The 57,417-nt window shown below is 71.1% G+C and carries 46 protein-coding genes (1 of these 46 only partly in view); 19 read left to right on the top strand and 27 right to left on the bottom strand.

Features of this window, described 5'->3' with window-relative positions:
• From AB0I18_RS13595 to AB0I18_RS13580, 4 genes are all read right to left on the bottom strand, one after another.
• Positions 1–628, bottom strand: partial view of an AIM24 family protein gene (locus tag AB0I18_RS13595; protein ID WP_363105607.1) — the 5' portion only. 128 nt of this gene lie to the left of the window's left edge; only the first 628 of its 756 coding nucleotides appear in the window; the start codon lies at positions 626–628; its stop codon lies beyond the left edge, outside the window.
• Between the two features lie 17 nt (positions 629–645).
• Entirely contained in the window at positions 646–1,326 is a 681-nt protein-coding gene (locus tag AB0I18_RS13590; protein WP_363105606.1) for an AIM24 family protein, read from the bottom strand.
• Between the two features lie 13 nt (positions 1,327–1,339).
• Positions 1,340–3,061, bottom strand: coding sequence for a TerD family protein (locus AB0I18_RS13585; protein ID WP_363105605.1), 1,722 nt, complete (start codon positions 3,059–3,061; stop codon positions 1,340–1,342).
• Between the two features lie 154 nt (positions 3,062–3,215).
• Complete coding sequence (locus AB0I18_RS13580; RefSeq protein ID WP_363105604.1) at positions 3,216–3,812, bottom strand: M48 family metallopeptidase; 597 nt, start codon at positions 3,810–3,812, stop codon at positions 3,216–3,218.
• Between the two features lie 209 nt (positions 3,813–4,021).
• Between AB0I18_RS13580 and AB0I18_RS13575 the strand changes: the two genes are divergently transcribed.
• The gene (locus AB0I18_RS13575; protein WP_363105603.1) at positions 4,022–5,215 is read left to right on the top strand and encodes a TOMM precursor leader peptide-binding protein; all 1,194 of its coding nucleotides are present in this window, start codon (positions 4,022–4,024) and stop codon (positions 5,213–5,215) included.
• Entirely contained in the window at positions 5,208–6,593 is a 1,386-nt protein-coding gene (locus AB0I18_RS13570) for an AarF/ABC1/UbiB kinase family protein (RefSeq protein ID WP_363105602.1), read from the top strand. Before AB0I18_RS13575 ends, AB0I18_RS13570 begins: the two co-directional genes overlap by 8 nt.
• A gap of 188 nt (positions 6,594–6,781) precedes the next feature.
• Here AB0I18_RS13570 and AB0I18_RS13565 read toward each other — a convergent pair whose 3' ends face one another.
• The 4 genes from AB0I18_RS13565 to AB0I18_RS13550 all read right to left on the bottom strand — a co-directional run bounded on the left by AB0I18_RS13565 (position 6,782) and on the right by AB0I18_RS13550 (position 10,449).
• Complete coding sequence (locus AB0I18_RS13565; protein ID WP_363105601.1) at positions 6,782–7,105, bottom strand: hypothetical protein; 324 nt, start codon at positions 7,103–7,105, stop codon at positions 6,782–6,784.
• Positions 7,102–7,470: a WhiB family transcriptional regulator gene (locus AB0I18_RS13560; protein WP_363105600.1), complete on the bottom strand. Its 369-nt coding sequence runs from the start codon at positions 7,468–7,470 to the stop codon at positions 7,102–7,104. Before AB0I18_RS13560 ends, AB0I18_RS13565 begins: the two co-directional genes overlap by 4 nt.
• A gap of 174 nt (positions 7,471–7,644) precedes the next feature.
• Positions 7,645–7,962, bottom strand: coding sequence for a hypothetical protein (locus AB0I18_RS13555; protein WP_363105599.1), 318 nt, complete (start codon positions 7,960–7,962; stop codon positions 7,645–7,647).
• A 162-nt stretch (positions 7,963–8,124) separates the two neighbouring features.
• Complete coding sequence (locus AB0I18_RS13550) at positions 8,125–10,449, bottom strand: ATP-dependent DNA helicase UvrD2 (protein ID WP_363105598.1); 2,325 nt, start codon at positions 10,447–10,449, stop codon at positions 8,125–8,127.
• A gap of 44 nt (positions 10,450–10,493) precedes the next feature.
• Here AB0I18_RS13550 and AB0I18_RS13545 point away from each other — a divergent pair, with 44 nt between their 5' ends.
• Positions 10,494–10,736 carry a mycoredoxin gene (locus AB0I18_RS13545; protein WP_363105597.1) on the top strand — a complete coding sequence of 81 codons (243 nt, stop codon included), beginning with the start codon at positions 10,494–10,496 and terminating at the stop codon, positions 10,734–10,736.
• 12 nt (positions 10,737–10,748) lie between these two features.
• Here the strand turns inward: AB0I18_RS13545 and nudC are convergent, their stop codons facing one another.
• From nudC to AB0I18_RS13520, 5 genes are all read right to left on the bottom strand, one after another.
• Entirely contained in the window at positions 10,749–11,696 is a 948-nt protein-coding gene (nudC, locus tag AB0I18_RS13540; RefSeq protein WP_363105596.1) for an NAD(+) diphosphatase, read from the bottom strand.
• 86 nt (positions 11,697–11,782) lie between these two features.
• Positions 11,783–13,186, bottom strand: a complete 1,404-nt coding sequence (locus AB0I18_RS13535) for a dipeptidase (RefSeq protein ID WP_363105595.1) — start codon at positions 13,184–13,186, stop codon at positions 11,783–11,785.
• A 10-nt stretch (positions 13,187–13,196) separates the two neighbouring features.
• Complete coding sequence (locus tag AB0I18_RS13530) at positions 13,197–16,781, bottom strand: ATP-dependent DNA helicase (protein WP_363105594.1); 3,585 nt, start codon at positions 16,779–16,781, stop codon at positions 13,197–13,199.
• Positions 16,782–16,916: 135 nt separating this feature from the next.
• Entirely contained in the window at positions 16,917–20,627 is a 3,711-nt protein-coding gene (locus AB0I18_RS13525; RefSeq protein WP_363105593.1) for a UvrD-helicase domain-containing protein, read from the bottom strand.
• Between the two features lie 402 nt (positions 20,628–21,029).
• Positions 21,030–21,395, bottom strand: coding sequence for an MGMT family protein (locus tag AB0I18_RS13520; protein ID WP_363105592.1), 366 nt, complete (start codon positions 21,393–21,395; stop codon positions 21,030–21,032).
• A 185-nt stretch (positions 21,396–21,580) separates the two neighbouring features.
• Here AB0I18_RS13520 and AB0I18_RS13515 point away from each other — a divergent pair, with 185 nt between their 5' ends.
• The 3 genes from AB0I18_RS13515 (at position 21,581) to AB0I18_RS13505 (ending at position 27,788) form a co-directional block, all read left to right on the top strand.
• Positions 21,581–24,358, top strand: a complete 2,778-nt coding sequence (locus AB0I18_RS13515; protein WP_363105591.1) for a lysylphosphatidylglycerol synthase domain-containing protein — start codon at positions 21,581–21,583, stop codon at positions 24,356–24,358.
• 152 nt (positions 24,359–24,510) lie between these two features.
• A complete protein-coding gene (locus AB0I18_RS13510) occupies positions 24,511–26,061 on the top strand; it encodes an alpha/beta hydrolase (protein ID WP_363105590.1) in 1,551 nt (516 codons plus the stop codon).
• Between the two features lie 164 nt (positions 26,062–26,225).
• Positions 26,226–27,788, top strand: a complete 1,563-nt coding sequence (locus AB0I18_RS13505; RefSeq protein ID WP_363105589.1) for an alpha/beta hydrolase — start codon at positions 26,226–26,228, stop codon at positions 27,786–27,788.
• Positions 27,789–27,970: 182 nt separating this feature from the next.
• On the opposite strand, the gene moeZ is transcribed toward AB0I18_RS13505, so the two are convergent.
• From moeZ to AB0I18_RS13470, 7 genes are all read right to left on the bottom strand, one after another.
• A complete protein-coding gene (gene moeZ, locus AB0I18_RS13500; protein ID WP_363105587.1) occupies positions 27,971–29,149 on the bottom strand; it encodes an adenylyltransferase/sulfurtransferase MoeZ in 1,179 nt (392 codons plus the stop codon).
• A 63-nt stretch (positions 29,150–29,212) separates the two neighbouring features.
• Positions 29,213–29,962, bottom strand: a complete 750-nt coding sequence (locus AB0I18_RS13495) for a spherulation-specific family 4 protein (RefSeq protein WP_363105586.1) — start codon at positions 29,960–29,962, stop codon at positions 29,213–29,215.
• Positions 29,950–30,909 carry an NAD-dependent epimerase/dehydratase family protein gene (locus tag AB0I18_RS13490; RefSeq protein ID WP_363105585.1) on the bottom strand — a complete coding sequence of 320 codons (960 nt, stop codon included), beginning with the start codon at positions 30,907–30,909 and terminating at the stop codon, positions 29,950–29,952. The genes AB0I18_RS13495 and AB0I18_RS13490 overlap by 13 nt, the downstream gene beginning before the upstream one ends.
• 150 nt (positions 30,910–31,059) lie before the next feature.
• Positions 31,060–32,709 carry a hypothetical protein gene (locus AB0I18_RS13485; protein ID WP_363105584.1) on the bottom strand — a complete coding sequence of 550 codons (1,650 nt, stop codon included), beginning with the start codon at positions 32,707–32,709 and terminating at the stop codon, positions 31,060–31,062.
• Complete coding sequence (locus AB0I18_RS13480) at positions 32,706–34,496, bottom strand: DUF3492 domain-containing protein (RefSeq protein WP_363105583.1); 1,791 nt, start codon at positions 34,494–34,496, stop codon at positions 32,706–32,708. The genes AB0I18_RS13485 and AB0I18_RS13480 overlap by 4 nt, the downstream gene beginning before the upstream one ends.
• 222 nt (positions 34,497–34,718) lie before the next feature.
• A complete protein-coding gene (locus AB0I18_RS13475) occupies positions 34,719–36,191 on the bottom strand; it encodes a DUF3152 domain-containing protein (RefSeq protein WP_363105582.1) in 1,473 nt (490 codons plus the stop codon).
• A 644-nt stretch (positions 36,192–36,835) separates the two neighbouring features.
• Complete coding sequence (locus tag AB0I18_RS13470; RefSeq protein ID WP_363105581.1) at positions 36,836–37,834, bottom strand: alpha/beta hydrolase; 999 nt, start codon at positions 37,832–37,834, stop codon at positions 36,836–36,838.
• A gap of 194 nt (positions 37,835–38,028) precedes the next feature.
• On the opposite strand from AB0I18_RS13470, the gene AB0I18_RS13465 reads away from it, so the two are divergent.
• The 4 genes from AB0I18_RS13465 (at position 38,029) to AB0I18_RS13450 (ending at position 39,957) form a co-directional block, all read left to right on the top strand.
• Positions 38,029–38,253, top strand: coding sequence for a hypothetical protein (locus tag AB0I18_RS13465; RefSeq protein WP_363105580.1), 225 nt, complete (start codon positions 38,029–38,031; stop codon positions 38,251–38,253).
• Positions 38,254–38,460: 207 nt separating this feature from the next.
• Positions 38,461–39,102 carry a TetR/AcrR family transcriptional regulator gene (locus tag AB0I18_RS13460; RefSeq protein ID WP_363105579.1) on the top strand — a complete coding sequence of 214 codons (642 nt, stop codon included), beginning with the start codon at positions 38,461–38,463 and terminating at the stop codon, positions 39,100–39,102.
• Between the two features lie 168 nt (positions 39,103–39,270).
• Positions 39,271–39,498 (top strand): DUF3107 domain-containing protein, encoded by a 228-nt coding sequence (locus AB0I18_RS13455; protein WP_363105670.1) that lies wholly within the window; start codon positions 39,271–39,273, stop codon positions 39,496–39,498.
• Positions 39,499–39,687: 189 nt separating this feature from the next.
• Positions 39,688–39,957 (top strand): hypothetical protein, encoded by a 270-nt coding sequence (locus tag AB0I18_RS13450; protein WP_363105578.1) that lies wholly within the window; start codon positions 39,688–39,690, stop codon positions 39,955–39,957.
• 125 nt (positions 39,958–40,082) lie between these two features.
• On the opposite strand, the gene AB0I18_RS13445 is transcribed toward AB0I18_RS13450, so the two are convergent.
• Positions 40,083–40,820: a ferritin-like fold-containing protein gene (locus tag AB0I18_RS13445; RefSeq protein ID WP_363105577.1), complete on the bottom strand. Its 738-nt coding sequence runs from the start codon at positions 40,818–40,820 to the stop codon at positions 40,083–40,085.
• A gap of 477 nt (positions 40,821–41,297) precedes the next feature.
• Between AB0I18_RS13445 and AB0I18_RS13440 the strand changes: the two genes are divergently transcribed.
• Together AB0I18_RS13440 and AB0I18_RS13435 are read left to right on the top strand one after the other, a co-directional pair.
• Positions 41,298–43,823, top strand: coding sequence for a DEAD/DEAH box helicase (locus AB0I18_RS13440; protein ID WP_363105576.1), 2,526 nt, complete (start codon positions 41,298–41,300; stop codon positions 43,821–43,823).
• 180 nt (positions 43,824–44,003) lie between these two features.
• Positions 44,004–44,864 (top strand): alpha/beta hydrolase, encoded by an 861-nt coding sequence (locus AB0I18_RS13435; RefSeq protein WP_363105575.1) that lies wholly within the window; start codon positions 44,004–44,006, stop codon positions 44,862–44,864.
• Between the two features lie 150 nt (positions 44,865–45,014).
• Here the strand turns inward: AB0I18_RS13435 and AB0I18_RS13430 are convergent, their stop codons facing one another.
• On the bottom strand, positions 45,015–45,929 hold the full coding sequence (locus AB0I18_RS13430) for an NYN domain-containing protein (protein ID WP_363105574.1): 915 nt from the start codon (positions 45,927–45,929) through the stop codon (positions 45,015–45,017).
• A gap of 211 nt (positions 45,930–46,140) precedes the next feature.
• Here AB0I18_RS13430 and AB0I18_RS13425 point away from each other — a divergent pair, with 211 nt between their 5' ends.
• Positions 46,141–46,293, top strand: coding sequence for a hypothetical protein (locus tag AB0I18_RS13425; protein WP_363105573.1), 153 nt, complete (start codon positions 46,141–46,143; stop codon positions 46,291–46,293).
• Positions 46,294–46,400: 107 nt separating this feature from the next.
• Here the strand turns inward: AB0I18_RS13425 and AB0I18_RS13420 are convergent, their stop codons facing one another.
• The 3 genes from AB0I18_RS13420 to AB0I18_RS13410 form a co-directional block, all read right to left on the bottom strand.
• Positions 46,401–47,006, bottom strand: coding sequence for a MarC family protein (locus AB0I18_RS13420; protein ID WP_363105669.1), 606 nt, complete (start codon positions 47,004–47,006; stop codon positions 46,401–46,403).
• A 91-nt stretch (positions 47,007–47,097) separates the two neighbouring features.
• The gene (locus tag AB0I18_RS13415; RefSeq protein WP_363105572.1) at positions 47,098–47,964 is read right to left on the bottom strand and encodes a PHP domain-containing protein; all 867 of its coding nucleotides are present in this window, start codon (positions 47,962–47,964) and stop codon (positions 47,098–47,100) included.
• A gap of 203 nt (positions 47,965–48,167) precedes the next feature.
• A complete protein-coding gene (locus AB0I18_RS13410; RefSeq protein WP_363105571.1) occupies positions 48,168–48,809 on the bottom strand; it encodes a DUF6758 family protein in 642 nt (213 codons plus the stop codon).
• Between the two features lie 187 nt (positions 48,810–48,996).
• Between AB0I18_RS13410 and AB0I18_RS13405 the strand changes: the two genes are divergently transcribed.
• Complete coding sequence (locus tag AB0I18_RS13405) at positions 48,997–50,250, top strand: MFS transporter (RefSeq protein WP_363105570.1); 1,254 nt, start codon at positions 48,997–48,999, stop codon at positions 50,248–50,250.
• A gap of 74 nt (positions 50,251–50,324) precedes the next feature.
• Here AB0I18_RS13405 and AB0I18_RS13400 read toward each other — a convergent pair whose 3' ends face one another.
• Entirely contained in the window at positions 50,325–50,921 is a 597-nt protein-coding gene (locus tag AB0I18_RS13400; RefSeq protein WP_363105569.1) for a suppressor of fused domain protein, read from the bottom strand.
• A 486-nt stretch (positions 50,922–51,407) separates the two neighbouring features.
• Between AB0I18_RS13400 and AB0I18_RS13395 the strand changes: the two genes are divergently transcribed.
• Together AB0I18_RS13395 and AB0I18_RS13390 are read left to right on the top strand one after the other, a co-directional pair.
• Positions 51,408–52,514: a magnesium and cobalt transport protein CorA gene (locus AB0I18_RS13395; protein WP_363105568.1), complete on the top strand. Its 1,107-nt coding sequence runs from the start codon at positions 51,408–51,410 to the stop codon at positions 52,512–52,514.
• Positions 52,515–52,548: 34 nt separating this feature from the next.
• The gene (locus AB0I18_RS13390) at positions 52,549–53,076 is read left to right on the top strand and encodes a hypothetical protein (protein ID WP_363105567.1); all 528 of its coding nucleotides are present in this window, start codon (positions 52,549–52,551) and stop codon (positions 53,074–53,076) included.
• Between the two features lie 207 nt (positions 53,077–53,283).
• On the opposite strand, the gene AB0I18_RS13385 is transcribed toward AB0I18_RS13390, so the two are convergent.
• Complete coding sequence (locus tag AB0I18_RS13385; RefSeq protein WP_363105566.1) at positions 53,284–54,042, bottom strand: hypothetical protein; 759 nt, start codon at positions 54,040–54,042, stop codon at positions 53,284–53,286.
• A gap of 199 nt (positions 54,043–54,241) precedes the next feature.
• On the opposite strand from AB0I18_RS13385, the gene AB0I18_RS13380 reads away from it, so the two are divergent.
• The 3 genes from AB0I18_RS13380 to AB0I18_RS13370 are packed head-to-tail and all read left to right on the top strand — an operon-like array spanning position 54,242 to position 57,302.
• Positions 54,242–55,552: a CBS domain-containing protein gene (locus AB0I18_RS13380; protein WP_363105565.1), complete on the top strand. Its 1,311-nt coding sequence runs from the start codon at positions 54,242–54,244 to the stop codon at positions 55,550–55,552.
• Positions 55,542–56,126 carry a DUF1003 domain-containing protein gene (locus tag AB0I18_RS13375; RefSeq protein ID WP_363105564.1) on the top strand — a complete coding sequence of 195 codons (585 nt, stop codon included), beginning with the start codon at positions 55,542–55,544 and terminating at the stop codon, positions 56,124–56,126. The genes AB0I18_RS13380 and AB0I18_RS13375 overlap by 11 nt, the downstream gene beginning before the upstream one ends.
• Positions 56,127–56,168: 42 nt before the next feature.
• Positions 56,169–57,302 carry an Mrp/NBP35 family ATP-binding protein gene (locus tag AB0I18_RS13370; RefSeq protein ID WP_363105563.1) on the top strand — a complete coding sequence of 378 codons (1,134 nt, stop codon included), beginning with the start codon at positions 56,169–56,171 and terminating at the stop codon, positions 57,300–57,302.
• Positions 57,303–57,417: the final 115 nt, after the last annotated feature.

The raw sequence follows: 57,417 nt of genomic DNA, 5'->3' as shown, positions 1-57,417 counted from the left end.
AGCCCTGGCCCATGAAGCTGAGCTCCCAGCCCTCACCGGTGTTGCCGCGGCGCCTGAACACTCCGGAGGAGTGCGTCTGGGCCTGCATCTGTACGCGCAGACTCGTGGACCAGGCGACGATCGCGTCGGCGTCGCAGTTCACGTACCGGTCCGGCGTGACCTGCATCATCAGGGGCATGCCCGAGGTCATCAGGGCGACCTTGCCGCGCCCGGTGATGTTGAGCTGGTACTTGCCGGAGCCGGAGATGCCGTACTGGCTGTCCACGGCGATCACCTCGTGGTGCAGGGCGGAGTCCATGGCCAGGACGTAACTGCTGTCCACGGTGAGGCCGTCCTGGTCCACGTCCACCACATGGACGTGCTGGGCGAGGTTGGCCAGGTAGACCGTGCCCTGCCCGTGGCAGCGCATCAGGTCGAGGCCCTCCCCGGTGTGCGCGCGCGACTGCTGCTGACCGGAGTTCTGGTACTCGGCGTCGAACTCCACAAGACCCTGGTAGGCGACCATGGTGCCCTTGCGGGCGAGCAGGTCGTCGTGGCCCTCCAGGACGACGCGCAGCATCTGCTTGTTCTGCAGGCTGTAGCGCTCCTGGGTCTGCTGGTCGTTGTAGGCGAAAAGCGGGCTCTGCATGATGTGTGTCCTCCCCCTCAGCCCCGCGCCCGGAGGCGGTCTGTGCTGTCCTCGCTGGGCTGGACGACGACGATGCCCTGTCCGGAGAAGGCCATCTGGAAGGCCTCGCCGCTGCCCCGCCCGATCAGCGACTGCGCCTTGAAGCTGCGCTTGCCCTTCACCTTCAGGTTCGGGGACCAGGCGACCAGCGCGTCCGGGTCGACGTACGTCTCGTCCTCGCCGCCGCCGCAGTCGACGACGATGGGCTTGCCCCGGGAGGTCAGCGCGACCCAGCCCTGTCCGGAGATCTTGGTGTTCCACAGGCCCTGCCCGGCGAACTTCGCCAGCCCCTTGACGCGTTCGACGCCCCACGTCAGGTGCGCGTCGAAGGCGAGCAGGTTGGTGGCGTTGACGGAGATCGCGTCGCCGTTGAGGTTGATGACGACGACGTTAGCGCCGTAGTCGGAGAGGTAGAGCAGGCCGTCTCCGGAGCACTTCATCAGGGGTGCGCCCTCACCGGTGGCCCAGTCGCGCGCGATCTGGCGCACGGCCGGCGGATTGGGCTCGTACTGGACGAAGCCTTCGTAGGCGACCATCGACCCCACGCGCGCGAGGAGGTCGTTTCCGGTCTGCATGGCGACCTTGAGCATGTGATTGCCGTGGTTCTCCATGCGCGCGGCAACGGGTGCCGGGGCGAAGCCCGCGAGTTGCTGGTTCATTGGACGGGCTCCCTCAGACCTCGTACGGCTGGACGACGATGAAATTGCCGGGCGCGCCACGGAATTGGAGGTTCACGCTCTCCCCGGTGTCTCCGGCGTAGGAGTTCCGGCGCATCCGTACCTGGCTGGAGACGATCACCTGGGACGCGGCGGACCACGCCACGACGGCGTTGCAGTCGGCGAACGTCGTCGGTGTCACGGGCAGCACAACGGGCACGCCGTGCGTTTTGACGACGATCGTGCCGGTTCCCTGGAACTGCATCGTGAAAAGTGCGCCCCCGGGGATGCCATGCCCTTCGATGCGGCGCACCTCGTACTGGAGCGTCTCGTCGAAGGCGAGGACGTTCTCCGCGGAGACGCAGACGGCGTCACCCTGCAGTTCGATGGGGTGCAGCATGGTCGAGTTGTCGGCGAGGAACACCTGGCCGCGGCCCGAACAGCGCATCAACTGCATTTCCTGGCCGGTCGCGTTGCCCACGATCCGGCCGGTGAACCCGGCGCCCTTGTAACTGAAGTCGACCTTGCCCTGGTAGAGCACCATGCTGCCCTGACGGGCCAGTACGGCCTGGTCGCCGCCCGCGCCGAGGTCGACGCGGACCATCTTCTTGTTCTGCTGCGTCCAACGCTGCCCGGTGGGCGCCTCCTTGTACGGCTGCAGCGCCGCGGCGACACCGGCGCCTCCCTGGGGAGCGCCCTGGGGCACTCCGTACGAAGCGGGCGCTCCCGGCGCGCCGGGCTGCCCGGGTGCCTGTCCGAACGGCGGCTGCTGACCGTAGCCCGGAGGCGGGGTCGGCTGACCGTAGCCGGGCGGCGGGCCGGGCGCCTGAGGAGCCTGGGGCTGTCCGTAACCGGGCGGCAGCGGTGCGGTCTGGCCAGGGGCCTGACCGTACTGAGGCTGCTGGCCCGGCTGCCCGTAGGGCGCGGGAGCGGGCGCCGGGGGCGGTACGGGAGCGCCGCCGGGCGGAGTCATCGGCGCGACGATGGTCGGCGCGGCGTGCACCGGAGGCGCGGGCGCCGGGGGTGGCGTGGCTGCCGGAGGCGGCGCGAAACCCTGTGCGGGCTGCGGCGCCGGGGCGGGAGCCGGAGGCACGGGTGCCGGTGCCGGTGGGCCAGCCGGGGCCCCGAAGGCCGGCGGCGCGGTGGCCTGGGCGGGCGGCGCGAACGACGGGGCGCCGGCCTGCGGCTGCGGTGCGGCGGCGGGCTCCTCCTCGGCGACCTCGCCGCCGAAGTTCTTCAGCAGCGCGTCGAGTCCGCCGTCGAAACCCTGCCCGACCGCGGCGAAGCGCCACACGTCCTTCAGGTAGAAGTCGCCCAGCATCACGGCGCGTTCGGTGGAGAACTCGGTGCCGTTGAAGGAGTACCGGGCCACCTCCTCGCCACCCGCGACGATACGGAGGTAGCCGGGGGCGATCTGCGACAGCTGTCCGGCACCGTCGAGCGTCGCCGTGAACGACAGTTTCTGGATCTGTGGCGGGATCTTGTCCAGCGTGACGCGGAAGGACTCCGAGTCGCCCGCCTGCGCGCCGAGAAGCTGGACGGACTCTTCGGGAGTCTTCGGCTGGTTGAAGAAGACGAAGTACCGGTCGTCCGAAAGCCGTTCATCGGCGTCCAGACCGAAGCAGCTGATGTCGAAGGTCAATCCGGGGCCGGCGATCTGCACACCTACGTACAAATCGGTGCCCGCGGTGAGGTCACTGATCTTGGCCTTGTGGCCGCGTTGGAATTCCCTGGCCATGCGTAATCGACCGTCCCCCATCCCGATACGAGTGCGTCGCGTCAGGCTAACGGCAAAATCCAGCCGCGGACGAAGCCGGTACAGACCCGGTACAGAAACCCTGCTTCCTGCCATCCCGGCCGGATCTCCGCAGGCTCTCGGCGTCAGATCGACGTCACTCGCCGCGCGTTGCCGGCAGGTGGGGCAGCCGGTCGGCGGCGACCACTCCTTCGAGGTAGCCGCGGGCCCGCTCGGTGCGCGGATAGGCCTCCAGGAGCCGCCAGAAGTCGGGACCGTGGCCGGGCACGAGCAGGTGCGCGAGCTCATGGACCAGGACGTAGTCGACGACGTATTCCGGCATGCCCTGCAACCGGTGCGAAAGGCGGATACTGCCCTCGGCCGGGGTGCACGAGCCCCAGCGCGTGTTCTGATTGGTGACCCAGCGGACGGAGGCCGGCCGGGCCCGGCCGTCGAAGTACTGGTCGGAGAGCCGGGCGGCGCGCTCGGCCAGCTCCGCGTCACCGAGAAACCGCTTGTTCTCCTGGGCAGCGAGTTTGTCGAGCATGACGCTCACCCAGCGCTGCTCCTCCGCCTCGGACATCCGGGCGGGGATGAGCACGACGGTGCGATCGCCTTCGCGGTACGCGGAGACCGTTCTGCGCCGTCGCGCGCTCCTGCGGACCTCGATCGCGCTCGCCCGCGAGCCGCTTGGCGGCTGGCTCGTCGTGCTGCGCTGTGGGTTTCCGGCGCGGTGCAGTGGGTCGGCGGGCACGCCCCGACGTTACCCGTTGCACATGGTGGAAGTCCCGCCTCCGGGACGCATCGATGCCGAACCGCACCCCACGCGCTCGATTTGTACGACGAATATCCACCGCCTGTGGATAACTTTCGGCACGCGACGGGCAATGCGGGCATCCTGACATTCGACCGGCGGAGCACGACGGCCACGCCGGCGACAACGGGGTTGTACAGGGGACAGTCATGCATCCGACGGTGAAACCCGCGCTGCGGCGCGGGTGGCGGGATCTCAACACCGTGCAGTTCGGGATGGCAACCGCACACGCGATGGTGCTCGGCCCGATGGACACGGCAACGGGCAGTTTCCTGACGTTGCTCGACGGAACACGCGGGCTTCCTCTCCTACGCGACGAGGGGCGCCGCATGGGTCTGCCCGACGGGCATGTCGACGGCCTCGTGGAGCGGCTGGCCCGGGCGGGTCTGCTGGACGACGCGACGGGCGGCGGCCCGGCCGCCGACGCCCTGCGCGGGAAACCGGCGGTCCTGGACAGACTGCGACCCGACCTCGCCTCGCTCTCCCTGGTCGCCTCCGAACCCGGCGACGGCATGCGCCGACTGGCGGCCCGCCGCTCACTGCGGGTGCAGGTACGGGGCGCGGGCCGGGTGGGGGTGGTCCTGGCCGCGGCCCTGGCGGGCGCGGGCGTGGGCCGGGTCGACGTGCAGGACGGCGGCTGCGTCGAGCCGTGGGACGTGGCACCCGGCGGGCTGCCCGTGGAATCCATCGGCGAGCGGCGGGACGAGGCCGCACGGCGTGCGGTGCGCCGGGCGGCGCCGGACCGCCCGCCTCGGCGCGGCGGCGACCGGTCGGCTTACGAGGAAGGGAACCCTGGTCTCTCCCTGGTGATCATCGCGCCCCGGGACGGCCTCGCTGTCCACGCACCCGACCCTGCGGAGGCCGAGACGCTGATCGACTCCGGAACAGCCCATCTGTACGCCGGGGTCGTGGAAGGCACCGGAGTCGTCGGCCCGCTGGTGCTGCCCGGCGACACGGCCTGCGCGGGCTGTCTGGACCACGGGCGCACCGAGCGGGACCCGACCTGGCCGCGCCTGCTCGCCCAGTGGCGCTCCGGACAGGCCCGCCATGTGCCACCGTGCGACCTGACACTGTCGGCCACGGTCGCCGGGCTGGCCGCGGGCCACGCGCTCGCTTTCCTGGACGGGGAGCTACCGTCGAGTACGGGGGCTCGCTGGGAGGTCTCGGTGCCCGGTTTCGTCTGGCACGCTCGACCGGTCCGGCCGCATCCCGCATGCTCCTGCGGGACCGCGGAGAGAGCTAAAGGGGAGCAGACCTCGGAGGACGAAGGGCCGCACGAGACAATGTCCGGGCAACAGCCGCAAGCGGCACGGCTGTCCGGTACTTGGAGGGCGCATGTCTGATCTTCCCCGGAAGGCGGTCACCCGAACCGCCAAGCTCGCCGCACTACCGCTCGGCTTCGCCGGGCGGGCGACCTGGGGACTCGGCAAACGGATCGGCGGCAAGTCCGCGGAGCTCGTGGGCCGCGAGCTGCAACAGCGCACGGCAGAGCAGTTGTTCAAAGTGCTCGGTGAGCTCAAGGGCGGCGCGATGAAGTTCGGGCAGGCCATGTCCGTCTTCGAGTCGGCACTGCCGGAGGAGGTCGCCGGACCCTACCGAGCGGCGCTGACGAAGCTCCAGGAGGCGGCCCCTCCGATGCCGACGCGCACGGTGCACTCCGTGCTCGACGAACGGCTCGGCGAGGACTGGCACGACCTGTTCCTGGAATTCGAGGACAAGCCCTCCGCGGCCGCCTCGATCGGACAGGTCCACCGGGCGGTCTGGCACGACGGCCGGGAAGTCGCGGTCAAGGTGCAGTATCCCGGGGCGGGCGAGGCACTGCTGTCCGACCTGAACCAGCTCAGCCGTTTCGCCCGCCTGCTCGGCCCGTTGATTCCCGGCATGGACATCAAGCCGCTCATCGCGGAGCTGCGCGACCGGGTGTCCGAAGAGCTCGACTACGCCCTGGAGGCACAGGCTCAGCAAGCGCACGCGGACGAGTTCGCGGACGACCCCGATGTGCTGGTGCCGGCCGTGGTCCACCAGTGCGAGCAGGTGCTGGTGACGGAGTGGATCGACGGGATACCCCTGTCCGAGGTGATCACCGACGGCACCCAGGAGCAGCGGGACCGGGCGGGCCAGCTCCTGGCCCGCTTCCTCTTCTCCGGCCCGTCCCGCACCGGCCTGCTGCACGCCGACCCGCATCCGGGCAACTTCCGCCTCCTGCCCATCGACCCCGAAGACCCCGACGGCGAGGGCGGCTGGCGGCTTGGCGTCCTCGACTTCGGCACGGTGGACCGCCTCCCGGGCGGCCTGCCGTCGACGATCGGCGACTCGCTGCGCATGACCCTCGACGGCGATGCCGAGTCGGTCTACGACCTGCTTCGCGACGAGGGCTTCGTCAAGGAGTCCATAGAACTCGACCCGGACGCGGTCCTGGACTACCTGCTGCCCATCATCGAGCCGGCCCAGGTCGACGAGTTCGCCTTCAGCCGAGGCTGGATGCGCAGCCAGGCGGCCCGAGTGGCCGACCCCCGCTCCCCCGCGCACCAACTCGGCAAGCAGCTCAACCTGCCCCCGGCTTACCTCCTCATCCACCGGGTGACGCTGAGCACGATCGGTGTGCTGTGCCAGCTGGGTGCGACGGTACGACTGCGGGACGAACTTGAGGAGTGGCTGCCGGGATTCGTCTCGGAGGACGAGCCGACGCTGGAGGAGGGGGACTCGGCGGCTGAGGCGTGAGTTCGGGATGTTGTCCGTGAGTTCGGGGTGCCGTTTTTGAGGGTGAGCGGCCCGGGGAGACGCGTCCCGCGACGGCGACAGCTTCGGAATCGGCAGATCTAGGCACAACGCACCGCGGGGGCCGGTCCGTTCGGACCGGCCCCCGCGACAGCGGTTGCTTCTGTTGCCTGCCGTTGCGTGGACGGCTTTTACTGCATGACTGCCATGGCCAGAGCGCGGCGGGCGCGCAGGGACGCGCGCTCGGCGCGGCGCTGCATGCGGCGGGCCGCCATCAGGCGCTGCGCCCGGCGTTCCTGCTCGGCCTCATGCAGTCGCTCGTGCATATGCGCACGAGCCAGGGCTTCTGGGATGAGTTGCATCTCTCGGGTCCTGTTCTGGCGCGAGTCGCTCGCGCCGGTGGTGGTGAAGTCTGGGATTGCGGAGCCGTTGGGCTCGTTGGTGGTCGGCTTCATCGGGGCCTGTTTCCTGGGGTCGTGCGTCAGGGGGCGATCGATCGTTCCTGTGATGTTCATGCCGCAACCGGGTTCTTGCGCGGGCGGCCACGCGGCCGCTTCCGGGCGACAACGACACCCTGGACGAAGAGCTCGCCGCCCCAGACACCCCAGGGCTCACGTCGCTCCTTGGCGCCGGCGAGGCAGGCCTCGATCAGCGGGCAGGTGCGGCAGAGGGCCTTGGCGTACTCGACATCGGCCGGCGACTCGGCGAAGAAGACCTCCGGGTCGTTGGACCGGCAGGGAACGGGTACGCCGAGGTTCTCGATGGCGTCGTCGAGCGCGGTGAGCGCAGTGAGCGGGATCAAGGTGGAGTCCTCCGTGAGGCCGGGCGGGGGGATCGTTTCGGAAGGCGGTACGGACGGGGCGTGCGCTTCGAGTTGCACGGTTGGTTTTCCTCGTCTGGTCGTGCCGGCCGGTTGGCCGGTTGGCGGCTGGTACCGGGTTCTTTTCTTGTCCCGAGGCCCCTTCGCTCCGCCGTCCCCGGTCGGGGACAAACAGAAGGGCCGCGGATCCCGGGTGGGGTTCCGCGGCCCTGAAGGCGCCGGCCTGATCGTCGATCAGGCTGGATCACTCCAGGGTTCAGGCCCACGGAAGGCCCACAGCGTGTGATGCGTCTGCTTGGTGGCTCCGGCACCGGCGGCCGCAAAGGCATAGGCCTGCGCCTGTGCCTCTACTGCTTCCAGTGCCTTCATCGGTCGCTCATTGCGCTCACGGACGGGAAGGACCGCGAGAGACACGGAGGACGCCGGCCGGACGGCGGGAATGCCGGACAGACCGGTGCCCAGGTTCGAGAAGCCGAGCAGGCACGTGGAGACGACCGAGCGATCGGTCATTTTGGCGGTGATGACGGAGCTGCTGTTGATGATGCTGATCACTGGAATCGCCTCCTCTCGGCGTCTCTGGGACCGGGCGAGCCGGTCCGTCGGTTATTAAGTACAGCACGGAACCAGTGCCTTGGAGAAGGCCGCCGTTTCCGTGGTTTAGAACCTATGGGGATTGCTGGGGCATGCGCAAACTATTTTTTCGACGAGTTTGAATCAGTCCTCACCCTCGCCTTCCTCAAGCGTCTGACCTGCACAGATGGCGAGCACGTCGGCTCCGTAGCGGTTGAGCTTGCGTACGCGGACCCCGGGGATGCGGGCCAGCTCGGCCGGGCCGGACGGCACTGTCTCGGCGATGGCCATCAGCGTCTTGTCCGTGAAGACACAGAAATCCGGCTGCCCACTGCGCTCCGCCTGGACCGCTCGCCACTCGCGCAACCGCTCGTAGAGGCCCTCGTCCATGTCGGAGGGGCAGTCCTCGCAGCGCATCAGTTTCATCTCGCCGGCGTCGCTGAGAGTGCGGCCGCAGACGCGGCAGCGGGCCGGGGTGCGGTTGGCCCTTCGTGTGACGCCGGCGACGCTGCCCGCGGTCCCGCGCTCGACGCCGCTCGAGCCGCCGAGGCCGGCCGGCCCGCCGCCGCGGGTCGCGGTGGCGGTGGAGCCGGGGCGCAGGCCGTCGAGGAAGCGGCTGGGGCGCCGGTTGGCGCGGCCGCCTGGTGAGCGGGACAGTGCCCAGGAGACGGAGAGGTGTTCTCTGGCCCGGGTGACACCGACGTAGAGGAGGCGGCGCTCCTCCTCGACCTGCTCCTCGGTCTTCGCGTAGCTGATCGGCATCATGCCTTCGGCGACACCGACCAGGAAGACGACGTCCCACTCCAGGCCCTTGGCGGAGTGGAGCGAGGCGAGAGTGACGCCTTGGACGGTCGGAGCGTGCTGGGCGCCGGCGCGTTCGTCGAGCTCGGCCACGAGGTCACCGAGGGTGGCGTCCGGTTTGGCGGTGGCGAAGTCCTGGGCCAGGTGCGCGAGGGCGGCGAGGGACTCCCAGCGCTCTCTGACGGCCCCGGAGCCCGCCGGAGGCTCATGGGTCCAGCCGTCTCCCGACAGGACGGCTCGCACCTGCGAGGGCAGGTCGGGGGCGTCGTCGAGGAGGGAGTCGTTGCCCCCGAAGCGGGCTGCCCCGCGCAGGGCGTGGATGGCCCGCTTCACTTCGGGTCGGTCGAAGAAGCGTTCGGCTCCCCGCAGTTGGTAGGGCACTCCGACGTCCGCGAGGGCTTGTTCGTAGATCTCGGACTGCGAGTTCGTACGGAAGAGGATCGCGATCTCGCCTGCGGGGACGCCGGAGGCGATGAGGCCGCGGATGCGGCGGGCGGCGCCTTCGGCCTCGGCGGGCTCGTCGGTGTACTCGGCGTAGGCGGGCTCGGGGCCCGGGGCGCGCTGGGAGATCAGCTCCAGGCGGTGGTCGGCGGCGCGGCCGCGGGCCTGGGAGAGGAGGCCGTTGGCGAGGTGGACGACCTGAGGGGTGGAGCGGTAGTCGCGGACCAGTTTGACGACGGTGGCTCCGGGGTGGCGGGTGCGGAAGTCGAGGAGATGGTCGGGGGTCGCGCCGGTGAACGAGTAGATCGTCTGGCTGGCGTCGCCGACGACGCAGAGGCTGTTGCGTTCGCCGAGCCACAGTTCGAGGAGGCGCTGCTGGAGGGGGCTGACGTCCTGGTATTCGTCGACCACGAAGTGCTGGTACTGGGCGCGGACCGCTTCGGCGATGTCGTGCTGGTCCTGGAGGATGGCGACGGTGAGCAGCAGGACGTCTTCGAAGTCGATGACGCTGCGGTCGCGTTTGAGGTCTTCGTACGCGGCGTAGAGCTGGGCGATCTCGGCGCGGTTGCGGGGGGCTTCGCGGCCGGCCTTGGCCGCGGCGGCCGCGTAGTCGGCGGGGACGGTCTGGGTGACCTTGGACCACTCGATCTCGGCGGTGACGTCGCGCAGCTCGCCTCGGTCGAGGCGGACGCGGCAGGCGGCCGCGGCGTCGGCGACGAGCTGGATCTTGCGGTCGACGATTCGGGGGAGGCTGCCACCGACTGCTTTCGGCCAGAAGTACTGGAGCTGGCGCAGGGCGGCGGAGTGGAAGGTGCGGGCCTGGACGCCGGAGGCGCCGAGCTGGCGGAGGCGGCCGCGCATCTCGCCGGCGGCGCGGTTGGTGAAGGTGACGGCGAGCACGCTGGAGGGCTGGAGGATCCCGGCGCGCACCCCGTAGGCGATGCGGTGGGTGATGGCGCGGGTCTTGCCCGTACCGGCTCCCGCCAGCACGCACACCGGGCCGTGCAGGGCGGTGGCGACCTCGCGCTGCTCGGGGTCGAGCCCTTCAAGTACCGCGTCGGCCGTGTCAGGGGCCTGCGGGAAGAGGGTGGAATGCGTTGCTGCTGTCACCCCGCCATGCTGCCAGGTCGGCGGAGACGGGTGTGCCGGTTGTCCACAGGGAGGCGCTTGCAGTCGTACTAATGCGGCAGGCGCCCGGGAATGGCGGCCCGGTCGCGTACGTTCCATCCACTGCGAAGACGCACCCCCAGCAGCGAAGGAGCACGAGAGACATGCCGGGCACTGTGACGATGTACAGCACGACGTGGTGTGGCTACTGCCGTCGGCTGAAGAGCCAGATGGACCGCGAGGGCATCGCGTACACCGAGATCAACATCGAGCAGGACCCGGCGTCGGCGGCGTTCGTGGAGAAGGCGAACGGCGGAAACCAGACGGTTCCCACCGTCCTCTTCCCGGACGGGTCGACGCTGACGAACCCTTCGCTGGCGCAGGTCAAGCAGAAAGTCGGCGTGTAGGCGGTTCGTGCCTCAGACGGCTGATCCCCGCGTCGGCAGGGGTTTGCCGTACCAGAGTTCGATCAGGCGGGCCGCGATCGAGATGCCGTACGGAGGCAGGACCTCCCCGCACTCGAAGGCGGCCCGCAGGTCTTCGCGGGAGAACCAGCGCGCCTCCTCGATCTCCTCGCCGTCGACGGTGATATCCGCCGACGTGGCACGGGCCGTGAAGCCGAGCATGAGGCTGGAGGGGAAGGGCCAGGGCTGGCTGGCGACGTATTCGACCTCGCCGACCGTGACGCCGACTTCCTCGAAGACTTCTCGGCGGACCGACTGCTCGATGGACTCGCCGGGTTCGACGAAGCCCGCGAGGGTCGAGAAGCGGCCTTCGGGCCAGTGCACCTGGCGGCCGAGCAGGATGCGGTCCTCGTCGTCCGTCACTGCCATGATCACGGCGGGGTCGGTGCGCGGGTAGTGCTCGGCGCCGCAGGCGGGGCAGCGGCGGATGTGGCCGGCGGCGGCGATCACGGTGCGTTCGCCGCAGCGTGAGCAGAAGCGGTGCAGGCGCTGCCAGTTCTCCAGGGCGACGGCGTGCACCATGAGGCCCGCGTCGCGGGGCGACAGGAGCAGACCGGCTTCGCGCAGGCCCGCCGCCCGCGCGGACTGGTCCATGCGGCCGGGCAGTGAGTCCTTCTGGAGTGCGAAGTAGCTGACGCCGTCGTCGTCGGTGCCCAGGAAGTAGCGGTGTGCTTCGGTGAGGGGGGCTTCGAAGGACGGGGTCATGACGAGTTCGGTGGTGCCGTCCGTCGTCTCGTCGATGAGGACCTGGCCGCCGGAGACCACGAAGGCGCGGGTGGTGGGGTGGCTCCACGCCGCGGCGAGCCAGGCCTCGTCGAGCCGGTGGTGGGCGGCCCGGTCGATGCCGCTCGGGGCGGTGAGCGAGATGGGACGGTCGGCGGTGTGGTCGGTCCAGGTGGTCACGGGTGCTTCCAACTCCCCCGGTGGAACGGTTATTTCGGCGGGTGATTCAGCCGGATGTGCGGCGGGGCGGGTGCGGAGGGGCTTTTTCAGTGTGCATCTCGCCAGTTCTGGGCCAGGTCGCCCCACAGGTAAGCGGTGGTTTCGACGCCCTTGAGGAGCAGGTCGATCTCGACCTTCTCGTTGGGGGCGTGCCAGCCGTCGGACGGGACCGAGATGCCGAGGAAGAGCACCGGTGCGGCGAGGACTTCCTGGAGGTCGGCCGCGGGCCCCGAACCGCCCACGCGGGTGAAGCGGATCTCCTGCTCGAAGGCGCGGCCCATGGCGCGTACGACGGACTGCAGGGCCGGGTGGTCGAGGGGCGTCAGGCACGGGCGGGTGGCCGCGCTGAAGGTGATCTCGTGGCTGATTCCGGCGGGTAGCTGTTCGACGGCCCAGACGCGGACGGCCTTCTCGATGCGGTCGGGGTCCTGTCCGTCGACCAGCCGGAAGGAGAGCTTCACCATCGCCGAGGACGGGATGATCGTCTTGCTGCCGGGGCCCTGGTAGCCGCCGCCGATGCCGTTGACCTCGGCCGTGGGGCGGGCCCAGAGGCGCTCCAGGGTGGTGCGTCCGGCCTCTCCGTAGAGGGCCGACGACCTGGCCGTACGCAGCCACTGCTCCTCGTCGAAGGGCAGTTCGGCGAAGAGTTCGCGCTCGCGGTCACCGAGTTCGGCGACGCCTTCGTAGAAACCGGGGATCGCCACGCGCGCGTGCTCGTCGTGCAGGGCGGCGACGAGGCGGGCGGCCACGGTGGCGGGGTTCGGTACGGCGCCGCCGAAGGCGCCGGAGTGGATGTCCTGGTCGGGCCCGTACAGCGTGATCTCGCACTCGGCGAGGCCGCGCATGCCGGTGCACACCGTGGGGGTGTCCTCGGACCACATGCTGGTGTCGGAGACGATCACGGCATCGGCGGCAAGGCGTTCCCGCCGTGATTCGAGGAGGGCGCGGAAGTGCGGGGAGCCGGACTCCTCCTCGCCCTCGATGAGCAGCTTCAGATGGACGGCGGGAGCGGTGCGACCGGTGGCGGCGAGGTGGGCGCGGACTCCGAGTGTGTGGAAGAACACCTGGCCCTTGTCGTCGGCGGCCCCGCGCGCGTAGAGGCGGTTTCCTTGGACGACGGGTTCGAAGGGGTCGGTGTCCCAGCCGTCCTCGCGGGCGGCGGGCTGTACGTCGTGGTGTCCGTAGACGAGGACCGTGGGTGCCTGCGGGTCGTCGGAGGGCCACTCGGCGAAGACCGCGGGGGCGCCGGGGGTGGCCCAGACCTCGGTGGTCGGGAAGCCGGTCTCCAGGAGTTTGGCGGCGAGCCAGTCGGCGCTGCGCCGTACGTCCGCCGCGTGGTCGGGCTGCGCCGACACGGACGGGATGCGCAGCCACTCGGCGAGGTCGTCGAGGAAGGCCGCACGGTGGTGCTCGATGTACGTGCGGACGGCGCTGTCCGGAGTCGTGCTCATGGCCACGAGCCTATCCGTCCACGCGAGCGTGCTGGTCCGGCGGTTCCTCGAGGGCCCCGTCGGGTGCTTCCTCCAGGAGGAGCCGTTCCAGTGCCGCCCGGTCCGGCAGGTTCTCGGGGCGGTCGATCTCGCCGCTGCGCACGTACAGGAAGGCGGCCTGTACGGATTCCAGCGGTACGTCGTGCTGCTCGGCCCAGGCGAGTCGGTAGAGGGCGAGCTGGAGGGGGTCGGCGGTGCGGGTGCGGTTGGTCTTCCAGTCGACGATGTCGTACGTCGCTTCGTCGCCGTCGCCTTCTTTGTAGACGGCGTCGATACGGCCTCGTACGACGCGTCCGGCGATCGCGAGCTGGAAGGGGGCCTCGACACGGTGCGGGGTGCGGTGGGCGTACGGGGTGCGTTCGAAGGCGTCCTTGAGGGCTTCCAGGTCGCGCTCGTCGGCGATCTCAGCCTCGCTGCCGGGTAGTTCTTCGGGCTCCAGCATGGGCAGCCGCAGTTCTTCGAAGCGGGCTTCGACCCAGGCGTGGAAGCGGGTGCCGCGGCGGGCGGCCGGCTGGGGCGGGCGCGGCATGGGGCGGGCGAGTTCCTGTGCGAAGGCGTCCGGGTCGGCGGCCAGGCGCAGCAGCTGGGACGCGGTCAGGGAGGCGGGCAGGGTGACGTCCGTGACGCTCTGCCGGGCGCGCAGGAGTTCTCCGGTGAGGGCGTCGAGGTCGCGGTCCCAGGAGGCGAGGGTGCGGGCTTCTTCGGGGGTGAGGCGGGTGGTCTCTGGAGGGTGCGGGCGGGCGTCGGGGGCCGGGGTGGGGTGCGGGACCTTCGGCCGGTTCCGTGTCCATGACTCCCAGTCGCCCGGGTCGGCGTCCGCGGAATCGGCTTCTCCGTAGTGCGCGACTTCGGAATCGGCCTCCTTGTAGGGGAGCGCGTCATAAGCGGGCTCGTCGGTGTACCGAGGCTCATCCGCGAAGTCGTCTTCCCCGTAAGGGGGCTCGTCGTCCTCGGGCTCCTCGGGCGGAGGCGGCCAGTCCGGATCGTCGTACGGGCCCGGGGCGTCGTGGGCCGAGGGGTGAGCCGTCTCATGGGAGTGGCCGGACTCCAGCCGGCCGGACTCCAGGTGGGCGAGCACCGTCTGGGCGGCCGCCCGCCGGCGGGCCATCGCGGTGTCGTCCAGCGGGAGCGGCCAGGCGTGGTCGCCGCCGGCCTCGTGGAGTGCCGGGTTCTCCTCGTTCTCCTCGGGTTCGTCCGCCCAGGCCTCGATCTCACCGTGCCCGGCCGTGCAGTGCTCGTACAGCGCGTCCAGGAAGTCGGAGGGGCCGCGGGGCTTCTTCTGGGAGGGGCCCCACCAGTGGCCGGAGCCGAGCAGCAGGGAGCGTGGGCGGGTGAACGTCACGTAGCCCAGGCGGAGTTCCTCGGTGCTCTGGTGGTCCTTCATGGCCTCGTGGAAGGCCTTCATGCTCCGGGAGTCCCACGCGTCGATGTCGGGCAGCGTGTCGGCGTCGCCGCGCAGTTCGTGCGGCAGGACCTTGCCCTGGGATGTCCACTTCTCCCGGCCCTGGGTGCTGGGGAACGTTCCGGTGACCAGTCCGGGGACCGCCACGACGTCCCACTCCAGGCCCTTGGACTTGTGCGCGGTGAGCACCTTGACGGTGTTCTCGCCGCCGGGCAGGGCATTGTCGAGGCCCTTCTCGTACTGGGCGGCGGTGCGCAGGAAGCCGAGGAAGGCGAGGAGGGAGGCCTCGTTTTCGTTGGCGGCGAAGGACGCGGCGATGTCCAGGAAGTTGGAGAGGGTCTCGCGGCGGCGGGCGGCCAGGGCGTGCGGGGACGCGGAGAGCTCCACCTCCAGGCCGGTGGTGGCGAGCACCCGGTGCAGGACGTCCATCAGGGGGTCGGCGAGCGAGCGGCGCAGGTCGCGCAGTTCGGTGGCGAGCCGCGCGAACCGTACGCGCGCGTCGGTCGAGAAGGGCAGCCCGTCGTCGTCCCCGTCGCCTCCCAGGGGCGTCTCCAGGAACGTGTCGAGGGCGTCGGCGAGTGAGATCACCTCGGCCGGGTCGACTCCCTCGACGGCCGCGGCGAGCCGCCGGTCCGGGTCGTCGTCGGCCCCCACGCGCGCGTGCGACACGAGGAGCCGGGCGCGGCGTCCCAGCAGGGCGAGGTCCCGGGCGCCGATGCGCCAGCGCGGCCCGGTGAGCAGGCGGACCAGCGAGGCGTTGGCTCCGGGGTCCTGGAGGACCTCGCAGACGGCGACCAGGTCGGCGACCTCGGGCAGGTGCAGCAGCCCGGAGAGGCCGACGACCTCCACGGGGATGTCACGGGCGACGAGCGCGCCCTGAATCTGGGCGAAGTCGGTCGCGGTGCGGCACAGGACGGCGATCTCTCCAGGTGCCTTTCCGGTGCGTACAAGATGGGCGATGGAGTCGGCGAGCCAGGCCATCTCCTCGGCGTGGGTGCGCAGCAGTGCGCAGCGCACCATGCCGTCACGCTCGGCTCCGGGGGCCGGGCGCAGGGCCTCCACGCCCGCGTGCATGGCGCGCAGGGGCTCGGCGAGGCCGTTGGCGAGGTCGAGGAGGCGGCCGCCGCTGCGGCGGTTCTCACTGAGCGACTGGCGGGTCGCGGGGCGGCCGTCGGTGTGGGCGAAGTGCTCGGGGAAGTCGTCGAGGTTGGCCACGGAGGCGCCGCGCCAGCCGTAGATCGCCTGGCAGGGGTCGCCGACGGCGGTCACCGGGTGGCCCGTACCACCGCCGAACAGGCCCGCCAGGAGAATCCGTTGGGCCACCGAGGTGTCCTGGTACTCGTCGAGCAGCACCACCCGGAACTCGTCGCGCAGGATGCCGCCGACCTCGGGCCGGGTGCGGGCGAGGGTCGCCGAGAGGGCGATCTGGTCGCCGAAGTCGAGGAGGTCGCGCTCGCGCTTGGCCGCTCTGTAACGGGTCACCAGCTCGGCCAGTTCACGCCGGGCGGCGGCCGTCTCCGGGACTTTGCGCAGGTCGGCGTTGCTGAGCTTGGCGCTCTCCAGATCACGCAGCAGCGTGGCGTCGTACGCGCGCAGCTCCTCGGGGCGTACGAGGTGTTCGGCGAGTTCGGAGTCGAGGGTGAGGAGGTCGCTGACCAGGTCGGGGAAGGAGCGGGTGAGCGCCGGGTAGGGGCCGGGTGCCTCGCGCAGGACGCGCGCGGCGAGCTGGTAGCGGGTCGCGTCGGCGAGCAGACGCGCGGTGGGTTCGAGCCCGATGCGCAGCCCGTGGTCGGTCAGCAGACGGCCCGCGAAGGCGTGGTACGTGGAGATGACCGGCTCGCCCGGCGGGTTGTCCGGGTCGATGACGTCCGGGTCGGTGACGCCGGCTCTGATCAGGGCCTTCCGTACCCGCTCGGCGAGTTCGCCCGCCGCCTTGTTGGTGAACGTCAGGCCGAGGACCTGCTCGGGCGCGACCTGCCCGGTGCCCACCAGCCACACCACGCGCGCCGCCATCACGGTGGTCTTGCCGGAGCCCGCTCCGGCCACGATCACCTGCGGCGCGGGCGGTGCGGTGATGCAGGCCGTCTGCTCCGGGGTGAACGGGATGCCGAGGAGCTCCTTGAGCTGCTCGGGATCAGTGATACGGGCTGGCACGTGAGAGAGGCTAGCCGTGCCCACTGACAGTCGGTGCCGTATCGGTGGCCGGGCCGGAGGATGTCCTGGTCAGCACGCGTGGTGCGGTACGTCACTTCCGATACGGCTTGACGACGCGGCGACCCGGGGCAGGGGTCACTCGACCACGTGCCGCCCCTCGGGCCGGGCGCTGCACGAGGCCCGGAACGCGCAGTGCGTGCAGTGCTGGCCGGTGCTCGGCGTGAACCGTTCGTCGAGGACCTTGCCCGCGGCGGTGGCGAGGAGGTCGCCGACCCACTCTCCCTCCAGCGGTGCCTGTGCCTGCACCTTGGGGAGGGTCTCGCCGCCGTCCTTCTTGGGGGCGCCCTGACGGAGCTGGACGAGTTCCGCGCCTCCCGGTTCGGGGCGTTCACCCTCGAAGGCCTCGTCGACGGCGCCCTCGCGGACGGCGAGCTGGTAGACGGCGAGCTGTGGATGGTGGGCGACGTCGGCGGCGCTCGGCGCCTGTTTGCCTGTCTTGAAGTCGACTACGTAGGCGCGGCCTTCGGCGTCGGTCTCGACGCGGTCCATGGAGCCGCGGATACGTACTTCGTAGGAGCCCGCTTCGAGGGTGACGTCGAAGTCGTGCTCGCTGGCCACCGGGGTGCGTCCGGCGCGGGCGCCGTTGGAGTCGACATGCCACTTCAGGAAGCGTTCGAGCGCCACGCGCGCGTGCTCCTTCTCCTGCGCCGACTTCCAGGGCGCGTCGAAGGCGAGCGCGTTCCACACGGAGTCGAGACGCTCCATGAGGACGGCGAGGTCGGCAGGGGTGCGGCCGGAGGCGACCTCGTCGGCCAGGACGTGCACCACGTTGCCGAAGCCCTGGGCGGCTGTCGCGGGCGCGTCGGCCTTCACCTCGCGGCCGAGGAACCACTGCAGGGCGCAGGTGTTGGCGAGCTGGTCGAGGGCGCTCCCGGAGAGCACGACGGGGTGGTCGCGGTCGCGCAGCGGCACCTTGCTCTCGGTCGGCTCGTACATGCCCCACCAGCGGTAGGGGTGCGCGGACGGCACGAGGGGGCGGCCGTCCTCGTCGCCGAGCGCGGCGAGCCTGGCGAGGCGGTGGGCCGCGGCCTCCCTGAGGGTGTCCGAGACGCGGGGGTCGACCGTCGTGGCGCGCAGTTCGGCGACGAGCGCGGCGACGGACAGGGGGCGGCGGGGGCGGCCCGTTATGTCCTTGGGCTCGACGCCGAGTTCGGTGAGGAAGCGGGAGGGCTGGTCGCCGTCGTCGGCAGGGGCCTTCACGGCGGTGACGACGAGGCGTTCACGCGCGCGCGTGGCGGCCACGTAGAACAGGCGGCGCTCCTCGGAGAGGAGCGCTCCGGGGCTGAGGGGCTCCGCGAGGCCGTCGCGTCCGATGCGGTCGGCCTCCAGGAGCGAGCCGCGGCGGCGCAGGTCCGGCCACAGGCCTTCCTGGACACCCGCGACGACGACCAGACGCCACTCCAGGCCCTTGGAGCGGTGCGCGGTCATCAGGCGTACGGCGTCGGGGCGTACGGCCCTGCGGGTGAGCGTGTCGGCCGCGATGTCCTGGGCCTCCACCTCCTCAAGGAAGTTGAGGGCGCCACGGCCGCCGGTTCGCTCCTCCGCACGGGCCGCCGTCGCGAACAGCGCGCACACCGCGTCGAGGTCGCGGTCCGCGTTGCGGCCGGCCGCGCCGCCGCGCCGCGCCGCCCGTTCCAGGCGCTGCGGCCAGGGCGTGCCGTCCCACAGCTCCCAGAGCGCCTCCTCGGCCGTGCCGCCGCCCGCGAGGCGCTCCCGTGCCTTCCGCAGCAGGGCGCCCAGACGCTGGGCTCCGCGGGCGTACGACGGGTCGTGGGCGATCAGCCGCTCCGGCTCGGCCAGCGCCCGCGCCAACAGTTCGTCGGAGGGCGGCGGCACAAGGTTGCCCGCGGCGCGCTCCTCTTCGCGCAGGGCGCGGCCCAGGCGGCGCAGATCGGCGGCGTCCATGCCGGCCAGCGGCGACGCAAGGAGGGAGAGCGCGGTTTCGATGTCGAGCCAGGGCTTTTCGGGGGCGGGCTCTTCCGATGCGGGTTCTTCGGGCGGTCGGACTTGCTCAAGAGTTCCGGGCTCGGCGGGTGTTCCGGGCTCGTCAGGTGCTTCGGGCTCGTCAGGTGCTTCGGGCTCAGCGTCCGATGCGGGTTCCTCGGGTGATCGGGCCTGCTCAGGTGCCTCGGGTCCCGCGGACGATCCGGGCTCCCCAGGTGCTTCGGGCGCCGCGTCCGATGCGGGTGCCTCGGGCGGCCGGACCTGCCCAGGTGTTTCGGGCTCGGCGTGCGATCCGGGCTCCTCAGGTTTTCCGGATTCCCCGGACGATCCGGGCTCCACAAGTTCTTCAGGCGCCCCGGACGACCCGGAATCCCCGGGTGAGTCGGGCTCCCCTGATGACTTGGCCTCCCCTGATCCGAAGCCTTCGGATTGAGGCCCGCCGGGCTCGGACTCCTCCGGGTCGGCACCTTTGGGTTCAAGTTCCTCGGCAACGGCCGCTTCCGGCCCCTCGGCCGCGTTCCCAGCCGTCTCGGCCGTCTCCCCCAGCTCCGCCGCCGCCACTGCCTTGAGCGCCGTCAGGAGCGGCGTCACCGCCGGTTCGTGGCGCAGGGGCAGGTCGTCACCGTCGATGTCGAGGGGCACACCGGCCGCGGTGAGGGCCCGGCGGATCGTCGGGATGGTGCGGGAGCCGGCGCGTACCAGGACGGCCATGTCGCTCCAGGGGACGCCGTCCTCCAGGTGGGCGCGGCGCAGGATGTCCGCGATGTTGTCCAACTCGGTGCCAGGGGTCGGGTACGTGTGGACCTCGACTCGGCCGCCGTCCCGTACGGGGGCCAGTTCCCTGTGGGCGCGTACTTTCTCCGCCGGAAGGCGGGTCAGGGGCATGCGCTGGGTCAGCAGGCGAGTGGCCGCCAGCAGGCCGGCGCCCGACCGGCGTGACGTCCTCAGGACCTCGACCGGCGCCGGGGCCCCGTCCGCGCGCGGGAAGGTCTCCGGGAACTCCAGGATGCCGTTCACGTCGGCGCCCCGGAACGCGTAGATCGACTGGTCGGGGTCGCCGAAGGCGACAAGGGTACGGCCGCCGCCCGCGAGGGAGTGCAACAGCCGTACCTGCGCCGGATCGGTGTCCTGGTACTCGTCCACGAACACCGCGTCGTACTGCGCGGCGAGCCGTTCGACCACACCCGGGCGTTGGGCGAGCAGCACCGCGCGGTGGACCAGCTCCGCGTAGTCGAGCACTCCTTGCATGTCGAGAACGTCGAGGTACTCGGCGAGGAACGCGGAGGCCGCGAGCCAGTCGGGCCGGCCGATGCGCCTGGCGAAGACCCGCAGCGCCTCGGGACCGAGGCCCAGTTCGCGACTGCGGGCGAGGACCGCGCGGACCTCGTCGGCGAAGCCGCGTGTGGTCAGGCAGGCACGCAGTTCGTCCGGCCAGCGCACATGAGCGAGACCGAGCCGCTCCAGACCGGGCTGGCCCGCGAGCAGCTCGCGCACCGCCACGTCCTGTTCGGGGCCGGAGAGCAGCCGCAGCGGCTCCACGAACAGATCGCTGTCCTGATGGGCCCGGACCAGGGCGTAGCAGAACGAGTGGAACGTCGTCGCCTGGGGCGCGCGGGCCGCTCCTATGCGCAGCGCCATGCGGTCGCGCAGCTCCACGGCGGCCTTACGGCTGAACGTCAGCACCAGGACCCGCTCGGGGTCCGCGCCGCGAGCGATCCGGGCTGCCACGGACTCCACGAGTGTGGTCGTCTTGCCGGTGCCCGGACCTGCGAGGACGAGCAGGGGGCCACCCCTGTGGTCAACCACCGCGCGCTGCCCTGCGTCCAGCAGAGGGGGATCCACCCGGACCGGTGGGGTACGCACCAGTCGATAAGCGCCACGGGCCCCCTGTCGCCCCTGGGGGTGCGACAGGCGCCTGGTGGAGAAAGAGGAGCTCACGTGGTTCGCCGGTCCTGGTGGGTGTACTCGGGTCTGTCAGTGCGGGCGCGGAGCGCCGTCGTTGAGGGGTACTGGTCGGGCGACGGGTGGGAGAACCGCCCCCGCATGGAAGGCGGTGGCCGCGGGATGAAAGGGAAACGTGCCGTCGACGCTACGCCGGTGGATGCCGTGGAAGCAGGGCTTCCCCTTGTTCCCTCCCGGCACACGTGTCTCCCGCATCACGAACGTACGGCATGTCACGGACGTGCCCCGTTTCCCCCGTACGGGCCACCGGTCCCCCTTCCGGCCGTCCGATGCCGGAAGCTGTCACGTGTGACCTTCCGCGCGTTCCCCGCCGTCCCACCGCGCCCGTCTCATGTCGACACGCGGCTGATGGCCCTCGGAGGCCCTGCTCGCCTCCTTCAGGGGCGTGCCCTCCGCGCGGTAGTGGCCCAGCGCCTCCAGTTCATGGCCCGGGAGCAGCACGCCGTCCGCGCGTATGACGCGCCACCACGGAACGGCTCCTCCGTAGAGGGCCATCACGCGGCCGACCTGTCGCGGGCCTCCCTCCTCCAGCCATTCGGCGACGTCCCCGTACGTCATGACGCGCCCGGGCGGAATCAGTTCGGCAACTTCGAGGACCCGCTCCGCGTACTCCGGCAGGGCGTCCGCCGGAAGGCTCTGCTCGCTCATCCGCCCCATCCTGCCCCAGCCCACCGACAACGTGACGCGGCGGCCACCGTGCGTATCCCTCGCCCCGAATCAGCCCTTGGGACAGACTGTGCGCCCCCGCATCGCACCCTGATGCCCCCCTGTGTCGGCGGGGCATGCCACCATCGTGCGGGCGGTTACTGGTGATACGAGACCAAGAAGAGACGATGAAACAGCAGGGTGTGCACCCCGAAGACGCGGAGGGCACCTCTGAGGTTTCGTCGCGCCCGGACACCGGCGACGATACGGACGAGGGCCCTCCGGACAGGCTCAAGAAGAAGACGGACGCCCGTGGGGAGAGCGGCTCCGAGGAGGCCGACTGCGCCACCGACGACGCCCACCCCGAGGAGGTGGAGGGCGACGAACCGCTGCTCCCCGCGCGCGTGCACCGTCCTTCCGACCTCATGCGCCTCCTGGTGGGTGTCCTCGCGGTCGCCGTGCTGCTGTCGATCGCCGCGTTCGCGCACGGCACGACGTCGGGGCTGGCGCAGGACATCAACAAGGGCACCGACGAGGCGCCCGATCTGCTGATCAAGATCGCGGGGCTCGCGTCGAGCATCGCGATCCTCCTGGTGCCGGTCGCCTTCGCGATCGAGCGGCTGATCAAGCGGGACGGACTGCGTATCGCCGACGGCGTCCTGGCCGCGGTCCTCGCGCACGGAGTGACGCTCGCCACCGACCTGTGGGTCGCCAAGGCCGCCCCGGACTCGATCCAGAAGGCGCTCACGCAGCCCTCACCCGGTGACATCCACGCCCTCACCGACCCGGTGCACGGTTATCTCGCGCCGGTCATCGCGTACATGACGGCGGTCGGCATGTCGCGCCGGCCACGCTGGCGTGCGGTGCTGTGGGTGGTGCTGCTGCTCGACGCCTTCTCCATGCTGGTCACCGGCTACACGACCCCGTTCTCGATCATCCTGACGGTGCTGATCGGCTGGAGTGTGGCGTACGGGACGCTGTACGCGGTCGGCTCACCGAACGTACGGCCCACGGGACGCACCCTGATGGCGGGCCTGCGGCACGTCGGTTTCCGCCCGGTGAGCGCCGCCCGCGAGGAGGTGCCGGAGGCCGCGGAGACCGGGGACCGGGGACGCAGATACTTCGTGACGCTGGAGGACGGCCCACCGCTGGACGTCACGGTGGTCGACCGCGAGCAGCAGGCGCAGGGCTTCTTCTACCGTGCGTGGCGCCGTCTGACGCTGCGCGGGATCACCACGCGCCGGAGTCTCCAGTCGCTGCGCCAGGCCTTGGAGCAGGAGGCCCTGCTCGCGTACGCGGCCATCGCGGCCGGGGCCAACGCACCCAAGCTGATCGCGACCTCCGAGCTCGGCCCGGACGCCGTGATGCTCGTCTACGAGCACATCGGGGGGCGCACGCTCGACTCACTGCCGGACGAGGACATCACCGACGAGCTGCTGCGCGACACCTGGCACCAGGTGCAGGCGCTGCAGTCGAGGCGTATCGCGCACCGCCGGCTCGCCGGCGACGCGATTCTGGTGGATCGTTCCGGCAGGGTGATTCTCACGGATCTGCGCAACGGCGAGATCGCGGCCGGTGAACTGCTGCTGCGCATGGACGTCGCCCAGCTGGTGACCACGCTCGGCCTGCGGGTCGGCGCGAAGCGCGCGGTGGCCTCGGCCGTCGGAGTGCTCGGTCCCGACACGGTCGCGGACTGCCTGCCGATGCTGCAGCCCATCGCGCTGACCCGCTCCCACCGCGCGACGCTGCGGAAACTGGCCCGGGAGCGGTCGCAGCGCGAACGGGACGCGGTGCTTGAGGCCTCACGGCAGGCCAAACTGGCCCGCGCCGCGGAGCACGAGAGCACGCCCGAGGACACCAGGCCCGTTCTCGAGAAGCCCGCCAAGAAGGCCGTACGGGCCGAAATGCGGGCCGAGAAGCGCGCCATCGACGAGGCTCTGGAGGAGGCACGCGAGGAGGATCTGCTCACTCAGATCCGCCACCAGGTGCTGCTGATCAGGCCACAGGCGCCGGTCGAGCCGGCCCGCCTGGAACGCATCCGGCCGCGCACGCTGATCAGTTTCATCGCCGGCGCGTTCGGCGCGTACTTCCTTCTGACACAGCTCACCCACATCGAGTTCGCCACGCTCTTCGACGAGGCCGAGTGGGGCTGGGTCGCCGCGGCCGTGCTCTTCTCCTCGCTGAGCTACTTCGCGGCGGCCATGAGCCTGCTGGGCTTCGTGCCCGAACGGGTGCCGTTCATGCGGGCCGTGGCGGCGCAGGTCGCCGGGTCCTTCGTGAAGATCGTGGCGCCCGCGGCAGTGGGCGGCGTCGCCCTCAACACGCGCTTCCTGCAGCGTGCGGGGGTACGGCCGGGGCTCGCGGTGGCGAGTGTCGGCGCGTCGCAGCTGTTCGGGCTCGGCGCTCACATCCTGATGCTGCTGTCCTTCGGCTATCTGACCGGCACCGAGAAGACGCCCTCCTTGTCGCCGTCCAGGACGGTCATCGCGGGTCTGCTGACCGTCGCGGTGCTCGTCCTCGTGGTGACCTCGGTGCCGTTCCTGCGGAAGTTCATCGTCACGCGCGTGCGGTCGCTTTTCGCGGGTGTCGTACCGCGCATGCTCGACGTGCTGCAGCGGCCGCAGAAACTCATCACCGGCATCGGCGGCATGCTTCTGCTGACGGCCTGCTTCGTGATGTGTCTCGACGCGTCGGTCCGGGCGTTCGGCACCGAGGACATGCCCACGATCAGCATCGCCAGCGTCGCCGTGGTCTTCCTCGCCGGAAACGCGCTGGGTTCCGCGGCGCCCACCCCGGGCGGCGTGGGCGCGGTCGAGGCGACCCTCACCGTAGGCCTGATCGCCGTCGGGCTCCCCAGTGAGGTCGCGGCGCCCGCGGTGCTCCTCTACCGGCTGCTCACGCTGTGGCTGCCCGTGCTGCCGGGCTGGCTGTTCTTCAACCATCTGACCCGCAAGGGCGCACTCTAGAAGCACGTCCCCACTCCGCACACCCCACAAAACGCGCTCCACGCGTGCGTGCCACCTGCCACACCCAGGGCATGCGGTCTCCGTACGCGAGGCTCTCACCCGCACGGACCGCGCCCCGAGCGTCACGTCCCGAGCGACCTCAGGATGGAGACATGCCAAACCCTTCCCCGCTGCGCGCCGCTGCCCTGACCGCCACCGCCGTCCTGCTCGCCGCGGCCCTCAGCGGATGCGGCGACGACGGCGGTGCCAAGGACGAGGACCTGTCGGCGCAGAAGCTCAGCTGGAAGGACTGCCCGGCACCGTCCGCCTCCCAGGGAGGCGGAGACGCCCCGTCACCCCTGCCGAACGGCGGCACCTGGAAATGCGCGACCTTGAAGGCGCCCCTCGACTGGGACAAGCCCGAGGGCGACACAATCGGACTCGCGCTGATCCGCGCGGAGGCGAGCGGCGCCAAGGACAAGCGCATCGGCTCACTGGTCTTCAACTTCGGCGGCCCGGGCGGCTCCGGGGTAACCACGCTCCCCGCGTTCGGCCAGGACTACGCGCAGCTGCGCACCCGCTACGACCTGGTCAGTTTCGACCCACGCGGTGTCGGACGGAGCGCGGGCGTGAAGTGCGAGAGCGACGAGCAGCTCGACGCGTACTTCCAGCAGGACGCCACCCCGGACGACCCCGCCGAGCAGAAGGCACTCCTGGACAGCACGAAGGAGTTCAACTCGGCTTGCGAGAAGAACTCGGGCAAGACCCTCCCGTACGTGCGCACCACCGACGCGGCCCGCGACATGGACCTCATGCGCCAGGTCCTCGGTGACGACAAGCTGCACTACTTCGGCATCTCGTACGGCACCGAACTGGGCGGCGTGTACGCCCATCTGTTCCCCAAGAGGGTGGGCCGGGCCGTCTTCGACGCGGTCGTGGACCCGACGCAGGACGCGGAACAGGGATCGCTCGGGCAGGCCAGGGGGTTCCAGCTCGCGCTCGACAACTTCGCCGAGGACTGCATCTCGAAGGAGAACGACTGCCCGCTCGGCGACAGCGTGCAGAACGTCAAGGACCGGATCGCCAAGCTGCTCCGGGACCTCGACAGCAGGCCGATCCCGGGCGCATTCCCGCGTGAACTGACCCAGACCGCCGCCACCAGCGGCATCGCGCAGGCGCTGTACTCCCAGGACTTCTGGGAATACCTCACCGAAGGGCTGCAGCAGGCGTACGACGGTGACGGCAGGGTTCTGATGCTGCTGGCCGACGCCATGAACGGGCGCGACCAGGACGGTGAGTACAGCAACATCACCGCCGCCAACGTCTCCGTCAGCTGCGCCGACGACAAGGCCCGCTACACCACCGCCGACGTAGAGTCGAAGCTTCCCGAATTCCGCGAGGCCTCTCCCCTCTTCGGCGACTACCTGGCGTGGGGCCTGGCCGGCTGCACCGACTGGGCCGTGCCGGGCGCCGCGGACCATCCGGACGTGAGCGCACCCGGCTCGGCGCCGATCCTCGTGGTCGGCAACACCGGCGACCCGGCGACACCGTACGAGGGCGCCCGCAAGATGGTGGACTCGCTGGGCAGCGGCGTCGGCGTCGAGCTGACGTACAAGGGGCAGGGGCATGGCGCGTACGACAGCGGGAACAAGTGCGTGCGGGACGCGGTGAACGGCTATCTGCTGAACGGCCGGGTCCCGTCGAACGGCACGGTTTGCTCATAGGGCCGACCGGCACGGGTTGCGCGGGAAAACGCGGTACTCTCCCGGAAAAGTCGCAGGTCAGAGAGTTATCCACAGGCCTCCGCGTCACTCACTGCCATCCGCCTACTATGGCCTGACTGTCATCCGCGACATCCGGCGGACGACGTAGCGAGGGGGGAAGGTTCATGGCGCGTTTCGCACGGTGGACGGCTCTGGCCGCCGCCGCGTTGCTGGTGGCCGGCTGCAGCGGCTCGTCCGAGGGCGGTGAGGGCGGGAACGACGGAAACGGAAGCAGGGACAACGGCAAGCCGTCGGCCGCGGCGCCCTCCGGCACGACGTCCGGGCTGCCCGCTTCTCTCACCGCGCAGAAGCTCGACTGGGCCCGCTGCAAGGCCACGTCGACCGGACCCGCACCGGGCGGCGACTGGCGGTGCGCGACGCTCAAGGTGCCACTGGACTGGGCGAAACCGAAAGGCGAGACGATAGGCCTGGCGCTGATCCGCAGTAAGTCGAGCGGCTCCTCGGACGATCGCATCGGTTCACTGCTGTTCAACTTCGGCGGCCCCGGCGGTTCGGGCGTCGACTACCTGCCGCCGTACGGGCCCACGTTCTCCAAGTTCCACGAGCGGTACGACCTGGTGAGCTGGGATCCGCGCGGCGTTTCCGCCAGCGAGGGCGTGCGCTGCCGCAGCAACAAGGACATCCAGGCAGCCGAGTCCGTCGACAACACGCCCGACACAGCCGCCGAGGAGACCACGTATCTGAAGGACGCCATCGACTTCGGCAAGGGCTGCCAGAAGTCGGCCGGCAAGCTCATGGGACACGTCTCGACGACCGACACGGCCCGCGACATGGACCTGATGCGCCATGTCCTCGGTGACCAGAAGCTGCACTACTTCGGCATCTCGTACGGCACCGAACTCGGCGGCGTGTACGCCCACTTGTTCCCCAAGAACGTGGGGCGGCTCGTCCTCGACGCTGTCGTCGACCCGAGCGCGGACATGGTGGGCCACGCCAAGAACCAGGCCACGGGCTTCCAGCGCGCCCTGGAGGGCTACCTCGAGTCCACCGGCCAGGACCCCGAGGAGGGCTCCCGGAAGATCGCCGACCTGCTGAAGCGGATCGACGCCGAGCCACTGCCGACCGCGAGCGGCCGCGACCTCACACAGCAGTTGGCGCTCACGGGCATCGTGTACCCGCTCTACAGCAAGACGGCCTGGCCCACCCTCACCAGCGCGCTCGACGCGGCCGAGGAGGGCGACGGCACCGAGCTGCTGGCGCAGGCCGACGGCTACAACGAACGCGACCCGTCGGGGCGCTACGCCACGGTGACGCATTCACAACGGGTCATATCGTGCTTGGACGACAAGTCTCGGCCCACGCCCGAGGAGGCGAAGAAGCTGCTCCCCGAGTTCCGGAGGATCTCGCCCGTCTTCGGCGAATCCATGGGCTGGGACACAGCCGGCTGGTGCCACGACTGGCCGGTGGCCGGTCAGCACGACACACCGGAGGTGAGCGCGCCCGGGGCGCAGCCCGTCCTGGTGGTGGGCAACACCGGCGACCCGGCGACGCCGTACGAGGGCGCCCGCAAGATGGCGGACGAGCTGGGCAAGGGCGTCGGTGTGCAGCTCACCTGGAAGGGCGACGGGCACGGGGCATACGGGAGTGGGAGCGACTGTGTCGACAGCACGGTGAACGACTACCTGCTGGACGGGACAGTGCCGAAGGACGGCAAGGTCTGCGGCTAGCAGTCCGAGCGGCCGTAGCCTCTGCCGTCGTAGTCCCTGCCGTCGTAGTCCGGGCAACGGAAAAGGGCTCGGCACGTGTCGTGCCGAGCCCCTCCGAAGGAGACGTGCTCCTGATGCGCCGACTGCAGCGCGGCCGGCCACGGGCGGCCCGCAGTTGTCGAACCCCGCTGCCAGCGAAGCGCCTAGTACACCGGCTTCTCGGGCTCGATCTGGTTGACCCAGCCGATCACGCCGCCGCCCACGTGCACGGCGTCCGCGAAACCGGCCGACTTGAGGACCGCGAGGACCTCCGCGCTGCGGACACCCGTCTTGCAGTGCAGAACGATCTTCTTGTCCTGCGGGAGGGTCTCCAGGGCGGTGCCCATGAGGAACTCGTTCTTCGGGATCAGCTTGGCGCCGGGGATCGAGACGATCTCGTACTCGTTGATCTCGCGGACGTCGATGATCTCGATGTTCTCGCCGTCGTCGATCCACTCCTTGAGCTGCTTGGGAGTGATCGTCGAGCCGGCGGCCGCCTCCTGGGCCTCTTCGGAGACGACGCCGCAGAAGGCCTCGTAGTCGATGAGTTCGGTGACGGTGGGGTTCTCGCCGCACACCGCGCAGTCGGGGTCCTTGCGGACCTTGACCTGGCGGTACTGCATCTCCAGGGCGTCGTAGATCATCAGGCGCCCGACGAGCGGCTCACCGATGCCGGCGAGCAGCTTGATGGCCTCGTTGACCTGGATGGAGCCGATGGACGCGCACAGCACGCCCAGGACGCCGCCCTCGGCGCAGGACGGGACCATGCCCGGGGGCGGGGGCTCCGGGTAGAGGCAGCGGTAGCAGGGGCCGTGCTCGGACCAGAAGACGGAGGCCTGACCATCGAAGCGGTAGATCGAGCCCCAGACGTACGGCTTGTTGAGCAGCACGCACGCGTCGTTGACCAGGTAGCGGGTCGCGAAGTTGTCCGTGCCGTCGACGATCAGGTCGTACTGGCTGAAGATGTCCATCACGTTCTCGGCTTCGAGCCGCTCTTCGTGCAGGACCACGTTCACGTACGGGTTGATGCCGAGGACGGAGTCGCGGGCCGACTGGGCCTTGGAGCGGCCGATGTCCGCCTGGCTGTGGATGATCTGGCGCTGCAGGTTGGACTCGTCGACCTCGTCGAACTCCACGATGCCGAGCGTGCCCACGCCCGCGGCGGCCAGGTACATCAGCGCCGGCGAACCCAGGCCGCCGGCGCCGACAGCGAGCACCTTGGCGTTCTTCAGCCGCTTCTGCCCGTCCATGCCCACATCGGGGATGATCAGGTGGCGGGAGTACCTGCGGACCTCGTCTACGGTGAGCTCAGCAGCTGGCTCGACCAGGGGTGGCAGCGACACGGGGACTCCGTTGGTCGGTCAATCACTACAGTTGTTCTCCCCGTAACACTGCCACGCCCTTCTTCATTCCGAGACACCCGTTCCGATACGCGAGACGATGTCGTCCCAGTAGCCGGGCATGGTCTCCCAGGGATCGCTCCAGCCGCCGCGGTCCGTGCGGTCGGTGAAGTAGATCGTCGAGGCGCCCTGCCAGCGGGCGATGCGCAGCGCCTCGTCGAGATGGCCGCGGGGCACGCCGTGCACGAGGTGGCAGAAGCGCTCGGGCGGGTACTCGGCGGTCCACTCGGCCACCTGCGACCAGCGGTAATCACTCCAGGGCCCGGCGAACGTGACCAACTGGTCGGCGGTTTCGGCGTATCCGGGGTACGGGTGGGTGCCGTGGCCGAGGACGATGTGGCCCTCGCCGAGGAGGTCGCGCAGGGCGGTGACCGTACGCCGTACCTCGGGGAGTGCTGTCCGCTCTGTGGGACAGCGGTCCAGAAGGAAGCCGTCGACCCGGTACCAGTCGCGATAGCGGTGCGCGTCGGAGACGAGTTCGCCGAAGGAGCGTGCGCCGTACGTCACATCCAGGTGGCCGAGTACGCGGATGCCCGCGTTGCGCAGTCGCCCGGCCGCTTCCAGGCAGTGCGGGTCGGGGCGGGTGCCGGGGCCGTCGGCGACGTTCAGGACGACCCAGTGCAAGGGGGTTCCGGGGCGGGTCAGTTCGCCCCATTCGACCGGGGCGACGAGCGGGTGCGCATAGCCGGGGACGCCGAAGCCGAGGCCGAGGTCCGTGCTCGCGGTGCCCGCTGCGGTGCTGGTCAGATACGGCATGCCGCCTCCATCCAGATATCGGCGAGGGATTCCTCGAGGTTGATCCGGGGCCGCCAGCCGAGCCGGTCGCGTGCGGTGCGCACGTCGGCCTGCTGCCAGCTGCCGCAGCCGTCCGGGTAGGGGTACGCGGCCGGGGCCGTGTGCTCCGATTCGGGGCGGGGGTGGCCGATGGACGGCCTGAGCAGGCCGGGCGGGCTGTCGAGTTCGTGCAGGGCGCCGCCGTAGCCGGCCACCCGCGCGAGGACGGCGGCGGCGTCCCGGAGGCGCACGGCACGACCGGAACCGATGTTGATGACGCCCTGGGCGGCGGAGAGGGAGGCGGCGTGGACCGCACGGGCGACATCGCGTACGTCGATGAAGTCGCGTTGGACGGCGAGACCGCCGAGCTTGAGTTCGCCGTCGCCGGACTGCATGGCGCGGCGCATGGCCTCGGCGAGGCGGCCGAGGGGGGAGCCGGCCGGGGTGCCGGGTCCGGCGGGCGAGAACACCCGCAGGACGACGGCGTCCAGGCCGGAGCCGAGGACCAGTTCGGTCGCGGCGAGCTTGCTGACGCCGTACGGGCCGCCGGGGCGTGGCACCGCGTCCTCGGCCGTGGAGGAGCCTGGCTGGCTGGGACCGTACTCGGCGCCGCAGCCGACCTGTACCAGGCGTGCGCCGCAGCCGCTGCGGCGCAGGGCCTCGCAGACGGTGGCGACGGCGACGGTGTTGTGCCGGGTCAGGTCTCGGGCGCCGCCGCGGGTGGCGCCGGCGCAGTTGACGACGACGCCCGGGTGCACCGCGTCCAGGAAGCGGGTGAGCGCGCCCGGACTGCCACTGGCGAGGTCGAAGCGGACGTCCGCGTCGTCGCCCCGGCCGAGCACGGTGAGTTGCACGGCCGGGTCGGCGAGGAGGCGGTCGGCGACGTACCGGCCCAGGTATCCGTTGGCTCCGATCAGCAGCACCCTCATCGGGCGGCTCCCGGGGCGGACTCTCCGATGCGGAGGGTGATCATCTGGCGTTCTCCTTCAGGGTGTTGCCACAGGTCGTGCGGAAGGCCCGCGGTGTCGGCTCCGCGGGAGGGGGTGCGCTCGGCACGAGGGCCGGGCGCCGGGGGCGGTTCACGGCGTGTCACCGTGCACCGCGTGGGCCGAGGCCCGGGTGAGGGTCCTGGTCGCGTGGATCAGGAGGACGAGTGCCGCGGCCCCGCACACGAGCGCCGGGACGGCGCCCGGCCCCCAGGTGTCGGCCACGGTCGCGGCAGGTTCGGCCAGGGACGTGAAGCCGGGCAGTCGGCCCGCGAAGACACTGGCCAGTGCCACGGCCTCGGCCGTGCCCGCGAGGGCGAGGATGACGGCGGGGGCATGTGTGAAGCCGTGCACGGTGAGGAGCCGGGCAAGCAGCAGGAGTGCGCCGAGGGCGCCGGCTCCGGCGTACGCGGCGGGCTCGCCGAGCACCTTCCCGCTCAGCGCGAGCAGCCCGCCCAGGGTGCAGAGGAAGAGTGCGAACACGCCCAGGAGCAGGGGTTTGACGGAGGCGGCGAACTCCTCCAGGCCGCGGCTGAGAGCGAGTTTGCGCCGGGCGCGTACGGCGAAGAGGTGGGCGTACCAGGCTGCCGGGGCGCAGGCCGTGGTCAGGGCGACGATGGATGCGAGGGCGATCGGCCAGGGGCTGTCGAGGCCGCCGGTGGGTGGTCCGTCGGGGCCGCCCTCGATGCCCGCGGTGAGCAGGCCGTCGCCGAGAAGCGCGTAGGCGAGGAGCCAGCATGTCCACGCGCGGGTGGAGGTGGTCGGATGCCAGGCACGCGTGGCGTGCAGGGGACCGCGGCGGAGGGCCGCGCGCAGGCCGAGCGCGACGGCGAGGACACCCACGACGGTCACCGCGAGGCGCGGCCGCCCCTCGGTGAACCGCAGCCCGGTGACTGTTGCCGCGCACAGGGTGCCCGGCAACAGGGCGAGCACGGCCCAGTCGGCGCGCGCCCGGGGTCTGTCGGGTGTCTCCGGCCCCGGCCCCGGTGCCGTTTCGCTGTCACCGTCTCCGTCGCCGTCGCGGGGCACGCGCGCGTACATCTCCTCGGCGAGCGAGAAGACGTCCCGGTGCCGGAAGCGGGTGGCGGTCCGGTCGGTGACACCGTGCGCCTCCAGGCCCGCGGCGATCTCCAGGGGGTCCACCGCGCGCCGGCACAGCTCGCGGTGGCGGTGTATCAGGGCCTTCACCGGGTCGGCGGCACCGCGACGGATCGGGGGCTTGCGGTCGAGAGGAGGGCCTTCGGTCGCGTGAGCGGCGAACCCCCGCCCGGAGGCAGCGGATCCGTTCGTGTGAAGGGAGGAGCTGCGGTCGAGGGCGGGAACGCTCGCGGGGGCGGCGGTTTCGCGCCCGAGCCGGGGGTCCGCCACTCGCGTCTTCTCCAGCCCGGCATCCGCCACCCGCGTCTTCCCCAAACGGACATCCGTCGCATCGCCCAACCGGACATCCATCGCCTCGTCCAACCGGGCATCCGTCCCCCCCGTCTCGCCCGACCGGACTTCCGTCGCCCCCGTCTCGCTCGGCCGGGCATCCACCACCCGCACCTCGCCCAGCTGGACGTCCGCCACCCGCGTCTCCCCGGGTCGGACATCCACCACCTTGGTCTCTCCCGACTGGGCGTCCGCCTCCGTCTCCGCCAACTCCTCCGCCCCCACGAGCCACTCCTCCGACCGCGCGTCCCAGGCACCGGAACTCCCCGGCGTCCGGGGCCGGTCCACGCCTTCGACCCGTCGTCGCCCGTTCACCGCGCCCCCTCCCCCGCGGGAACCGGCTCCTGGTCCGAGACGGACCCCAATGGCACGCCCCGCACCGGCGGCCCGGCCGCCCACCCCGGTCCCGGCCTGCCCGTCACCAGCCGCGTCCCGGAGTCGGCCCACCGCCCGGGCACATGTGCCTCGGCCGGTACGGCGAACGGCAGCGGCTCGCCCGAGTCGTCGACGACTACCCGCCGGACCGGGCAGCGCGTGACGATATCCAGGTAAATGCCGTGAAATGCCGTGATGTTCTGCTCGACGGTGAACAGTTCCAGCGCACGCGCGCGTGCCGCCGCGCCGAGTCGCTCGCGGCGCTGGGAGTCGCGCAGCAGGGCGACGCACGCCTCGGCGAGCGCCCGCGGATTGCGTGGCGGAACCACAAGACCCGTACCGCCGATGACCTCGACGACCGCGCCGACGTCCGTGGACACCGTGGCGCGTCCGCAGAACATCGCCTCGATGAGGCTGATCGGGAAGCCCTCGACGACGCTCGACAGGACGACGACCGCGCCCGCCGCGTACGCCTCCGCGAGGGTCGGCACCTCGGGTCCGCCGATCTCCTCGAAAGAGACCGGGTTGTCGCCGACGGCGTGCACGCCGTCGGCCTCGTCGGGGAAGAGCTGCGCGGCCAGCGCCTGGCAGTGCGTCAGATACGTCGTACCGTCCGCGCCTTCGGCGGGCGCGCCGATGATGCGCAGCCGAGTCTTCGGCTCCTCCTTGCGGATCTCCGCGAAGGCGTGCAGCAGCGAGATCAGATCCTTGGCGGGCTCGACGCGCCCGACCCACACCAGGGTGTCCGGATCGACGGTCCCGGCGCTCTCGGCGCTCTCGCCCACGTCCCGGAAACGGGATGCCTCCATGCCCGGATAGACCGTACGGATCTTGGCCCGGTCGGCGCCGCAGCGCTCCTGCCAGCGCCGGGCGTGCGTGTTGCCGGGCGTGATGACGGCGGCCTGCCGGTACGCCTCGGCGGTGAGCCGGCCATGGAACGCCGCGAGCAGGGCCCGCGCCGCGGGCGATGCCTCACGCGCGGCCGGCTCCTCTCGCGAACCCAGGTAGTGCGCCCGCAGTTGCACCCCGTACTCCGTGACCAGCAACGGCACTCCCGAGAAGTGCCGGGCGAGCAGCCCGGGCAGAGCCGCCGCGCCCCCCGAGGTCGCGTGGCACAGGTCGACCGAGCCGAGCCCGTCGTCCTCGTACCAGTCGAGCGAGAGCGGCCGCAGGGCGCGCTCCAGCTGGGCGGCGACGGTGAGCAGATCGGGTACGCGGGCGCCCCGCGCGGCGCGCAGCGCGCCGGGCGCACGGCAGGCGCTCTCCAGGGCGCGCACGGCGGCCTCGGAGCGCAGCGCGCCGACCAGGCCGCCCTCGTCCCGGGCGAGTTCGGCGAGCCCGTACAGCGCGTTGCCGAAACGGTCCGCCACGCCCGCGGAGCGATCCTCCGCGGACCCGGTGGCCCCCGGGGACCCGCCGGTCCCCGCCGCGGCATCCCCCGCGCACACGGCCGCCGCCAACTCCCCGTAGCACTCGGCGAACCGTCGCCGCGCCCGCCGCCCGTACCCGACACCGTCGTCGTCCGCGGTCCACAGCGGTGCGGTGCGTACGCGGCTGACCTGGGGCGGGAGCTCGATCCAGCCCTCGTCCTCCTGCCGCTCGCTGCGGCTGAGCGCGTAGATGTCGAAGTCGTGCTGCCCGAGCCCGCGCACGAGCCGGTCGCACCAGAGCCTGGCGTCACCGCTCACATACGGATAGCCACCCTCCGTAAGCAGTCCGATGCGCACGAACGCACCCCCGATCTCCCGTATGGGGAGCCGCCGTTGAACCGGCGGCTCGCAGCGGGACGAACGTATGCGGACATGGCGGTGGTGCGATGGACGGTTGTCCATCGCACCACCAAAAGGGGTGAACGGTCGTAACTTTCCCGTGCGGGTCGCGTTCCGTCGCGCTAGGAGATCAACCGAACACGTTTCGTCATGCCGCGTCGCGGTGCTGCGCGGCCGGAGTCAGTTCCCGGGGAAGGGCCAGGGGTTGGCGCGGCAGCGGATTCCGTCGTGGTCGAGGAACTTGGTCTGCTGCTGCATGACAGGCGCGAGCGCGCCGTCCGTCGTGCAGGTCACATGGCCGTAGCCGAGCCGGTGGCCGATCTCGTGGTTGATCAGCATCTGGCGGTACGCGTACATCTTGTCGCCGTAGGTCTCGGCACCCTGGGCCCAGCGGTACGCGTTGATCATCACGCGGTCCGTGGCGGCCGAGTCGCAGGACACGTTGTCCTCGGTGGTGTCGAGGCCGGACTTGGCGCACCAGAACGCGGTGGTCCCGGGGCTCGCAAGGGTGATGACGAAGTCGGGCTTCCCGGAGGAGATCCGCTCGAAGGTGCTGCCGCCGTCGTGGGCCCAGCTCCGGTCGTCGTTCAGGGTTTTCTGCACGGCCTGCGCGAAGAGTTCCCCGTCGAGACCGAGGCCCTTCTCGACGTCGACGCGATAGGTGTACTTCCGGCCGGTGCCGGGCGCCTTGTCGAATCCGGCGATCGCCTCGAACTCACCGGCGCCCTTGAGTCCGGCGGCCAGCGGGTACTTCTTCGCCATCTTCTGGTCGTACGAGAGCGGGGCCGCGTCCGCCGGCCGGGACGGGGCCGGAGTCGGGGTCGGCCGGATCTGGGTGCGTCCCGCGTAGTCCTTGGCCTCCCGGTCGGCGCCGCCCGCGGTCTGCGAGCGTGCGGCGGTGTCCTCGGGTCCGTCGGCGACCTGCCCGGCCACGACGACGGCCAGCACGGTGGTGACGGCGGCGGCCGCGATCCCGGTGAAGGCCCGCCCCTTGCCGCCCTTGGCCTTCTCCGGCCGGCTCTCCTCGTCCTCCGGGGGGAGCGTCTTGTGCTGGACTTCCTCGTCCCAGTCGGTGACGGACGCGAACGGGTCCGCCCGGAGCGCCGCGCCGGCGGCGGAGCGGGGCGCGAAGACGTCGTCCCCCTCGCCGAAGGCGTCGACGTAGGCCTGATGTGGGCTGCCGGTGCCGCCAGGGCCCTGCCCGGGAGGCGCGTGCCGCTGCTGCCGGGGGACCGTCGGTCCCGGACGAGCCTGGCCGGAGCCTTGGGACATGCCCTGCGCAGGGCCGGGGTGAGTACCCGGAGGCGCACCTTCCGGAGAGCCCTGAATACCGCCGCGGGGCCCGGCATAAGGACCGCCCTGCCGAAGTGGAGCACCTCGCGGCGAGCCGTACGGAGGTCCCGGCGGAGGCGCCTGCGACACGCCGTACCCGCCGCCCGCCCGCGGCCCACCCCTCAACTCGCCCCAGCCACCATCGGTTCCATGCTGCTCCGGGTGCCCGCCGCGGACCCGGGGGACGCCATGGGCAGGGGTGCCGTCGGGGTAACGGGGCGTGCCGTGCGCCGGAGTCCCGTCGGGAAGCCGCGGGAAGCCGTGGGCCGGAGTGCCGTCCGGCAACCGCGGGAACCCATGAGCCGGAGTCCCGTCCTGCATACGCGGAAACCCATGAGCGGGCGTCCCGTCCTGCATACGCGGAAACCCATGAGCGGGCGTCCCGTCCTGCATACGCGGAAATCCTCGTGCCGGTGTTCCGTCGGGAAGCCGGGGAAATCCGTACGCCGGAGTGCCGTCGGGAAACCGCGGAGCACCGCCCGCGGGCGGACCGGCCGCCGGTCGAGGACCCCCTCGCGCGGGCGTGCCATCAGAACGGCGCGGAACTCCACCTCCGGCCGTTCCGTCAGCACGGCGAGGAACTCCGCCTCCCGGCGCACCGCCAGAAAAACGCGGAGCTCCACCCGAAGGCGTACCGCCTGCCGGTCGCGGAACCCCCTGCCCGGGCATGCCTTCCGGGCCTCGCGGCGCCCACCCGTCGGGCAGTCGCGGCACCCCGCGCGCGGGCGTCCCGCCCGCAGGCGGCGGTTGCTGCCCCCGAGGACCCGAAGGAGCCGCAGGAACCGAAGGACCCACAGGGCCCCGGGGGCGCCCGCCCCCTGTTCCGGTCCTAGCCTCCCTCTCCCGCTCCGTCGCTCTCTCCTGCGTGTCCGAGGGCTCCGTCCTGGCACCCGGAACCACGGGTATGTCGGCGGTATCGCCCTTGGGGGCGGGCCCGCGGCGGCTGTGACGTCCCACGTCCCGCCTCAGCTCCTCGCGCTGTCAGCGCTGTTCGTGCCGGTGTCGGCCAACTCGCCCACATCCGCGAGGAGTTCGCGGAAGGCCGTGGCCACGGTCTCCGGGTACTCCATCATCGCCACATGCCCCGCATCCGGCAATGTCAGCAGCCGGGAGTCGCGGAAGGCATGCGCCGCCCGCCGGGCCATCCGGCACCCGACGAGCTGGTCGCGGCCCCCGTAGACGAGGAGCGTCGGTGCGAGCACCCGCTCGGCCTGGCGCCACAGTCCGTGCTGGCCACCCAGCGTGTACGCGTTCACGAGGCCGCGCGACGACCGCGCCATGGCGTCCCAGAAGTAGGGGAGGGCGAGCCGTCGCTCCATCTCCTGGACCGCGTTGCGGAACGCCTCGGGCGTCACCACGGTGGGGTCCCCGTAACAGAGCCCCATGACTCCCCGCACGCGCTGCTCGGCGGTCCAGTCCTTGCTGTACCGGGTGAACATGGCCGCCGCTCCGGGCACGGCCAGCAGGGCCGTCGGCACCGCCGTGCGCTGCACCCGGATCTCCGGGAGCGCCGGCGACACCAGCGTGAGCGTGCGGACGAGGTCGGGCCGTACCGCCGCGACGCGTGTCGTGACCGCGCCGCCCAGCGAGTTCCCGAAGAGGTGCACCGGCCCGCGGTCGGCCGCGTCGAGGTAGCGGATGATCGCGCGGGCGTGCCCGGTCACCGAGTAGTCGCCGTCGTCCGGCGGCGGCGAGTCGCCGAAGCCCGGCAGATCGACGGCCTCGCTGTCCACGAGGCCGTCCAGGAAAGGCATCAGCCCCGACCAGTTCAGCGAGGAACCGCCGAGCCCGTGCACGTACAGCGCGGGCGGCAGCCCTTCACGGGCCGGCGGTCTCGACCGGACCGTCAGCGTGATCCCGGGGAGCACCACCGACCGCAGCCGCTCCCCTGCCGCCACCCTGACGGCACTGACCTTCGGCGCGACGGCGGCGGCCGGCGCGGACGGCAGTTCGGTCGAAGACATGCGGCAATGTTACGAGACGATCACGCGCTGGATCGTGTGTTCGCCATCACAGATCCCGGGCCGGAGGCCGGTCGGGGCACGGCCGGATGGCGGCGGGATCGCGTAGCGGCCCGATCCCGACTCTCATACGCTTCGAGGACGAGGGCACTCGTACTCGTACAAGAGCGCACTCGCACCACTCGGGAAGAGGACATATGACTGTCGACCCCACCGACCCCGAGACCCTCGCCGACTCCCAGGACACGGAGGACACCGAGTTCGACGTGGAGGCCCCCGAGGCCGACGCCGCCGAACAGCACGCGGATCTCGCGTCCCACCGGGACGAACCGCCGGCCGACGGAGACCCGGACAGGGCGAACGAGGCGGACCTGGCGGAGCAGGCAAGAGTCGTCGAACTCGACGAGGACGACTATCGCTGACGTGGGCCGGACGATCGCCGAAGTCCGCGCCGGGGCATGCACAGGAAATCCTGACGTGCCCGGCACGCCCCCCTTTGGTGCGTTCCGCTCGGATTTAACCGACGTCCGGTCCGTGAAATTCTCCGCTCGCACCGCGCACACCAGGGTTACCGAAAAGTACGATGGCGGCGCGGCGCTCACCGCATGTGGACGATTTTGGGAGGCGGCGTGACAGCCATCGAGCAGACAGAGGCGGCACGCCCGCGGGGCACACGCCTGCCGCGCCGTGCCCGACGCAACCAACTCCTCGGCGCCGCCCAGGAAGTTTTCGTTGCGCAGGGATACCACTCGGCCGCGATGGACGACATCGCCGAACGCGCGGGCGTCAGCAAGCCGGTGCTCTACCAGCATTTCCCGGGCAAGCTCGACCTCTACCTGGCCCTGCTGGACCAGCACTGCGAGTCCCTGCTCCAGGCCGTACGGACCGCGCTGGCGTCCACCACGGACAACAAGCTGCGTGTCCGGGCCACCATGGACGCGTACTTCGCGTACGTGGAGGACGACGGCGGCGCCTTCCGGCTGGTCTTCGAGTCGGACCTGACGAACGAGCCCGCGGTGCGCGAGCGCGTGGACAAGGTCACGTTCGAGTGCGCCGAGGCGATCTCCGAGGTCATCGCGGAGGACACCGGCCTGTCCAAGGACGAGTCGATGCTCCTCGCCTCCGGCCTGGGCGGACTCGCCCAGGTGGTGGCCCGCTCCTGGCTGCACAGCGACCGCAGCGTGCCGCGCGAGCAGGCGGTGCAGCTGCTGGCCTCGCTGGCCTGGCGGGGTATCGCGGGTTTCCCGCTGCACGGCACCGAGCACCACTGAGGGACGCGGGGCGCGGCGGCGACGTACCACTGACCGCGCCTTTGTTCCCGCCTCCTGTTCGCTCCTGGCGTTCTTGGACGGACCGTGCGTGTCCCTTCACCGGGCTAATGTGTGCTGCGTACGGCGCGGACGAACGCGCACATGAGTGACCGTCGGAGGGACATAGCGGTGGAGGTCAAGATCGGCGTGCAGCACGCGCCCCGCGAGATCGTTCTGGAGAGCGCTCAGACGCCGGAAGAGGTCGAGCGCGCGGTGGCCGAGGCGCTGGCCGGGAAGTCGCAGCTGCTCAGCCTCGTGGACGACCACGGCCGCAAGGTCCTCGTCCCGGCGGAACGCATCGCTTACGTGGAGCTCGGCGAGCAGGCCCCCCGCAAGGTGGGCTTCGGCGCGCTGTAAGGCGACTGCGAGACAACGGAGAGGGGTTCGGCGGCAGCGGCCGCCGGGCCCCTTTTCCATGCGTCCCACTTCCCCGCCCGCTTCACAGATGGAGCACAAGTCACCCATAGAGAAGGGTTGTGTTCCGCAGGTCACGGGTATGACGGGCTACGACCGAAGTGCACACGGCCGTGCGGGAGGGACCCCCAGATGTTCTTGGAAGCGCTCGGCTCCGCGATCCTCGGTCTGGCACTGGCCTGGGCGGCGGCGTACCGGCTGCCGCACCGCCTGCCGGCTCGCAGCCTGGTCCTCTCGACGGGCGTCGCCGGAGCCCTCTTCGGCACCTTCCTCACCCACACCGCACTGGGTTCCGGCCACTTCCTGGTGTTCATGATCGGCGCGGTGGCCGTCTCGGCGGCCTCCCTGTCCCTCCTCCTACGCCCCGCGGGAAGACTCCGCCGCCACTCGGCGACGGTGTGAACAAGGACGAGACTCCGGACGAGGACCACTGAGGCGCGTCCTGTTAGGGCGCGCCCCGTAGGGGCGCGGGGAACTGCGCGACAAGCCCCCACCGGCCCGCAGCCAACGAACCGGCCCAAGCCAACTCAGGCGGCCAAGCCCAGCGCAGCCATCCGCTTGGTGTGCGCCTCGGTGATCCGCGAGAACATCCGCCCCACCTCGGCAAGGTCGAACCCGTCCGCAACCCCGCCGACGAGCATCGTCGACAGGGCATCCCGGTCGGCGACAACCCGCTGCGACTGCGACAACGCCTCGCCCATCAGCCGCCGAGCCCACAGCGCGAGCCGCCCGCCCACCCGAGGATCCGCGTCGATCGCCGCCCGCACCTTCTCGATGGCGAACGAGGCGTGCCCCGTGTCGTCGAGCACGGCCAGTACGAGCCCCCGCGTATCGGAGTCGAGCCGCGCCGCGACCTCCCGGTAGAAGTCACTGGCGATCGAGTCGCCGACATACGCCTTGACGAGCCCCTCCAGCCAGTCGGACGGCGCCGTCTGCTTGTGGAAGCCGTCGAGCGCGGCGACGAACGGCTCCATCGCCTGCGTGGGCTCCGCGCCGATCTCGGTGAGCCGGTCCCGCAACTGCTCGAAGTGGTGGAACTCCGCCGACGCCATCTTCGCCAGCTCCGCCTTGTCGGCGAGCGTCGGCGCCAGCTTGGCGTCCTCCGCGAGCCGTTCGAACGCCGCCAGCTCCCCGTACGCGAGCGCTCCCAGCAGGTCCACGACCGCGGCGCGGTACTGGGGGTCGACGGAGGCCTTCGCCCAGTCCTGGGCGGCGACTCCGGTGTGTTCGGCGGGTGCGTCGGGGGCGTTGTCAGGCGTCGTCATGAAGCGCACAATAGCCCGCTCCCCGCAAGGCGGAAGGCCCTGGTCAATGAGTGTGACGACGGCTACGTGACCAAATCGGCCATCACATGTGCGCGATTCCGGGGTATGGTGGTAATGCGCTCGCTGAGTTGATCTACGTAACTCGACGGGCCGCATGAATGAGGATGCCCGGTCGGTGGCCCGATCGGCTCCGACCCGACAGCCCTCCTCGCCCGTACGGCACAGTGCGTACGGCACCCGGAGGGACCCCTCAGCGGTACGAGAGCTCGAGCGTCGGCAGTGGTCCCATGCCACTCGGCCCGCCCGACAGGCGGCCGACGTCCCCGGCACGGTCCCGACACGACCCCCGCGCTCGCCTCGCACCGCATACACAGAAGAGGCAGCACCCTGACTACTTTCCGAGACCTCGGGATCCTTCCCGAGACTGCCGAAGCCCTTGAGGCGGTCGGCATCACGAGTCCCTTCCCCATCCAGGAGATGACGCTCCCCGTCGCCCTCTCGGGCTCCGACGTCATCGGCCAGGCCAAGACCGGCACCGGCAAGACGCTGGGCTTCGGCCTCCCGCTCCTCGAGCGCGTCACCGTTCCCGCGGACGTCGAGGCGGGCCGGGCGCAGCCCGACCAGCTCACCGACGCCCCGCAGGCACTCGTCGTCGTCCCGACGCGCGAGCTGTGCACGCAGGTCACGAACGACCTGCTGACGGCAGGCAAGGTCCGTAACGTGCGCGTGCTCGCCATCTACGGCGGCCGGGCGTACGAGCCGCAGGTCGAGGCCCTCAAGAAGGGCATCGACGTGGTCGTCGGCACCCCGGGCCGACTCCTGGACCTCGCGGGCCAGAAGAAGCTGAACCTGAAGCACGTACGCGCCCTCGTTCTCGACGAGGCCGACGAGATGCTCGACCTGGGCTTCCTGCCCGACGTCGAGAAGATCATCAACATGCTGCCGGCCCGCCGTCAGACGATGCTGTTCTCGGCGACCATGCCGGGCGCGGTCATCGGTCTCGCGCGCCGGTACATGTCGCAGCCCACGCACATCCGGGCCACGGCGCCGGACGACGAGGGCCAGACGGTCCGGAACACCGCGCAGTTCGCCTACCGCGCGCACAACATGGACAAGCCCGAGATGGTCTCGCGGATACTGCAGGCCGACGGCCGTGGTCTCGTGATGGTCTTCTGCCGCACCAAGCGGACGGCGGCGGACCTCGCCGACCAGCTCCAGCAGCGCGGTTTCGCCTCCGGCGCGGTCCACGGCGACCTCGGCCAGGGCGCCCGCGAGCAGGCGCTGCGCGCCTTCCGCAACGGCAAGGTGGACGTGCTCGTCTGCACCGACGTCGCCGCCCGCGGCATCGACGTCGAGGGCGTCACGCACGTCATCAACTACCAGTCCCCCGAGGACGAGAAGACATACCTGCACCGCATCGGCCGTACGGGCCGCGCGGGCGCCAAGGGCATCGCGATCACGCTCGTCGACTGGGACGACATCCCGCGCTGGCAGCTCATCAACAAGGCGCTGGAACTCGGCCTGAGCGACCCGCCGGAGACGTACTCCACGTCCCCGCACCTTTTCGAAGAGCTGAACATTCCGGCCGGCACGAAGGGCGTCCTGCCGCGTGCCGAGCGCACCCGCGCCGGTCTGTCGGCCGAGGTGGTCGAGGACCTCGGTGAGACCGGCGGCCGTGGTGGTCCGCGTGGCCGCGGTGGCCGTTCCGCCGCCCCGGCAGCGGCTCCGGCCGCCGAGCGCGAGCGTGAGCGCCCGGCTCGTACGCCGCGTCGCCGTCGTCGTACGCGCAACGGCACGCCGATGGACGCCGTGGAGCCGACCACCACCGGTACCGGTTCCCCCGAGACCACCGAGTCGGCCCCGGCCGCGGAGTCGCGCACGCCGCGCCGACGTCGCCGGATGCGTGGCGGAGCGGCATCGGAGGCGGCCGAGAACGCGGTCGCCACGGCCGAGAGCACGTCGGTCGAGGCCGCGCCGGTCCCGGTCGCCGAATCGACCGAGCCGGTGGACGCGGAGGCCAAGCCGCGTCGCCGTCGCTCGCGCAGGACTGCGGAGGCCGCGCAGCCCGCGGTCGCCGTTGTCGAGGACGCGGTCCAGGAGGCCCCGGTGGCCCCCGTGACCCCGGTGGCCGAGCCGGCGCCGCGCCGCCGCACTCGCACCCGCAAGGCCACCGCGCCCGCCGAGACCGCGGTGGACACCGCCGAGGGCACGACGGCCGAGGTCGCGGAGGTGACGGCGACGGAGACGAAGCCGCGCCGCCGCACGCGGAAGACCGCCGAGGCCACGGTGGAAGCCACCGCCGACACGGCTGTCGCCGACGTGGTGGCGGAGGCCAAGCCGCGCCGCACCCGCAAGGCGACGGCCGAGGCCGCCCTGGACACCGCCGAGGCGGTCGAGGCCAAGCCGCGCCGCCGCACTCGCAAGGCCGCCGAGGTCGTCGAAACCGCTGAGGTCGTCGAGGCCGGCATCCCGGCCCAGTCGTCCGAGGAGCCCGAGGCGAAGCCGCGCCGCCGGACCCGCAAGGCCGCCGAGGTCGTCGAAACCGCTCCTGCGGCGGAGGCGCCCGTCGCGGAGCCCGCGGAGACCAAGCCGCGTCGGCGTACCCGCAAGGCCGCCGAGGCCGCGCTGGACACCGCGGAAGGCACGACGGCCGAGGTCGCGGAGGTGACGGCGACGGAGACGAAGCCCCGCCGCACGCGCAAGACCACGGCCGCCGCCAAGACCGCCGAGGCCGCCGAGACGGCTGTGGACACGGCTGAGGCGACCGAGACGAAGCCCCGTCGCCGCACCCGCAAGGTCGCGGTCGCCGAGGCCGACATCCCGGCCCAGGCCACCGAGGCCACCCCGGACGTGGCTCCGGCCAAGCCCCGCCGCACCCGCAAGGCGGCGGCCACGGCCGCCGCCGTCGCGGACCCGGTGACGGCCGAGGCCGCACCGGAGGTCAAGGCGCCGCGTCGCCGCACGCGCAAGACGGCGGCAGCCGCCGAGACAACGGAGAGCTGACGCTCACCCTGACGGCCCGGTCCCACTCGGTGGGGCCGGGCCGTCGGCGTTCCCGGGCACAGTCGGACGAACCCGGCTCCCGGACCGCCCCGCACCCGCATCCCTCCCCCCACATACGCCCGGCCCTCGCATCCCGCCCCCGCCGCCCGCTCCCGAGGTTCCCCGGATAGCCTCGTCCTCATGAGCAGGCCTGCCACCTTCGTCCCGCCCTCCGGAGCCCGCGCGTACCGGCTCGGCACCGCGCGCGGGGAGTTCGCCGTGATCGACGCGGGCAGCGCCGTGAGAGGAACCGCGCTGCTGCTGCCCGGGTTCACCGGCAGCAAGGAGGACTTCATCTCCCTGCACGAGCCGCTGGCCGCCGCCGGATACCGGACCGTCGCCGTGGACGGGCGGGGGCAGTACGAGACACCGGGGCCGGCGGACGACGAATCCCCTTACGCGCTGGACGAGTTGGCGCTGGACCTGCTCTCGCAGGTGGCCGCCCTGCAGCAGGACCGCGTCCACGTCGTGGGCCACTCGTTCGGCGGGCTCGTCGCCAGGACCGCCGTACTGCTGGAACCCGCCCGGTTCCGCTCGCTCACCCTGATGTCCTCCGGCCCCGCCGAGATCTCCCCCTCCCAGCAGCAGCGCGTGAAGCTGTTGCGGGACGCGCTCGCCGTGATGGACCTGGCGCAGGTGTGGGACGCGATCCAGGCGCTGGAGCCCCCGGAGGACGCCGAGGACGACCTGGACGCCGGTCTCGACGACCGCGCGGACCTCAAGCGCCGCTGGCTCGCCAACAGCCCCGCTCAACTCATCGCCACGGGACGCCAGTTGTGCGAGGCGCCCGACCGCGTGGACGAGCTGGCCGCCGTGCCGCTGCCCCTGCACGTCCTGTCCGGTGAAGAGGACGACACCTGGCCGGTCCCGCTCCTGGACGCCATGGCCGTACGTCTCCACGCGCACCGCACGATCATCCGCGGAGCCGAGCACTCCCCCAACTCGGACCGCCCTCTGGAGACGGCCGAAGCCCTCGCCGCCTTCTGGGAACGGACGAGCTGAGAACCGCCCAAGCGGCCTTGGCGAAGTCCAGTCGGTACCGCGACCGCGCCCCGTAAGGGGCGCGGGGAACGGCGCGATCAGCCCCCACCAACCCGCACCCGCGGCGGAGCCGCACGTCGATGCAGCATCACCGCTCTCCCCGCGGAGCGCTCAGTACTGCCCCTGCAGGTGCTCCCAGAACCCGTCCCGCAGCGCGCGCCGCAGATCCGCCTGCCCCCGCAGCGAGTACTGCAGCAGTCCCTCGGCCTCCACCAGCAGGTCCTGGTCGACCGGACCGGGCAGGTAGGGGTGCCCGGGCAGCAGCTCCGCCAGCGCCTCCCGCCCCCGCGCGCCCAGCCACTTCGCGGCGATCTGGGCCCCCACGAACCGCACGTCCTCCCGCGCGGGTCTCGCCGCCGCCGACATGTCGTACGAGACTCCGGTCCGCCGGGCGACGTACGGCTTGAAGAACTCCAGGTCGAAGGTGCGCTGGCTGTCGACCTCCCAGAGCAGCGGCTCCGCCTGGTTGCGCCCCTCAGGCGCCTCGATGCCCCAGAGATGGACCCGGGCCCCGTACCCCTGCGCCGCCTCGACCGCCGAGACCAGGTCCTCGTCGCCGCCGATGAGCGCCGCGTCGCTGATGGCGCGGTGCCGGGCGAGCGACTCCAGGTCGCTGCGGATCAGGGAGTCGACGCCCTTCTGCTGGTTGTTGGCGTTGAGGTTGCCCAGCCGGACCTTGACGTCGGGCAGCTCGGCGATGGACTGCTGCTCGGCGGTGTGGATGCGGCGCCGCGCTCCGTCGTACCAGTAGACGCGCAGCAGCCTGCTGTCCGCGAAGATCGTGCGCGCCCGGTCGATGAGCGCCTCGATGAGCCCCTCGGCGTCCAGGTCGAAGGCCCGCCGGTCCTCCGTCCCGGCGACGAGCCGGCCCGCGGCCGCGTACAGATACCCGGCGTCGACGAAGATCGCATGAGTCGACGGCGTCTTCGCCACCTCGGCGAGCATGCGCTGGAGCAGCTGGTTCGCGCGGTCGATACGCGTACCGAGGGACGCCAGATCCTCGGTTGCCGCGAAGTCGTCATTCATATGCGCATCATTGTCGCAGGCCGTCACTGTGTGAACACAACCGGTCCCGATACTCACAAGTAGTTAGACGTTCGAAAAATTTATTTAGCGTAGGGAATGTTCGTAACAGACATCCCGTTGAATCCCTTGGGAACGCGGGGCGCAGACGCCTCTCGTCTCCACACATCAGTAGTTCTCCTTCAGGAGGATGACCAGACGAAGGGAGAAGCCAATGCGCTTCGAAATCATGCGACTCGACGATGTCGACGGCACCCCCGTGGACAGCACCGTCGTGGACGCCGCCTCCGTCAACCGGATCGTTCAGCAGGCCGCCGCCATAGGACAGCGCCTCTGGATCCGCCCGGCCGGCTCTCCGGCCTCATAGCAGCGGACGTTTGACAGACTTCAGAACCCCCCGCATGGCAGGGATGCCGTGCGGGGGGTTCTGCGTGCGCCAGGGGTGTCCGCGGGGTGCCCAGCCTCCGCAGGTGCTCAGCTTGCCTCGATCACCAGCATGACCCCGTTGATGATCTGCTGTACGGCGATCGCGGAGAGCATCATGCCCGCGAGCCGGGTCACCAGCACGACACCGCCGTCCTTGATGACGCGGATGATCAGCAGCGAGTACCGCATCACCACCCACAGCACTACGTGGATGGCCAGGATCGCCGCCCACACCGACGCCTGCGTCGCCACGCTGTCGGCCTTCTGGACGGCCAGGATCACGGACACGATCGCGCCCGGCCCGGCGAGCAGCGGCATGCCCAGCGGTACGAGGGCGACGTTGACGTCCTTCGTCTGCTTGGGCTCGTCCGTCTTGCCCGTGAGCAGGTCTAGGGCGATGAGGAGGAGCAGCAGTCCGCCCGCGATCATCAGCGCGGGAACGGACACGTGCAGGTAGTCCAGGATCTGGTGCCCGAGCAGTCCGAAGACGGTGATGACACCGCCGGCCACGCAGACGGCCTGGAACGCCATCCGCCGCTGCACCTTGGCCGGCCGCCCGGAGGTCAGTCCGAGGAAGATCGGGGTGATCCCGGGGGGATCCATGATGACGAAGAGGGTCAGGAAGAGAGAGCCGAAGACGGCGACATCGAACACGGTGAGCCTTGCGATGGTGGGGTGGAACACACGGGACACAAGCGGGACACGAGAAGCGCGCCGACCCGCAAGCGGACGCTCAGGCGGGCGATCAGGCGCCGGCGCGCCCGCCCGCGCCCGGCACCGGGAACGCCCCGGTCGCCCGCCGCGTGATCTCCGCGTAGATCTCGGGATCCGTCGTGTACTCCCCGAGCACACACGTCTTACGGCTGCCGTGGTAGTCGCTGGACCCGGTCGTCAGCAGTCCCAACTCGCCCGCGAGGCCCCGCAGTCGGGCCCGGGTGGCGGGCTCGTGGTCCATGTGGTCGACCTCGATCCCGTCGAGCCCGGCCGCGGCGAGCTCCGCGATCGCGGACTCCGGCACCACCTGCCCCCGCTTGGCGGCGCCGGGGTGCGCGAAGACGGTCACCCCGCCCGCGGCCTTGACCAGGCGGATCGCCTCGAAGGGGTCCGACTCGTGCTTCTCCACGTACGCCCGCCCGCCGTCGGCGAGCCACTCGGTCGTGAAGGCGTCGGAGACGCTGGGCACGACCCCCAGTTCGACCAGCGCGGTGGCGATGTGCGGCCGCCCCACGGACCCGCCGGCCGCGATCCGCGCCACCTGCTCCCACGTGATCGGGACCCCCAGCTCCTGGAGGTTGCCGATCATCGCCCGGGCCCGCGGCACCCGGTCGTCGCGGACGAGCTCGCGCTCGCTCAGCAGGTCCGGCTCCTCGGGGTCGAAGAGGTACGCCAGCATGTGGAGCCCCACACCGTCGAGGCGGCAGGAGAGCTCCGCCCCGGTCACGAGCGTGAGCCCGGCGGGCACGGCCGCGATGGCCTCGGCGTACCCGCGGGTGGTGTCGTGGTCGGTCAGCGCGACAACGTCCAGTCCGGCGGCGGCCGCATTGCGAACCAGCTCGGCCGGAGTGTCCGTACCGTCGGACGCGGTGGAGTGGCAGTGCAGATCGATACGCACGCGACAGACTCCAGACGACGACGGAACACAGGGACCGCTCAAGGGTAACGGGCCCCGGACCACCCCCTGGGCGCCCCGTAAGAAGCACAGGTCCCATAGGCGCCCCATAAGGGGCGCGGGGAACTGCGCGACCAGCCCCCACAGGCCCGCACACACCCACAAGCCCGAAGCACCCCCACAAACGGGCTCGACCCAGCGGCAAGCTACGGCTCAAGAATCCGCGGCGACAGCGCCCCACACGGCAGCAGGTCAACCTCCGCCCCGGCATCCCGCAAATCCGTCAGCACCAGTTCGTCGTACATCAGCAGCCCCGACTGCTCGGGCCACACGACCGCCCACAGCCACAGCCCGCGCGCCTCGCCCGCGAAGACGGCGCGGTCGTCGGGAGCTCCGGCGACATGCCAGAGCGGGGTCGGGCGGCCCGCCGCGAGGACCTTCGTCTGGGCCGGCTTCTCGACGTTCATGTACGGCCCCGGGTCGGGCCCGTCCATGCCCGCGTACCGCGCGCCGAGGCCGACGCCGAGCTCCTCGGCGATGAGCAGCAGCTCCCCTATGCCGCCGAGCGGACCCGGTCCCGAGCAGGCCACGGCCGTGGCACGGCCGCCACTGCGGTCGTCGCCCGCGAAGGCCGCACCGGTGAAGAGCCAGCCGACAGGCAGCGGCCACGGCATCCACACCGGTACGTGCGCACGGCGCACCACCACGCTGAGGGCCTCGACGCTGGGCGGGATCACGGGCTGCAGCGGATGCACGGTGCCGTGCACATCACACTGCCAGGAGTCGGCAAAGAGGCCGGGAGCCCTGACCCGGCCACCACACTTCGGGCAACTGGGTTCGCCCCTCATAGGGCCCCACGGTCCTCCCCGTCTTTCGCCGCGTCAAGGACGATCACCCGTCCGGCGTGTGCTTGTCGCAGGTCCTTCACCCGGAAAAACTAGATGTAGCTTGCATTCATTAGCTGCTCTAACTTATTATGTGTATACGCCAACGATCTCGTCGTGAGCAGTGAACGTGAGCAGTGAAGGAGCAGGCATGAACAGCAGCACGGGAGGCCCCGCCGAAGGGGACACGTTCGACGCGGGAGCCGGCGGCCTCCTGCGTCAGCCGAAGGCGGTCTGGGCGACCGCAGGGGCATCCGTCGTCGCCTTCATGGGCATCGGCCTCGTCGACCCGATCCTGCCGTCCATCGCCAAGGGCCTGGACGCCACGGCCGGCCAGGTCTCGCTGCTCTTCACCTCGTACTTCCTGATCACGGCCATCGCGATGCTGGTCACGGGCTTCGTCTCCAGCCGCATCGGCGGCCGCCGGACCCTCCTGCTCGGCCTCGCCCTCGTCGTGGTCTTCGCGGGACTGTCGGGCACCTCCGGGTCGGTCGGTGAACTCGTCGGGTTCCGGGCGGGCTGGGGGCTCGGCAACGCGCTCTTCGTCTCCACGGCCCTCGCCGTCATCGTCGGCGCCGCGGCCGGCGGCAGCGCGGCGGCGATCCTGCTGTACGAGTCCGCCCTGGGCCTCGGCATGGCCTGCGGGCCCCTGCTGGGCGCGCTGCTCGGGAACGCCAGCTGGCGCTATCCGTTCTTCGGCACCGCGTTCCTGATGGCGATCGGGTTCCTGTGCATCACGGTGTTCCTGAAGGAGCAGCCGAAGCCCGCGCAGAAGACGGGCCTGCTCGACCCGATCAAGGCGCTCGGCCACGGCGGACTCGCCTCGGCGGCCGTCTCTTCGTTCTTCTACAACTACACGTTCTTCACCGTGCTGGCCTTCACGCCGTTCGTGCTCGACATGACCCCGTATAAGTCCGGCGCGGTCTTCTTCGCCTGGGGTCTGCTGCTGGCGGTGTTCTCGGTGCTCGTGGCGCCGCGCATGCAGGCCCGCTTCGGTTCGCTGAAGGTGCTCGGCGGCTCGCTGGTGCTGCTCGCGGCCGACGTGCTCGTCCTCGGCTACGGCAGCCACACCACGGCCGTCGTGTGCACGATCCTGTCCGGCGCCTTCATCGGCGTGAACAACACCGTCTACACCGAGCTCGCCCTCGGCGTCTCGGACGCGCCGCGGCCCGTGGCGAGCGCCGGCTACAACTTCGTGCGCTGGTTCGCGGCCGCCGCGGCCCCGTTCTTCGCGCCGAAGATCGAGGGATGGACCGACATCCACATGCCGTTCGTGGTCGCCGCGGTCACCGCGATGCTCGGGGCGCTCGTGGTCCTCGTACGCCGGAACGCGCTCACCCACGAGGCCGAGGAGCTCGCGCCGCGGCACGCGACGGAGGACGGCGTCACCGTCTTCGCCGGCTGATGAACACCGGGCCCGGGTGCCTGTACTCCGGGTGTGAGATTCCCAACTGGCGGCCCCCGGTCGGCCGTTGAGGGTCAGTCCAGGGAAACGGACTTGCGTGCGGGATCGCGCAGGTCCGTTCCGCCGGTGAGCCAGCGCTCCTGGATCGCCTGCGCGCCGTGCACCCGCTTCCAGGCGGCCTCGTTCGGCGTCATGGGGAGCAGCGGCAGGAAACGTACGGGATCCAGGGGCGCGTCGAGTTCCAGATCCTCGACCAGGCCGCCCGGCTCGGCGACCAGCACGGAGGTGAAGGGCGCGCCGGGCCACAGGGGACCGCCCACGTCGAGCGAGGCTCCCGGGGCCACGACCAGGCCCTCGACCTGCGGGGACGCGGCCAGTACGGCGAGGGGGCGGAGCACCTTGTCGGTGTCGGCGACACCGGCGCGTACGGAGAGGACCAGTTCGGCGCGCGGTCCCGCGACCGGGTCGGCGACGACCACCGTGGGGTCCGCCATCGGCCGGGCGGACATGCCGAGCGTCGCGTAGCGGACGATCCCCTCCGTGGTGGCTCCGCCGCTGAAGCGGAGCACCTCGATGCGGTCCGTGCCGAGGAAGGTCACCGCGGCGCGCGCGTCCGGTTCGCCCAGCGCGCTACGCAACCGGGCCTCCACGAGAGGAAGAACATCAGCCATGCGTTGAGCATAGAAGTCGTCGGCAATGGGCAAAGCGACGGCTTGACACTTCAGTCGGCTGATAGTCTTGGCCGCTGGTCGGGGCAGCACGCAGAAGCGTCGCTCTCAAGTCCCGACCCAGGTCTCGACGCATGAGACTCCCCTTACGGGGGATGGACCTCCCCTACGGGGGACCGGCCGGAGGAGGTGGGGCTCCATGGATCGAAGTCGACCGTGCAGTACCACTCGCTCTTCCGGCTGCTGAGTACCTCAACTCCCGCTCTGCTGGCTGCCGCCTCCCGTACTCGCCTCATGCCTGTCCGGTGCACGACGGAAGAGCACTTCGTTTTTGCCTGATCTGTCTGATCTGTATCAGTAGCGAAGCTGCCACCGCGACGGTGCGGTGCTCCCCGCTTTGTGGACGTGCCAAACATCCGCAGTCAGGACGTCCCCATTCCGGGTAGTTTCAACCGTTGCCGGCGGCTCTTGTTCACGAAGGAGCCTGCCATGTCGATGATCCGTGACCTGCGTGCCGCGGTCCGCCCGACGCTGCGCAAGGACGGCGCCACCTACGACACCACCCGTGAGGCCGGGACGAGTTCGGCCGTCGTGGACTGCGCGGTCTACTACGACGGCGTCCGCCTCAGGAGCGACGAGGGCCTCACGCCCGGTGCCGCGATCCGTCAGGCGCGCCGGGACGGAGGGTTCGCCTGGATCGGTCTGCACGAGCCCACCGAGGCCGAGTTCGCCGGTATCGCCGCCAAGTTCGGCCTGCACCCGCTGGCCGTCGAGGACGCCGTCCACGCCCACCAGCGGCCCAAGCTGGAGCGTTACGACGACACCCTGTTCGCCGTCTTCAAGACCATCCACTACGTCGAGCACGACGAACTCACCGCCACCAGCGAGGTCGTGGAGACCGGCGAGGTGATGTGCTTCACCGGACGGGACTTCTTCATCACCGTGCGGCACGGCGGGCAGGGCTCGCTGCGGGCGCTGCGGCACCGGCTGCAGGACGACCCGGAGCTGCTCGCCAAGGGTCCGTCGGCCGTGCTGCATGCCATCGCCGACCATGTCGTCGACGGGTACATCGCGGTCGCCGACGCCGTGCAGGACGACATCGACGAGGTCGAGACCGAGGTGTTCTCGCCCGGGCGCAGGGGCGTCTCGCGTGGTGTCGACTCGGCGCGGATCTACCAACTCAAGCGTGAGGTACTGGAGTTCAAGCGGGCGGTGACCCCGCTGCTGCGGCCCATGCAGCTGCTGAGCGAGCGGCCGATGCGGCTGGTCGACCCGGACATCCAGAAGTACTTCCGCGATGTCGCCGACCACCTCGCGCGGGTGCACGAGCAGGTCGTCGGCTTCGACGAACTGCTCAACTCGATCCTCCAGGCCAACCTCGCGCAGGCCTCCGTCGCGCAGAACGAGGACATGCGCAAGATCACGTCCTGGGCAGCGATCATCGCCGTACCGACGATGGTCTGCGGGGTCTACGGCATGAACTTCGACTACATGCCGGAGCTGCGCTGGAAGTTCGGCTACCCGCTGGTCCTTGGCGTCACGGTGGGCATCTGTTTCGCGATCCACCGCACGCTGAAGCGGAACGGCTGGCTCTGAAGGCGCGCCGAAAGGCCCGGATAGGCTGGAGCCCATGACGGATCAGCTGCTCGAACGTGCCCTCGTCGAGGAGGCCACCAAGAAGTCCGGGCTCATCTGGGTGCGCGGGCTCCCCGTCCAGGGGGACGCGGTCTCCTCCCAGGCGCTGTGGCACGTGTGGCACGACGGGTCGGTGTGCCTGGTCGGCGACGGGCCCGGCGAGCAGCCGCTCCCCGGTCTCGTGGACGGCGGCGGCGCGGTGGTCACCGTCCGCAGCAAGGACAAGGGCGGCCGGCTCGTCTCCTGGTCCGCGAAGGTCGTGGAGCTGACCCCCGGGTCCGAGGAGTGGGACGCGGCTGTCGCCGAGCTCAAGGGCAAGCGGTTGAACGCGCCCGACGGGGAGGCGATGCCGGAGCGGTGGGGGCGGGAGTGCCGGGTGCTTCGGCTGGCGCCGACGGGGGAGACTGCGTCGCTGCCGGACGGGTCGCTTGCGGCGCCGCCCGTTTCTACTGCGGCGACTACGCGTCAAGCCATCCCGGCGGGGCTTCCCCGTCTGCTCTTCAAGAAGCGCAAGCGGGGCTGAGCGCTTCGCGCGGAGGTTCGTGGTCGACTGCGGGTCGTGGGGGCTGGTCGCGCCCACGCGGCGGAGCCGCATATTGACACAGCCCCGCGCCCCTAAAGGCAAAAGACAGGGGCGCAGCCCCGTTCTTTCAGGGGCGCGGGGAACTGCGCGACCAGCCACGAACCACCCGCAGCTGCCCGACAACCCTCCCCCGCCGGACGAGCCCGCTCAAGACGACGGCAGCTGTTGCCCGTAGTCCACCGTTTCGTTCTTCGCCGGGGCCTCCAGGGCGAAGTCCTTGTCCCAGTCCGTCAAGCGGAGCGTCCCCGCCCCGGCGGCGCGGACGAGGAGGAGGGGGTACGGCTTGCCCTCCAGGGAGATGTCCAGCTTGCCGCCGGAGCCCTCGTCGCCGGTCAGGCGGATCGTGCGGATGCCGTTCTGCTCGTGGCGGCCGTCGGTGGCCAGCTCGCCGTGCAGGGCGAGGAGGCCGTCGAGGAGCACGTCCTTGTCGGTGAAGACGCTGAGCTGCTGATAGGCGGGGTCACCCTTGGGGACCTTCACATACATGCCCTCGAGCTTGCCCGCGGCCGTCGCGTCGGTCGTACCGTCGTCTCCCTTGCCGTCCTGGTGGTCCCAGAAGTCCGCGTCGGCCTTGATGAAGAGCTGCTCGTCGACCCGCAGCAGGCGAAACGTCACGCCCTTCGAGGTGACCGAGCCGGTACCGCCGTCGTCCTTGAGCCGCATGTCCAGCTTGTACGTGCGCTTGTTGCTGATCACCGCCCCGGACAGCCGTACGGTCTCCGCGGCCCTGGCGGCCGACTGGGTCCTGCTCTGGATCTTGGCCGGGGCCAGTTTCCCGACCCCGTTCGTCCCCGCGTCCGGGTCCTCGCCGCCGCACCCCGTCAGCCCGGCCCCCGTGACGACCAGCGCGCACATCGCGCCCGCCAGCACGGACTTACGGGTTCGTCCCTGGGGAATCGCAGTCACAGGTGGTGCTGCCTCTCGTGCGGGGTCCTCAACGGCGTACCGCAGCGTACCGGGGCCCTGAACGTCCCTCGGAGTCAGTCCGTCCAGACCCCCCACCAGCGCGTATCCGACCGGGACGGGCTAGCCTGAAGCCCACCCGAGCGGACATGACAGACCAAAACACCCGTACCGAAGTCCGTACGAGGAAGGAGGCGCGGGCATGGCGGCAGGCACCCCCCGGATCTTCGTCTCGCACCTCTCCGGCATCGCCGTCTTCGACCCCAACGGCGACCAGGTGGGCCGCGTACGCGACCTGGTCGCCATGCTGCGCGTCGGGCGACGGCCTCCCCGGCTGCTCGGGCTGGTCGTCGAACTCTCCACCCGCCGGCGCATCTTCCTGCCCATGACCCGCGTCACCGGCATCGAGTCCGGCCAGGTCATCACCACCGGCGTCCTGAACGTCCGGCGCTTCGAGCAGCGGCCCACCGAGCGGCTCGTGCTCGGCGAGCTGCTGGACCGGCGTGTGCGGCTCGCCGGGACCGACGAGGAGGTCACCGTGCTCGACGTGTCGATCCAGCAGCTGCCCGCCCGCCGCGACTGGGAGATCGACCGGGTCTTCGTGCGGAAGGGGCGCGGCGCCACCACCTTCCGGCGGGCCAAGGGCGAGACCCTGACCGTCGAGTGGTCGGCCGTCACCGGGTTCTCGCTGGAGGAGCACGGGCAGGGCGCCGAGAGCCTGCTCGCCACCTTCGAGCAGCTGCGCCCCGCCGACCTCGCCAACGTCCTGCACCACCTGTCCCCGAAACGGCGCGCGGAGGTGGCGGCCGCCCTGGACGACGACCGGCTCGCCGACGTCCTCGAAGAGCTCCCCGAGGACGACCAGATCGAGATCCTCGGCAAGCTCAAGGAGGAGCGCGCCGCGGACGTCCTGGAGGCGATGGACCCCGACGACGCGGCCGACCTGCTCGGCGAGCTGCCGGAGGAGGACAAGGAACGGCTGCTGGCGCTGATGCGTCCGGACGACGCGGCGGACGTACGGCGGCTGATGGCGTACGAGGAGCGCACGGCGGGCGGTCTGATGACGACCGAGCCGATCGTGCTGCGGCCCGACGCGACCGTCGCGGACGCGCTCGCGCGGGTGCGCAACGCCGACCTCTCCCCCGCGCTGGCCGCCCAGGTGTACGTCTGCCGCCCGCCGGACGAGACGCCGACCGGCAAGTACCTCGGCACGGTCCACTTCCAGCGGCTCCTGCGCGACCCGCCGTACACACTCGTCGGCTCGATGATCGACGACGATCTGCGGCCGCTGGACCCGGAGGCCGTGCTGCCGGTCGTGGCGGGCTTCTTCGCGGCGTACGACATGGTCGCGGCGCCCGTCGTCGACGAGAGCGGCTCGCTGCTCGGGGCGGTCACCGTGGACGACGTACTCGACCACATGCTGCCCGAGGACTGGCGCGAGACCGAGTTCCACCTGGCCGAGGACGCCGTCTACCGGAAGTCCTCCGACGAGGGGGCTGCCCATGGCTCCTGAGCGCGAGAGCCGTGAGCGGGCCGCCACCGGGGCGACCGCCGCCAACCGGTCGCGCCTGCGGCTGGACCAGCCGCAGCGGCCCCGGCGCCGGCTGCTGCCCGAGTACGACCCGGAGGCCTTCGGGCGGCTGTCGGAGCGGATCGCGCGGTTCCTGGGGACGGGGCGGTTCATCGTCGGGATGACGGTCGTCGTCGCCCTGTGGGTGGTGTGGAACGTGTTCGCGCCGCGCGAGCTGCGCTTCGACACGTTCCCGTTCATCTTCCTGACCCTGATGCTCTCGCTGCAGGCCTCGTACGCCGCCCCGCTGATCCTCCTCGCGCAGAACCGGCAGGACGACCGCGACCGGGTCAACCTCGAACAGGACCGCAAGCAGAACGAGCGGTCGATCGCGGACACCGAGTACCTGACCCGCGAGATCGCCGCGCTGCGCATCGGACTCGGCGAGGTCGCCACTCGGGACTGGATCCGTTCCGAGCTGGAGGACCTGGTCAAGGAGCTGGCGGAGTCGCACGGTGACGGTCGTGTCGTATTCCCGGCAGAACGACCTGGGGGGCGTGACGTAGACGACCGGTGACGGGCTTCCCGGCTCCCCCGCCGGTCGCCGTACCATCGTCCTATGGCTACGGAAGACGCGGTGCGTGAAGCACTGGCGACAGTGAACGACCCCGAGATCCATCGCCCTATCACCGAGCTGGGAATGGTCAAGTCGGTGGAGATCGGTACGGACGGTGCTGTCGCGGTCACCGTCTACCTCACGGTCTCCGGCTGCCCGATGCGCGAGACCATCACGAAGAACGTCACGGACGCCGTCGCGGCGGTCGACGGCGTCACCCGCGTCGACGTGACCCTCGACGTGATGAGCGACGAGCAGCGGCGTGAACTCGCGTCCTCGCTGCGCGGCGGCAAGGCCGAGCGCGAGGTCCCCTTCGCCCAGCCCGGCTCGCTGACCCGCGTCTACGCGGTCGCCTCCGGCAAGGGCGGCGTCGGGAAGTCCTCGGTGACGGTGAACCTGGCGGCGGCGATGGCCGCGGACGGGCTGAAGGTCGGTGTCGTCGACGCCGACATCTACGGCCACTCCGTGCCGCGCATGCTCGGCGCCGACGGCACTCCGACCCAGGTCGAGAACATGATCATGCCGCCGTCCGCGCACGGCGTGAAGGTCATCTCGATCGGCATGTTCACGCCGGGCAACACGCCGGTCGTGTGGCGCGGCCCGATGCTCCACCGCGCCCTCCAGCAGTTCCTGGCGGACGTGTACTGGGGCGACCTGGACGTGCTGCTGATGGACCTCCCGCCGGGCACGGGCGACATCGCGATCTCGGTGGCGCAGCTGGTACCGAACGCCGAGATCCTGGTCGTCACGACCCCGCAGCAGGCCGCCGCCGAGGTCGCCGAGCGGGCGGGCTCCATCGCCGTCCAGACCCACCAGAAGATCGTGGGCGTCGTGGAGAACATGTCCGGTCTCCCGTGCCCCCACTGCGACGAGATGGTCGACGTCTTCGGCACGGGCGGCGGCCAGTCGGTCGCCGAGGGCCTGACCCGCACGACGGGCACCAACGTCCCGGTCCTCGGCTCCATCCCGATCGACGTCCGCCTGCGCGAGGGCGGCGACGAGGGCAAGCCGATCGTCCTGACCGACCCCGACTCCCCGGCCGGCGCGGCCCTGCGCGCCATCGCCGGCAAGCTGGGCGGCCGCCAGCGCGGCCTATCGGGCATGTCGCTGGGAATCACCCCGCGCAACAAGTTCTAGGGCTGCTCCGGGGCTCGTACGGGAAGGGGGCGCGGACGTCGAAGTGCGCGGAGTGCGTGGTCAGCTTGCCGAGCAACTCGATGAGGGTCTGCTGCTCGTCCTCACTGAGGGCGCC

Origin of the sequence: Streptomyces sp. NPDC050704, assembly GCF_040654355.1 — a bacterium.
Lineage (GTDB): Bacteria > Actinomycetota > Actinomycetes > Streptomycetales > Streptomycetaceae > Streptomyces.
This window is presented reverse-complemented; position numbering and strand designations above follow the sequence as displayed.

Excerpts from the sequence above, each read along its gene's own strand:
- AB0I18_RS13435 (WP_363105575.1), top strand. The coding sequence starts at position 44,004 with ATGAGCAGGCCTGCCACCTTCGTCCCGCCCTCCGGAGCCCGCGCGTAC.
- AB0I18_RS13510 (WP_363105590.1), top strand. The coding sequence starts at position 24,511 with ATGCCAAACCCTTCCCCGCTGCGCGCCGCTGCCCTGACCGCCACCGCC.
- AB0I18_RS13515 (WP_363105591.1), top strand. The coding sequence starts at position 21,581 with ATGAAACAGCAGGGTGTGCACCCCGAAGACGCGGAGGGCACCTCTGAG.
- AB0I18_RS13465 (WP_363105580.1), top strand. The coding sequence starts at position 38,029 with ATGACTGTCGACCCCACCGACCCCGAGACCCTCGCCGACTCCCAGGAC.
- AB0I18_RS13395 (WP_363105568.1), top strand. The coding sequence starts at position 51,408 with ATGTCGATGATCCGTGACCTGCGTGCCGCGGTCCGCCCGACGCTGCGC.
- AB0I18_RS13505 (WP_363105589.1), top strand. The coding sequence starts at position 26,226 with ATGGCGCGTTTCGCACGGTGGACGGCTCTGGCCGCCGCCGCGTTGCTG.
- AB0I18_RS13565 (WP_363105601.1), bottom strand. The coding sequence starts at position 7,105 with ATGAACATCACAGGAACGATCGATCGCCCCCTGACGCACGACCCCAGG.
- AB0I18_RS13375 (WP_363105564.1), top strand. The coding sequence starts at position 55,542 with ATGGCTCCTGAGCGCGAGAGCCGTGAGCGGGCCGCCACCGGGGCGACC.
- AB0I18_RS13405 (WP_363105570.1), top strand. The coding sequence starts at position 48,997 with ATGAACAGCAGCACGGGAGGCCCCGCCGAAGGGGACACGTTCGACGCG.
- AB0I18_RS13520 (WP_363105592.1), bottom strand. The coding sequence starts at position 21,395 with ATGAGCGAGCAGAGCCTTCCGGCGGACGCCCTGCCGGAGTACGCGGAG.
- AB0I18_RS13535 (WP_363105595.1), bottom strand. The coding sequence starts at position 13,186 with ATGAGCACGACTCCGGACAGCGCCGTCCGCACGTACATCGAGCACCAC.
- AB0I18_RS13410 (WP_363105571.1), bottom strand. The coding sequence starts at position 48,809 with ATGAGGGGCGAACCCAGTTGCCCGAAGTGTGGTGGCCGGGTCAGGGCT.
- AB0I18_RS13590 (WP_363105606.1), bottom strand. The coding sequence starts at position 1,326 with ATGAACCAGCAACTCGCGGGCTTCGCCCCGGCACCCGTTGCCGCGCGC.
- AB0I18_RS13400 (WP_363105569.1), bottom strand. The coding sequence starts at position 50,921 with ATGGCTGATGTTCTTCCTCTCGTGGAGGCCCGGTTGCGTAGCGCGCTG.
- AB0I18_RS13380 (WP_363105565.1), top strand. The coding sequence starts at position 54,242 with ATGGCGGCAGGCACCCCCCGGATCTTCGTCTCGCACCTCTCCGGCATC.
- AB0I18_RS13550 (WP_363105598.1), bottom strand. The coding sequence starts at position 10,449 with ATGGAACGTACGCGACCGGGCCGCCATTCCCGGGCGCCTGCCGCATTA.
- AB0I18_RS13545 (WP_363105597.1), top strand. The coding sequence starts at position 10,494 with ATGCCGGGCACTGTGACGATGTACAGCACGACGTGGTGTGGCTACTGC.
- AB0I18_RS13585 (WP_363105605.1), bottom strand. The coding sequence starts at position 3,061 with ATGGCCAGGGAATTCCAACGCGGCCACAAGGCCAAGATCAGTGACCTC.
- AB0I18_RS13450 (WP_363105578.1), top strand. The coding sequence starts at position 39,688 with ATGTTCTTGGAAGCGCTCGGCTCCGCGATCCTCGGTCTGGCACTGGCC.
- AB0I18_RS13490 (WP_363105585.1), bottom strand. The coding sequence starts at position 30,909 with ATGAGGGTGCTGCTGATCGGAGCCAACGGATACCTGGGCCGGTACGTC.
- AB0I18_RS13370 (WP_363105563.1), top strand. The coding sequence starts at position 56,169 with ATGGCTACGGAAGACGCGGTGCGTGAAGCACTGGCGACAGTGAACGAC.
- AB0I18_RS13470 (WP_363105581.1), bottom strand. The coding sequence starts at position 37,834 with ATGTCTTCGACCGAACTGCCGTCCGCGCCGGCCGCCGCCGTCGCGCCG.
- AB0I18_RS13570 (WP_363105602.1), top strand. The coding sequence starts at position 5,208 with ATGTCTGATCTTCCCCGGAAGGCGGTCACCCGAACCGCCAAGCTCGCC.
- AB0I18_RS13440 (WP_363105576.1), top strand. The coding sequence starts at position 41,298 with ATGACGCTCCCCGTCGCCCTCTCGGGCTCCGACGTCATCGGCCAGGCC.
- AB0I18_RS13475 (WP_363105582.1), bottom strand. The coding sequence starts at position 36,191 with ATGCAGGACGGGACTCCGGCTCATGGGTTCCCGCGGTTGCCGGACGGC.
- AB0I18_RS13430 (WP_363105574.1), bottom strand. The coding sequence starts at position 45,929 with ATGAATGACGACTTCGCGGCAACCGAGGATCTGGCGTCCCTCGGTACG.
- AB0I18_RS13445 (WP_363105577.1), bottom strand. The coding sequence starts at position 40,820 with ATGACGACGCCTGACAACGCCCCCGACGCACCCGCCGAACACACCGGA.
- AB0I18_RS13390 (WP_363105567.1), top strand. The coding sequence starts at position 52,549 with ATGACGGATCAGCTGCTCGAACGTGCCCTCGTCGAGGAGGCCACCAAG.
- AB0I18_RS13575 (WP_363105603.1), top strand. The coding sequence starts at position 4,022 with ATGCATCCGACGGTGAAACCCGCGCTGCGGCGCGGGTGGCGGGATCTC.
- AB0I18_RS13495 (WP_363105586.1), bottom strand. The coding sequence starts at position 29,962 with ATGCCGTATCTGACCAGCACCGCAGCGGGCACCGCGAGCACGGACCTC.
- AB0I18_RS13425 (WP_363105573.1), top strand. The coding sequence starts at position 46,141 with ATGCGCTTCGAAATCATGCGACTCGACGATGTCGACGGCACCCCCGTG.